This window comes from Streptomyces oceani (assembly GCF_001751245.1).
GTDB lineage: Bacteria > Actinomycetota > Actinomycetes > Streptomycetales > Streptomycetaceae > Streptomyces > Streptomyces oceani.
Genome location: NZ_LJGU01000145.1, coordinates 1 through 56,731, shown reverse-complemented (window position 1 = coordinate 56,731; position 56,731 = coordinate 1). Strand labels below are relative to the sequence as shown.

The 56,731-nt window shown below is 70.3% G+C and carries 54 protein-coding genes and 1 riboswitch (1 of these 55 cut by a window edge); of the genes, 23 read left to right on the top strand and 31 right to left on the bottom strand.

What is annotated here, in order from left to right; translation table 11 throughout:
• A protein-coding gene (locus tag AN216_RS21405; RefSeq protein WP_070198344.1) for a helix-turn-helix domain-containing protein crosses the window boundary here: on the bottom strand, positions 1-446 show its 5' portion. Its footprint begins 67 nt before the window's first position; only the first 446 of its 513 coding nucleotides appear in the window; its start codon is at positions 444-446; its stop codon lies off the left edge, out of view.
• A 361-nt stretch (positions 447-807) separates the two neighbouring features.
• On the opposite strand from AN216_RS21405, the gene AN216_RS21400 reads away from it, so the two are divergent.
• The 4 genes from AN216_RS21400 (at position 808) to AN216_RS21385 (ending at position 5,756) form a co-directional block, all read left to right on the top strand.
• Positions 808-2,268, top strand: a complete 1,461-nt coding sequence (locus AN216_RS21400; protein WP_244502571.1) for a DnaB-like helicase N-terminal domain-containing protein — start codon at positions 808-810, stop codon at positions 2,266-2,268.
• Positions 2,269-2,528: 260 nt separating this feature from the next.
• Entirely contained in the window at positions 2,529-3,338 is an 810-nt protein-coding gene (locus tag AN216_RS21395; RefSeq protein ID WP_070198342.1) for a DUF2637 domain-containing protein, read from the top strand.
• Positions 3,339-3,667: 329 nt separating this feature from the next.
• A complete protein-coding gene (locus AN216_RS21390; RefSeq protein WP_244502570.1) occupies positions 3,668-4,054 on the top strand; it encodes a plasmid mobilization protein in 387 nt (128 codons plus the stop codon).
• Between the two features lie 4 nt (positions 4,055-4,058).
• Positions 4,059-5,756 (top strand): relaxase/mobilization nuclease domain-containing protein, encoded by a 1,698-nt coding sequence (locus tag AN216_RS21385; RefSeq protein WP_070198341.1) that lies wholly within the window; start codon positions 4,059-4,061, stop codon positions 5,754-5,756.
• Between the two features lie 85 nt (positions 5,757-5,841).
• Here the strand turns inward: AN216_RS21385 and AN216_RS21380 are convergent, their stop codons facing one another.
• Genes AN216_RS21380 through AN216_RS21360 form a run of 5 tightly spaced genes read right to left on the bottom strand, consistent with a single transcriptional unit; the run spans position 5,842 to position 10,356 of the window.
• Positions 5,842-6,360 carry a P-loop nucleotide/nucleoside kinase family protein gene (locus AN216_RS21380; RefSeq protein ID WP_070198340.1) on the bottom strand — a complete coding sequence of 173 codons (519 nt, stop codon included), beginning with the start codon at positions 6,358-6,360 and terminating at the stop codon, positions 5,842-5,844.
• Positions 6,361-6,394: 34 nt separating this feature from the next.
• Positions 6,395-7,249: a glycosyltransferase family 2 protein gene (locus tag AN216_RS21375; RefSeq protein ID WP_070198339.1), complete on the bottom strand. Its 855-nt coding sequence runs from the start codon at positions 7,247-7,249 to the stop codon at positions 6,395-6,397.
• Between the two features lie 22 nt (positions 7,250-7,271).
• On the bottom strand, positions 7,272-8,501 hold the full coding sequence (locus AN216_RS21370) for a glycosyltransferase (protein WP_070198338.1): 1,230 nt from the start codon (positions 8,499-8,501) through the stop codon (positions 7,272-7,274).
• On the bottom strand, positions 8,498-9,202 hold the full coding sequence (locus AN216_RS21365; RefSeq protein ID WP_079166815.1) for a hypothetical protein: 705 nt from the start codon (positions 9,200-9,202) through the stop codon (positions 8,498-8,500). The genes AN216_RS21370 and AN216_RS21365 overlap by 4 nt, the downstream gene beginning before the upstream one ends.
• Complete coding sequence (locus AN216_RS21360) at positions 9,199-10,356, bottom strand: glycosyltransferase (protein WP_070198337.1); 1,158 nt, start codon at positions 10,354-10,356, stop codon at positions 9,199-9,201. Before AN216_RS21360 ends, AN216_RS21365 begins: the two co-directional genes overlap by 4 nt.
• A gap of 112 nt (positions 10,357-10,468) precedes the next feature.
• Here AN216_RS21360 and AN216_RS29810 point away from each other — a divergent pair, with 112 nt between their 5' ends.
• Positions 10,469-11,479 carry a helix-turn-helix domain-containing protein gene (locus AN216_RS29810; RefSeq protein WP_244502569.1) on the top strand — a complete coding sequence of 337 codons (1,011 nt, stop codon included), beginning with the start codon at positions 10,469-10,471 and terminating at the stop codon, positions 11,477-11,479.
• A complete protein-coding gene (locus AN216_RS29805; RefSeq protein WP_070198335.1) occupies positions 11,476-12,045 on the top strand; it encodes a peptide deformylase in 570 nt (189 codons plus the stop codon). Before AN216_RS29810 ends, AN216_RS29805 begins: the two co-directional genes overlap by 4 nt.
• 49 nt (positions 12,046-12,094) lie before the next feature.
• Here AN216_RS29805 and AN216_RS28755 read toward each other — a convergent pair whose 3' ends face one another.
• From AN216_RS28755 to AN216_RS21340, 3 genes are all read right to left on the bottom strand, one after another.
• The gene (locus AN216_RS28755; protein ID WP_139140973.1) at positions 12,095-12,628 is read right to left on the bottom strand and encodes a hypothetical protein; all 534 of its coding nucleotides are present in this window, start codon (positions 12,626-12,628) and stop codon (positions 12,095-12,097) included.
• Between the two features lie 428 nt (positions 12,629-13,056).
• Positions 13,057-14,289 carry an MFS transporter gene (locus tag AN216_RS21345; RefSeq protein WP_070198334.1) on the bottom strand — a complete coding sequence of 411 codons (1,233 nt, stop codon included), beginning with the start codon at positions 14,287-14,289 and terminating at the stop codon, positions 13,057-13,059.
• Entirely contained in the window at positions 14,286-15,695 is a 1,410-nt protein-coding gene (locus AN216_RS21340; RefSeq protein ID WP_070198333.1) for an NAD(P)-binding domain-containing protein, read from the bottom strand. Before AN216_RS21340 ends, AN216_RS21345 begins: the two co-directional genes overlap by 4 nt.
• A 102-nt stretch (positions 15,696-15,797) precedes the next feature.
• Here AN216_RS21340 and AN216_RS21335 point away from each other — a divergent pair, with 102 nt between their 5' ends.
• Together AN216_RS21335 and AN216_RS21330 are read left to right on the top strand one after the other, a co-directional pair.
• The gene (locus tag AN216_RS21335; protein WP_070198332.1) at positions 15,798-16,859 is read left to right on the top strand and encodes a flavin-containing monooxygenase; all 1,062 of its coding nucleotides are present in this window, start codon (positions 15,798-15,800) and stop codon (positions 16,857-16,859) included.
• 44 nt (positions 16,860-16,903) lie between these two features.
• Positions 16,904-17,275, top strand: a complete 372-nt coding sequence (locus AN216_RS21330; protein WP_070198331.1) for an ArsR/SmtB family transcription factor — start codon at positions 16,904-16,906, stop codon at positions 17,273-17,275.
• Positions 17,276-17,297: 22 nt separating this feature from the next.
• Here AN216_RS21330 and AN216_RS21325 read toward each other — a convergent pair whose 3' ends face one another.
• The 4 genes from AN216_RS21325 to AN216_RS21315 are packed head-to-tail and all read right to left on the bottom strand — an operon-like array spanning position 17,298 to position 20,019.
• A complete protein-coding gene (locus tag AN216_RS21325; RefSeq protein WP_070198363.1) occupies positions 17,298-18,359 on the bottom strand; it encodes an ArsO family NAD(P)H-dependent flavin-containing monooxygenase in 1,062 nt (353 codons plus the stop codon).
• A complete protein-coding gene (locus AN216_RS31125; protein WP_079166813.1) occupies positions 18,356-18,577 on the bottom strand; it encodes a DUF2180 family protein in 222 nt (73 codons plus the stop codon). Before AN216_RS31125 ends, AN216_RS21325 begins: the two co-directional genes overlap by 4 nt.
• A 15-nt stretch (positions 18,578-18,592) precedes the next feature.
• A complete protein-coding gene (gene arsB / locus AN216_RS21320) occupies positions 18,593-19,690 on the bottom strand; it encodes an ACR3 family arsenite efflux transporter (protein ID WP_070198330.1) in 1,098 nt (365 codons plus the stop codon).
• Positions 19,687-20,019 carry an ArsR/SmtB family transcription factor gene (locus AN216_RS21315; protein ID WP_107402060.1) on the bottom strand — a complete coding sequence of 111 codons (333 nt, stop codon included), beginning with the start codon at positions 20,017-20,019 and terminating at the stop codon, positions 19,687-19,689. Before AN216_RS21315 ends, arsB begins: the two co-directional genes overlap by 4 nt.
• 98 nt (positions 20,020-20,117) lie before the next feature.
• Here AN216_RS21315 and AN216_RS21310 point away from each other — a divergent pair, with 98 nt between their 5' ends.
• From AN216_RS21310 to arsA, 4 genes are all read left to right on the top strand, one after another.
• The gene (locus AN216_RS21310; protein WP_070198328.1) at positions 20,118-20,531 is read left to right on the top strand and encodes an arsenate reductase ArsC; all 414 of its coding nucleotides are present in this window, start codon (positions 20,118-20,120) and stop codon (positions 20,529-20,531) included.
• Positions 20,528-21,508: a thioredoxin-disulfide reductase gene (trxB, locus tag AN216_RS21305; protein WP_070198327.1), complete on the top strand. Its 981-nt coding sequence runs from the start codon at positions 20,528-20,530 to the stop codon at positions 21,506-21,508. The genes AN216_RS21310 and trxB overlap by 4 nt, the downstream gene beginning before the upstream one ends.
• A 65-nt stretch (positions 21,509-21,573) precedes the next feature.
• Positions 21,574-21,954, top strand: coding sequence for an arsenite efflux transporter metallochaperone ArsD (arsD, locus tag AN216_RS29800; RefSeq protein ID WP_070198326.1), 381 nt, complete (start codon positions 21,574-21,576; stop codon positions 21,952-21,954).
• Between the two features lie 11 nt (positions 21,955-21,965).
• Positions 21,966-23,765 (top strand): arsenical pump-driving ATPase, encoded by a 1,800-nt coding sequence (arsA, locus tag AN216_RS21295; RefSeq protein WP_275522428.1) that lies wholly within the window; start codon positions 21,966-21,968, stop codon positions 23,763-23,765.
• 436 nt (positions 23,766-24,201) lie between these two features.
• Here arsA and AN216_RS21290 read toward each other — a convergent pair whose 3' ends face one another.
• Positions 24,202-25,014, bottom strand: coding sequence for a hypothetical protein (locus tag AN216_RS21290; RefSeq protein WP_139140972.1), 813 nt, complete (start codon positions 25,012-25,014; stop codon positions 24,202-24,204).
• A gap of 320 nt (positions 25,015-25,334) precedes the next feature.
• Between AN216_RS21290 and AN216_RS21285 the strand changes: the two genes are divergently transcribed.
• Both AN216_RS21285 and AN216_RS21280 read left to right on the top strand, forming a co-directional pair.
• Positions 25,335-25,574, top strand: a complete 240-nt coding sequence (locus AN216_RS21285; RefSeq protein WP_070198324.1) for a ribbon-helix-helix protein, CopG family — start codon at positions 25,335-25,337, stop codon at positions 25,572-25,574.
• A complete protein-coding gene (locus tag AN216_RS21280; protein ID WP_070198323.1) occupies positions 25,571-26,005 on the top strand; it encodes a type II toxin-antitoxin system VapC family toxin in 435 nt (144 codons plus the stop codon). Before AN216_RS21285 ends, AN216_RS21280 begins: the two co-directional genes overlap by 4 nt.
• Before the next feature lie 263 nt (positions 26,006-26,268).
• On the opposite strand, the gene AN216_RS21275 is transcribed toward AN216_RS21280, so the two are convergent.
• Positions 26,269-28,677, bottom strand: a complete 2,409-nt coding sequence (locus AN216_RS21275) for a WD40 repeat domain-containing serine/threonine protein kinase (protein WP_070198322.1) — start codon at positions 28,675-28,677, stop codon at positions 26,269-26,271.
• A 39-nt stretch (positions 28,678-28,716) separates the two neighbouring features.
• Here AN216_RS21275 and AN216_RS30365 point away from each other — a divergent pair, with 39 nt between their 5' ends.
• Positions 28,717-28,905, top strand: a complete 189-nt coding sequence (locus AN216_RS30365; RefSeq protein WP_070198321.1) for a hypothetical protein — start codon at positions 28,717-28,719, stop codon at positions 28,903-28,905.
• 344 nt (positions 28,906-29,249) lie between these two features.
• A complete protein-coding gene (locus AN216_RS21265; RefSeq protein WP_070198320.1) occupies positions 29,250-29,897 on the top strand; it encodes a dihydrofolate reductase family protein in 648 nt (215 codons plus the stop codon).
• Positions 29,898-30,329: 432 nt separating this feature from the next.
• Here the strand turns inward: AN216_RS21265 and AN216_RS21260 are convergent, their stop codons facing one another.
• The 3 genes from AN216_RS21260 to AN216_RS21250 all read right to left on the bottom strand — a co-directional run bounded on the left by AN216_RS21260 (position 30,330) and on the right by AN216_RS21250 (position 32,621).
• Positions 30,330-31,025, bottom strand: a complete 696-nt coding sequence (locus tag AN216_RS21260) for a type 1 glutamine amidotransferase domain-containing protein (protein ID WP_070198319.1) — start codon at positions 31,023-31,025, stop codon at positions 30,330-30,332.
• 94 nt (positions 31,026-31,119) lie between these two features.
• Positions 31,120-31,713 carry a TetR/AcrR family transcriptional regulator gene (locus AN216_RS21255; RefSeq protein ID WP_070198318.1) on the bottom strand — a complete coding sequence of 198 codons (594 nt, stop codon included), beginning with the start codon at positions 31,711-31,713 and terminating at the stop codon, positions 31,120-31,122.
• A 71-nt stretch (positions 31,714-31,784) separates the two neighbouring features.
• Positions 31,785-32,621 (bottom strand): alpha/beta fold hydrolase, encoded by an 837-nt coding sequence (locus AN216_RS21250; protein WP_070198317.1) that lies wholly within the window; start codon positions 32,619-32,621, stop codon positions 31,785-31,787.
• Positions 32,622-32,948: 327 nt separating this feature from the next.
• Between AN216_RS21250 and AN216_RS21245 the strand changes: the two genes are divergently transcribed.
• Together AN216_RS21245 and AN216_RS21240 are read left to right on the top strand one after the other, a co-directional pair.
• Positions 32,949-33,377, top strand: a complete 429-nt coding sequence (locus AN216_RS21245; protein WP_070198316.1) for a DUF1801 domain-containing protein — start codon at positions 32,949-32,951, stop codon at positions 33,375-33,377.
• Positions 33,378-33,452: 75 nt separating this feature from the next.
• Positions 33,453-33,884, top strand: coding sequence for a nitroreductase family deazaflavin-dependent oxidoreductase (locus AN216_RS21240; RefSeq protein ID WP_070198361.1), 432 nt, complete (start codon positions 33,453-33,455; stop codon positions 33,882-33,884).
• 170 nt (positions 33,885-34,054) lie between these two features.
• On the opposite strand, the gene AN216_RS21235 is transcribed toward AN216_RS21240, so the two are convergent.
• The gene (locus AN216_RS21235) at positions 34,055-34,615 is read right to left on the bottom strand and encodes a DUF2165 domain-containing protein (protein ID WP_070198315.1); all 561 of its coding nucleotides are present in this window, start codon (positions 34,613-34,615) and stop codon (positions 34,055-34,057) included.
• Positions 34,616-36,026: 1,411 nt separating this feature from the next.
• Here AN216_RS21235 and AN216_RS21230 point away from each other — a divergent pair.
• A complete protein-coding gene (locus AN216_RS21230; RefSeq protein WP_079166811.1) occupies positions 36,027-36,710 on the top strand; it encodes a SigE family RNA polymerase sigma factor in 684 nt (227 codons plus the stop codon).
• A 450-nt stretch (positions 36,711-37,160) separates the two neighbouring features.
• Here the strand turns inward: AN216_RS21230 and nhaC are convergent, their stop codons facing one another.
• Positions 37,161-38,636, bottom strand: coding sequence for a Na+/H+ antiporter NhaC (gene nhaC, locus AN216_RS21220; protein ID WP_070198313.1), 1,476 nt, complete (start codon positions 38,634-38,636; stop codon positions 37,161-37,163).
• A gap of 42 nt (positions 38,637-38,678) precedes the next feature.
• Positions 38,679-39,848, bottom strand: coding sequence for a trans-sulfuration enzyme family protein (locus tag AN216_RS21215; protein WP_170843183.1), 1,170 nt, complete (start codon positions 39,846-39,848; stop codon positions 38,679-38,681).
• Between the two features lie 195 nt (positions 39,849-40,043).
• Here AN216_RS21215 and AN216_RS21210 point away from each other — a divergent pair, with 195 nt between their 5' ends.
• Entirely contained in the window at positions 40,044-40,892 is an 849-nt protein-coding gene (locus AN216_RS21210) for a FadR/GntR family transcriptional regulator (protein WP_244502568.1), read from the top strand.
• A 6-nt stretch (positions 40,893-40,898) separates the two neighbouring features.
• On the opposite strand, the gene AN216_RS21205 is transcribed toward AN216_RS21210, so the two are convergent.
• The 10 genes from AN216_RS21205 to AN216_RS21160 form a co-directional block, all read right to left on the bottom strand.
• The gene (locus tag AN216_RS21205) at positions 40,899-41,396 is read right to left on the bottom strand and encodes a hypothetical protein (protein ID WP_070198312.1); all 498 of its coding nucleotides are present in this window, start codon (positions 41,394-41,396) and stop codon (positions 40,899-40,901) included.
• A 120-nt stretch (positions 41,397-41,516) separates the two neighbouring features.
• Entirely contained in the window at positions 41,517-43,205 is a 1,689-nt protein-coding gene (locus AN216_RS21200) for an ABC transporter ATP-binding protein (RefSeq protein ID WP_070198311.1), read from the bottom strand.
• Positions 43,202-44,038 carry an ABC transporter permease gene (locus AN216_RS21195; protein ID WP_070198310.1) on the bottom strand — a complete coding sequence of 279 codons (837 nt, stop codon included), beginning with the start codon at positions 44,036-44,038 and terminating at the stop codon, positions 43,202-43,204. Before AN216_RS21195 ends, AN216_RS21200 begins: the two co-directional genes overlap by 4 nt.
• Positions 44,035-44,982: an ABC transporter permease gene (locus AN216_RS21190; protein ID WP_070198309.1), complete on the bottom strand. Its 948-nt coding sequence runs from the start codon at positions 44,980-44,982 to the stop codon at positions 44,035-44,037. The genes AN216_RS21195 and AN216_RS21190 overlap by 4 nt, the downstream gene beginning before the upstream one ends.
• A gap of 1 nt (position 44,983) precedes the next feature.
• Positions 44,984-46,579, bottom strand: coding sequence for an ABC transporter substrate-binding protein (locus AN216_RS21185; protein ID WP_170843182.1), 1,596 nt, complete (start codon positions 46,577-46,579; stop codon positions 44,984-44,986).
• A gap of 105 nt (positions 46,580-46,684) precedes the next feature.
• Complete coding sequence (gene cobF / locus AN216_RS21180; RefSeq protein WP_070198307.1) at positions 46,685-47,458, bottom strand: precorrin-6A synthase (deacetylating); 774 nt, start codon at positions 47,456-47,458, stop codon at positions 46,685-46,687.
• Entirely contained in the window at positions 47,455-51,069 is a 3,615-nt protein-coding gene (gene cobN / locus AN216_RS21175; RefSeq protein WP_070198306.1) for a cobaltochelatase subunit CobN, read from the bottom strand. The genes cobF and cobN overlap by 4 nt, the downstream gene beginning before the upstream one ends.
• A gap of 163 nt (positions 51,070-51,232) precedes the next feature.
• Complete coding sequence (locus AN216_RS21170; protein WP_070198305.1) at positions 51,233-51,994, bottom strand: ABC transporter ATP-binding protein; 762 nt, start codon at positions 51,992-51,994, stop codon at positions 51,233-51,235.
• Complete coding sequence (locus AN216_RS21165) at positions 51,991-53,025, bottom strand: FecCD family ABC transporter permease (RefSeq protein ID WP_244502567.1); 1,035 nt, start codon at positions 53,023-53,025, stop codon at positions 51,991-51,993. The genes AN216_RS21170 and AN216_RS21165 overlap by 4 nt, the downstream gene beginning before the upstream one ends.
• A 62-nt stretch (positions 53,026-53,087) precedes the next feature.
• Positions 53,088-54,092: an ABC transporter substrate-binding protein gene (locus AN216_RS21160; RefSeq protein ID WP_070198303.1), complete on the bottom strand. Its 1,005-nt coding sequence runs from the start codon at positions 54,090-54,092 to the stop codon at positions 53,088-53,090.
• 54 nt (positions 54,093-54,146) lie between these two features.
• Positions 54,147-54,327, bottom strand: a riboswitch (cobalamin riboswitch).
• Between the two features lie 53 nt (positions 54,328-54,380).
• Here AN216_RS21160 and AN216_RS21155 point away from each other — a divergent pair.
• The 3 genes from AN216_RS21155 to AN216_RS21145 form a co-directional block, all read left to right on the top strand.
• A complete protein-coding gene (locus AN216_RS21155; RefSeq protein ID WP_070198302.1) occupies positions 54,381-55,277 on the top strand; it encodes a sulfite reductase subunit beta in 897 nt (298 codons plus the stop codon).
• Entirely contained in the window at positions 55,274-55,939 is a 666-nt protein-coding gene (locus tag AN216_RS21150) for a precorrin-8X methylmutase (protein ID WP_070198301.1), read from the top strand. Before AN216_RS21155 ends, AN216_RS21150 begins: the two co-directional genes overlap by 4 nt.
• The coding region (locus AN216_RS21145; RefSeq protein ID WP_070198300.1) for a precorrin-2 C(20)-methyltransferase at positions 55,936-56,731 on the top strand (796 nt) is incomplete at its 3' end. The genes AN216_RS21150 and AN216_RS21145, both read left to right, overlap by 4 nt.

The following is a 56,731-nucleotide window of genomic DNA, read 5'->3' as shown; positions in this document are numbered from 1 at the left end:
CTACTGACCACTTCGGCCATGGTGTTGGAGACCATCGTTTCGGCTTCCTCGCGGATCTCGGGGTGCTCGGCCAAGTACCTGTCCAGGGCGTCACGTGCCGTGGTGAAGCCGGCGTTCGCACGCTGTGTCTCGCTGAAAGCGGCCACCACGTTGTCGATGAGTTCCATGGCGCGGGCTCTGGCGGCGAGCTGGGGCGGGCCGACGAGGTTGCGCAGTTCGAGGCCGAAGATCTCGGCGAATCCGATGGCTTCGTCGAGGTTGATGCGACGCTTGCGGTTCTCGATGCGCCAGACCGCGGACGGGTTCATGTCGAAGCCTGCTTCGTTCAGGCGGTCCGAGACGGTGGAGGTGCTCCAGCCGCGCGCTTCGCGTTCGACCTTGATCCTTACGGCGACGTTCTCCTCGCCGGCCAGCAGCACGCCTTCCTGGGGGCCGTCGTCTGCCATACATACCTCCTTCCTCTGGTAGAGAACCCCTGCCGTTTGCAGCGACCCATCTACGTTAACACGCTGCTGCGATAGGAAGTGAACCGCTGCCTATCGCAGAACGTGTGGCACACTGGTGCCCCCGGTGCGCTCCGAGGGAGTCCGCACCGCTCCGTCATCACAAAGAAGCCCCCGGTGCCGCTGGCACCGAGGGCTCAAGCGCAAACCTCATAACCGCCATCCCTAGCGATCGACCCGCGTGGCCGGGATTGCCGTCCCGTATGGCCCGCGAGCAGAGGAGCTGATGCTCAGTATGACCCATCCGCGGCCGAACGCGCCATCCCAACCGGCAGCGGGAGAGCCCATATCCCCGACGGACCCCATGGCCCAGCCACCTCACAACGCCGAGGCTGAGCAGGCAGTCCTGGGTGCCTGCATGTATGCAGGCGAGGCGGTCGACGATGTGCGGAATGTGTTGGAGGCCACGGACTTCTACCGTCCCGCCCACGAGACCATCTGGCGAGCCCTGCAGGACCTGCGGGCAAACGAAGCGCCGACCGACCCCATCGCGCTCACCCACCACCTGCACGGTACGGACGATCTGAACCGTGTGGGTGGGGCCGGTTACCTCCATCAGGTGGCCAACGTCCCGACCACGGTTGCCAGCGCGAGGTACTACGCGGAGATCGTGCGCCGCGCGGCCGACCTGCGGCGCCTGCGGGAGACGGGCGTCCGCGCCGTGCAGCGGGCGCTGGAGCCCGGAGCCGATCCTGACGCAGTCCGCAGTGAGATCGAGACAGCCGTGCGCGATGAGCGGGAGCGGGCGCTGGCCTCCGGAGCCGGCCGCCTCTCGCGCTACCTGGTGGACGGTTGGCAGTTCGTCAGCGAGACCGGCGCGGACCGGGAGCCGCTATGGGGCACCCGCGAGAAGACCGCCTGGGCGTCAGGGGAGAGTCTCATGATCGTCGGCGCACCCGGTGTCGGCAAGACGACCCTCGCGCACCAGATCGTCCTCGCCCGCATCGGCCTCCAGGACACCGTCCTGGACATGCCGGTCTCCCCAGGCAAGCGGGTGCTGTACCTGGCGATGGACCGGCCCAAGCAGATCGCGGGGGCCATGGCCCGCCGCGTGAGCGTGGCCGACGCGCCCCTCCTGCGCGAGCGGCTCGCCGTGTGGCAGGGGCCGCTGCCCGCGACGCTCGACAAAGAACCCGACCTCCTCGCCGACCTCGCCGCCGCCCATCAGGCCGACACCATCGTGATCGACAGCCTCAAGGACGCGGTCAGCACCCTGGTCGACGACGCTCTGGCCGTCGCCTACAACAACGCCCGCCAGCGGGCCATCCGCAACGGCGTCGACATCATGGAGCTGCACCACCAGCGCAAGTCCGTCGACGGCAGCCCGAGGGACCAGCGGCCCGCACTCGACCGCGTCTACGGCTCCACCTGGGTCACCTCGGGGGCGGGCAGTGTCCTGTTCGTCGCCGGTGAGGCAGGCGATCCAGCCGTCACGCTGCACCACCTGAAGACGCCCACCGGCGAGATCGGCCCGCTGCAGCTCATCCACGACCACACGCGCGGCACCACCACCCTCGACCCGGCCCTGGACCCGGTGGCCATCCTGCGCGCCGCACCAGGCGGCCTCAGCGTCCGCGAACTCGCCGCCGCCCTCACTGGCGAGACGAACCCGGGACGGGCCGCCGCCGAGAAGGCGCGCCGCGCCCTGGACAGCCTCGTCAAGACCGGGCTCGCTACCAAGGCCGACGGCATCGCAGGAGGTAACGGAGGCGGCCAGCAAGCCCGCTACCACGCCTCCGCACGCCACATCGCCGCCGTCTCCTGAACGGCGTCATCGACCGGCCAGAGCGTTCACGGGGGCGATCACGCACCCCTCCGCGACCATGGAGGCGAAAAGCGTTCACACCGGTCACGCTCACCCGCAAAACCGCAGGTCAGACGATCACGCCACCGTACACGCCGTTCACGCGCCGAGCGTTCACGCGCGAGCCCCCCTTTAGAAGGGGGCTCGCGTGAACGCCCCTCCGTGTACGCCCCTCATCAGCACCCCCACGACCCGCCCGAACCGGACCCGGAGCCACCCTCGTGACACCCCACGAACCCCGCGACCAGACGGCCCCTCTCCACCGCGTCACCGGCTGGGACCGTGCCGCGATCACCGTCCTCGGCACCGCAGGCTGCGCTCTCTCCTTTGACGCGCTGCAGCAGATGGCCGCCGCCATCCACATCCGTGGCCTGCTCACCTACCTCTTCCCCCTCGTGATCGACGGGTTCATCGCCTACGGCGTCCGCGCCCTCCTCGTCCTACGCACCGCGCCCTTCCCCGCCCGCCTGTACGTGTGGATGCTCTTCTCCGCCGCGACCAGCGCAAGCATCTGGGCCAACGCCCTGCACGCCATACGCCTCAACCAGCACGCACCGCCCACGGGGCTGCACCTGGACCACGCCACCGTCGGTGTGCTCTCCACCCTCGCTCCGCTCGCCCTCGCCGGAGCCGTCCACCTCCACATCCTCATCGCCCGCCAGACCACCCACGCCAGTCGAGGGATACCAACCGAAGTACCGGACACGCCTTCGACATCCACGCCGCCGACTTACGTGCAGCCGCAGCTCCTCCTGCACGAAAACGATCGCCCTCTCCGAGCGGATAGCCCACCCCCTGCAGAGGAGACCGCCCCCCAGACCACCCGCTACGGACGGCCGCCCGGCGCTGACATGGAGGATCTGCTCCCCATCGCACGCAAGGCCGTGGCCCAGACCGGCAAGGCCACCCGCGCCACCGTCCGCACCGCGATCCGCGACGCCGGACTGACCGTCTCCGAGAACCGGCTCACCGAGCTCATGCAACACCTTCGGACTGACCGCCTCGCGACCACCGGCCCCTCCCCAGACTGACCGGATATCCGGTCACCCCCGCCCTTGGGACCAAAGAGCCCGCGGACCGGTCAGCGGCACGACCCGCGGGCCCCAGCCACGCTCCCTCCCCGAACGCCCAGCACGGACCACCGGCCCCGCCACCGCCGCGCGCCGGAACCTCACACGGACACGGAGACCACGAATTGCACCGCCAGCTCCACGAAATCCCCGCCCACCAGCAGCAGATGCCCACCACTCCGGCCACCGACAGCGCAGCAAGTTGTCGGGTAAGGACTCCTTACCCGAGCCCCGCCCCAGGAGTGGCGGGGCAGACCGGTCCGGGGGCGCCGGTCGAGGAGGAGGGCGCCGTGCCGCCGCGCCGTCGCTTGCGTCAGCCTGCGCAGCGCGATAAGCGCGCCTGCCCGCGCTTCAGTGCCAGTGAATACGCGGATCTCCAACAGGCAGCTGGAGTCTGCCGGATGACGGTGGGCGGCTATCTGGCCGAAGCCGGTCTTGCCGCCGCGCGCGCGGAGAGTCCCGAGGCCGCCGTGGCCGACTACCGTCGTGCAGTGCAGGAGCTGATGGCCTCCAACCGGCAAGCCGCCGCGGTCGGCAACAACCTCAACCAGCTCGCCCGCCACCTCAACTCCGAGCAGGCGCTACCCGAACGCGAGGTTGTCCGCGGGTTGTTGGCGCGGGTGCAGGACGTGCTCGACGAGGTGGACCAGGCGGTCGAGTACCTGGTGCGGCGGTGACCTCGTGATCCCGAAGATCCTCACCGGCAAGACCAGCAGCACCGGGCTCATCCGCTACCTGTTCGGGCCCGGACGTGCCAACGAGCACACCGACCCGCACCTGGTGGCCTCCTGGAACGGCTTCGCCCCCGACCCCGGACTCAACGCGCAGCACACCACCACCCAGCTTGCCCGCCAACTCGACCAGCCCGTGAAGGTCCTCGGTGACCGGGCCCCGGCGGACAAGGTGTGGCACTGCCCCGTACGCGCCGATGCCGGCGATCGATACCTGACCGACGCCGAGTGGGCCGAGGTCGCCCGGCGGATTGTGCACGCCACCGGCATCGCCCCCGCCGGCGATCCGGAAGCCTGCCGCTGGGTCGCCGTGCGGCACGCGGACGACCACATCCACATCGCCGCCACGCTCGTACGCCAGGACGGCAAACGTCCCACCCGCGACTTCGACCGCAAGAAGGCCCAAGCCGAGGCCCGCCGTATCGAAATCGACTACGGCCTGCGCCGCCTCAACCCTGGGGACGGGAGTGCGGCCAAGCGGCCGACCAGCAAGGAGCACTTCAAGGCTCGCCGCATCGGCCAGGCGCATACCTCCCGCGAACTCCTCCGTACCCGGGTCCGGCAGGCCGCCGCCGCAGCCCGCAGTGAGACCGAGTTCTTCGCGGCCCTGGAGGGCATGGGTATCGAGGCGCAGATCCGGTACGCGCCTTCCGGGGACGCGCTCGGCTACAAGGTTGCGTTGCCCGGTGACACCAACAAGACGGGCGAGCCGGTGTTTTTCTCCGGCTCCACTCTCGCCGCGGACCTCTCGCTGCCCCGCATCCGCGAGCGCCAGACCGCCACCGACACCACTGCCGTTCAGGGGCACGCACGCCGTACTGATCCTTGGCACCAGGCCACCGCGAGCATCGACCGCATCCCTGCCACGCTCGCTTCCGACGAAGCTCCCGCCGCACAGGCCCACCTCGCCGCCCTCGGCGAGACCCTCGATCTCCTCCCCGCCATCACCAACCGCGGAACACTGCGCTCCGAGCTTCAGCAGGCCGCCCACGGCTTCGAACGCGCCACCCGCTCCCGCATCCGGGCCGACCACCAGCGCGCCCGCGCCCTCCGCAATGCGGCCAAAGAACTCCTGCACACCCCGAGCGGGGACGCCTCCGGCCTTGCCATGCTGCTCAACGCCACCGTCCTCGCCCTGATCGCGGCATCCCGCTGGCACGCCGCACACCGGCACACCCAGCAGGAAGCCGCAGCCCGCCAGACGCTCCAACATGTCCAGGCCGCCTACCAACAGGCGGCCGCCCATCCGCTGGCCGAACTCCGCAGGCGCACACCACCGCAGGACACTGCTCGTCGCTACGCCCACCACATACGTCAGACCACCCCCGACCATGCCGAGCACGTGCTCACCGACCCCGCCTGGAACGCCCTTACCGCTGTCCTGGCCGACGCCGAGCAAGCAGGTCACAACCCCGCTGAGCTTCTCCAACACGCAGCCCGGCAGCGGACGCTGGACGACGCCCACTCCCCCGCAGAGGTCCTCACCTGGCGTCTCCAGCGCCTTAGCCAACGTCCCGCACCCAGCCCCCGAGCCCAAGCCGCCCGCGTCCGCAGCACCCGTGCGACCACCGCTGCTCCGCAGCCCGTCCGCCCGACGGCTGCCCCGCAGCATCCCGTGCCCACGGTCACGCACCGGCGCCGACGCTGAGGTACCCGCTGCGGGTCCACCGTGCGGTGGCTCAGGGCTTACACGCCCACGGTTACGCGGAACCTGGTGATCAGCGAACAACCACTCAGCGGGCTTGGGAGACTGCTGTCACGAGCGCGTCCAGGTCGCCGGTGTAGACGATGACGTCCTCGTCGTCGGCCGGGGGGTCGAAGCGGGCGAAGAAGTCGTCGAGGGCTTCGGGGGTGACGGTCAGTGCGTTGGCGTCTTCGCGCTGGTTGCGTTCGGCAAGGCGACGCAGCAGTTCTGTGCGGTCGGCGGGGAGGTAGACCACGAGGGGGTGGCCGCCTGCTTCGCGGGCGGCTCGCTCCCAGGCTGCGCGCTCGGTGCGGCGCCACAGTCCGTGGTCCAGGACTACGTCGTTCCCGGCTGCGATCTCCTTGATGAACCGTTCCCGGGTCGCTTCGACGACGGGCCGTTCGCGCTCGAAGTAGGTGTGCTCGGGGTAGTCCACTCCGTAGCGGCCGTGGAGGCGGTGGACTTCCTCGTCGACGGACAGCCGGACGTATCCGTGGCCGGCCAGGACCTGGGCGACGGTGGTCTTTCCGGAGCCGGTGAGGCCGGCCAGGAGTACGGCGAGGGGCACGTGCCTATCCCTTCCGCGGTGTGCGCGAACGCGGTCATTGTCTCTGATCCTGGCCGGTGGGTGTGTGCGGTCGCCAGGCGGTGACGATGCTGCGGGCCTCGGCGGGCCAGCTGTCGGGCATCCGGTCCAGGCTTACCCGGCGGGCAGCGAACCGTGGGTCGCTTGTGTTGATCACGCCGCTGTGTTGCCTGACGTGGGCCAGTAGGCGGCTGGCTTCGTCACGGACGGCAGGGGTGTGTTCCTGCCAGGTGCCGGTGGTGAAGTGCCGGACGCGGCGGCGGAGATCGTCCAGGATGCCTGATCGCCATTTGAAGTGGTGCACCGCGCAGATGTGGTCCGTATCGGGCTGGTGGCCGGGGGCTCGGTGGTTGCCGGAGGCCAGGGCCACGTCGTGGCGGGCGAGGACGATCTTGCGTGGGTCGCCGTGCAGGAGGCGGTGGGTGAGGTGTCCGCCGAGGGGATAGGCGAGATCCAGGCCGTCTTCGGGCTGCCAGCCGGTGAGGCGGCCGCTGGCGGCGACGCGGTCGAGCATCAGGCCGCCGACCACGCGGTGCCCGGTCTTCTCGGCCTGGGCGATCACGTCGCTGAGCGGGGCGGGGTACTGCTGGAACTCGTCGGCGTCGGCCAGTAGGTGCCAGCCGGCCCCGGCCCGGTTCCGCAGGGCATCTCGGAGTTGGGTGTTGATGTGCTCGTGCCACGGACCGGCGCTGGTGCCGGTCGGGATGATGCCCAGCTCGCGGGAGGCGGCCTGGAGTTGGTGCCGCCGTACGTCGGGGACGTGGTCGGGGAAGTGGAAGGCGATCAAGAACCGTTCGATGCCGAGCCACCGGTAGTGGCGGACCCAGGCGGCCAGCAGGTCCGGCTCGACGGGGCCGATGACGGCGATCACGGCGGGAGGGTGTGCTCAGCATTCAGGGCTCCTCCGTGCGGAGTGCGGCGAAGGTGAGGGTGAGGAAGTCGGCCTGCGCTGCGGCCGAGTGCATCCCCAGCAGGCCGGGAGCGTCGGGGCCGGGGCGTCCTGGCACCTGGCGCGTGACGGTGTGCAGGGCGTCGGCGAGAGCGTCCGGGTCTCCGACGGGGAAGGTCATGGCCCAGGGCTGACCGTGCAGGCGTGCGGTGAGGGCCGGGTCGTGGTCGGAGACGATCAGAGGGATACCGAGACGGGCAGCGTCCATGACCAGCCCGGATTCCTTGCCGACCCCGGGATGCCGGGCGACCAGGGTGGCGTCGGCGGCGGCGTAGACGAGCCGCAGCACGCCTTCCGCGATGGGACCTGGCACGGTGTGCAGGCGGAGGTGGGGAAGGGACCGCCACCGTTTCAGTACCGCTTCGTCGAGCGGGGTCCCGGCGACCACCAGGTGCAGCGGTTCCTCCAGGCGGGCCAGGGCGGCGTCGATGACGTCGATGTCCTTGTACGGCCACCAGCCGCCCACCAGGCACACCACGGCTTCGTCATCCGGGATGTCGAAGGCCATCCGGCCGCCCTCGCATTCGGCGTCGCTCAGGCGGCGTCCATCGTCGACCGCGAAAGCCCGCACCACCGCGGGCAGTTCCGGGAAGACCCCGGCGAACTGCTGGCCGACGGCCTGCGTCGGATACACCGTGATCACCTGCTTCTCGCCCCGGCGGGGGAGCCGGTCGAGCAGGCGCACGGCGGCGTCCTCGGTGGTGACGGCCTCGTGGACGAACCGCAGGTGCGGCAGTCCACCGAGAAGTGCAGCGGCCCCGTGCAGGGCCTCGCTCGCGGTGAGGATCGCCACCGCCTCGGCGTCGGCCCCTTGCCTGCGAGCCGTTCGTAGGGCGGAGGCTTCGGTCAGGCAGCGGGCGATGAGGGTGACTTGGTGGGGCAGCCGCCGCAGGGCGCGGGGCCAGCGGCGCGAGCGGAAGGCTCGCTGCCCCGCGCTGGAGAGCCCGGCCGCCAGCCGGGAGGCGGCCAGCAGGACGTCGGCGGGAAGTCCGGCCGGTGCGGTCACCAGCCGGGCCCCGGCCTCCCGCAGCGCCGCCACCGTTTCGGGGGCTGCCCCGTGCGGGGCGATGACCAGGCTGTTCGGCCTCACCTGGGCCAGGGCCGCCAGCGTGCGCTGGTGGTGCCCGCCAAGGCGGTCGGCATACGGCTCGATGAGCACAAAGGGGCAGGTCATCCGGAGACCACCCGATCCCCATGGGCGGAAGCGAACCGGTGCCGCAGCCAGGTCGGATCGTTGAGATCGTCGAACCGCTGCACGTCGCGGGCGGCCTCGCGAGCGAAGGCGACGCCCTCGCGGGCCCCGGCGGCGGCGTACGGGGCGAACTCGCCCTGCTGGCTCGCGGTCCATGCCTGAACCCGCTGCCGGGCGTCGTCGTCGGCCATGCCGTACTCGCTGCCGCGGGCGAGCATCGCGCACTCGCGGAACCCGGCCTTCCACGCGTGGAAGGGACTCTGGTTGAACCGCGTGACACCTGCCGTGTGGCCGGCGAACTCGATGCCGCCGGGAAGAGCCGCGAGGACGTCCACGGCCTCGCCCATCTCCCGCAGAGCACTGCGGCGGATCAGCTTCAGCCCGCCGTACCCGTAGATCAGGCCGTTGACCGGGTTCACCGCCCGCCACACCCGCATCGACACACCCTCGTCAAGTGGGGCGACGGCGGCCGGGTCGAAGTCGGAGTTGATGGCGAAGTCGCCATCGGCGAGGAAGAACTGGTCGCGGTCGACGACCTCGGCACACAGCCGGTAGGCCCGCCGCATCCCGTGCACGCCGTGCAGACGCTTGACCGTGCCGCCGAGCGTCCGCTGCACACGGGCGTGCAGAGATGAGGCCATCGGCTCGTCGTACGAGAGGAAGACGGCATCGAAGTCGGTCACGAGAGGGCCTCCAGGTAGCGGGAAGCAACCAGAGCAGGGGCGAACTCGACGGTGGAGGCGTGGGCGCGCTTGGCATGCAGGGCGTAGAACTCGTCGTCCACGGCGAGGCGTTCGACCAGGTCGACGGCCTCGGCCGGGGTGGTGAAGCACAGGTCGGGATCGATGTGCTCGGCAAGCCAGCCCAGCCGGGGTGAGATGACCGGCAGACCCATGCCCTGGCAGTCGATCACGCTCATCGACCAGGGGCATCCGGGGCGGAAGGGGGCGATGCCGAAGCGGGCACCGGCCAGCAGGTTCTTGTAGCGGACGCGGTCACCGCGGTCGGAGACGACCTGAACGTGCGGCAGGGCCGCGAGCTGGTCGCGCATCTCCCCGGGACTGTTGTCCAGGCCCGTGCGCTCGGCCCGGCGCTTACCGAACAGGTCCATGACCCGGAGCCGGACGGTGCCGGAGGCCGCCAGGTGGCGGGCCAGGTCGACGAACTGTTGGGTGCCGTAGTGCGCGTACAGCCGGTGGTTGTAGACGCCGACCACCCCAGCGCTGTGCTGGCAGGGGGCAGTTGCTGGATCGCGGACCAGTCGCTCATCACGCGGGGCGGGCACCACCCGCAACTTCTCGCCGAGGTCCACCGTCATGCGGGCAGCGGCGGCCGATACCCAGGAGGCAGCCGTGGCCGAGTGGACCATCACACGGTCACAGGCAGCCAGCCCGGCGGCGAAGGCGAGCAGCACCGGCCGCCCGAGTCCCGCGTCGTTCATGGACGGGTCGAGCAGGAGCTGCCCGCCGTCGGCGAAGGAGAACGGCAGGTAGTGGCAGTACCCGGCCAGAACTGCGTCCGACCCGGCCTCCAGCAGAGCGGTGCGGATCGCCGGGGCCTCCTCGATCTGGTTGGCCACCACCGCGTCCGGCCTCTCCGCCCGGATCAGCGCCACCAACTCCTCGACGTCCGTGGAGAACCGGGCCCGGTACTTCGTCCCCGGCACCTTCGTCCGGTGGAAGCCGCAGCGGGCATCCCCGGCCGCCGCCGGGGCTGCGACGGTCACTTCGGCCCCGGCATCGGCCAGGGCCGGGGCGAGCAAGTCCGCGAAGATCCACCCTGAGTCGGCCGAAAGCCGGTCGGGATTGGAGATGTTGAGCAGGTACAGCACGCGCATGATGCCTCGCCTCCCTCATCTGCCCGGAGGGTCGATCCGGGCCGGTAAGGGAAGGAAAACGGCGACGCAGGCCGTGACGGGATGATGAACTTGGATCACTCACGGTTCATTCATGCTCACCAAATCGATGACGCGGGGCGGGGCTTCGATGGACGCGCACGACGAGGAGATCACCGTCGAGCAGGCAGCCGAGGACTACGCGGCCGAGGTGGCGCGCTGGCGGGAAGTACGCGGCATGTCCAAACGGGCGTTGGCCCTGGCCATGGGGTTCGACCCGTCCTACGTCAGCCACGTCGAATCAGGCCGCCACAAGCCCAGCGAGGAGTTCTCCCGCCTCGCCGACGAGGCCCTGAACGCCGGGAAAGCGATCTGGCGACGCTGGCTCGACTACGAACAAGCCCGGACAAGGTCCCGCCGCCCGCCCACTGCCCCACCGGCCCCGCGCAGGCCCGAGCAGCCATACGCCACCGGTTCCGCCCTCGTTGTCGAACACGACGCCGCCCGGCTCCAGTACGACGGCAGCTCCTACCGGCTGACCATGCGGCGCCGACTGCGGAACACCGGCACCGAGCCGGTGACCCGCTACCTGATCCGCATCTCCGTCGACCGCTACCCCGGGGCACCGGAGCACTCCAACGCGCACTACCGCGCCCACCCGTTGACCTGGGACGAACTCGACCTCACAGCCACCTGCCGAGGCGAGACGATGCGCTGGCAGGCCAAGCACGACCGCGACGCCTTCAAGGAAGTCTGGCTGCTGTTCGACAACGAACACGGCCGCTTCCCGCTCTACCCAGGCGAGTCCGTGTGGATCGAGTACGCCTACACCGTCGGCGACGACAAGTGGGGCCACTGGTTCCAGCGCGCCGTGCGTCTGCCCACCGAACAACTCGAAGTCCAGCTCGCCTTCCCCGCCGCTCTCGACCCGGTCGTGTGGGGCACCGAAACCTCCATGACCGCCGAAGCCTCCCCGCTGCGAACCCCGCCCGTCCGCAGCGACGACGGCGAACTACGGCAATTCACATGGACCACGGCCACACCCGCTTTGCACGCTCGGTACCGTCTGGAGTGGCGGTTCCGGGCACGGACCGAACCCACCACAGAGCAAGGGGAGTTCAGGTGATTGACGTGCGACCCAGCCAGCGCATGCGAGACCTCGGTGTCGTCCAGCACGACGTCGGCATCCTCGCCGAGCCGGCCCGCGCCTTCGACCTGCCCGTCGAGCGCGAAGAGGCCGAGCGCATCACCGACGAACTGTTCGCCGCAATGGAACGGATCGGCCAGGTCCACCCCTTCGCCAAGGGCATGGGAATCGCCGCCCCACAGATCGGCATCGGCCGCGCCGCAGCCGTCGTCCAACCGCCCGGAGACGCCCCGGCCGTCATCCTGCTCAACCCCCAGATCACCGACCACTCCGAAGAGACGGACGAACAGTACGAGGGCTGCCTGAGCTTCTTCGACGTCCGCGGCCTCGTCCCCCGGCCCCTGAAGATCACCGTGGAGACGACGGCCCTGGCCGGCGCGACCGTGACCACCACATACGAACGCGGCCTCGCCCGCCTCATCCACCACGAGATCGACCACCTCGACGGCCTGCTCTACACGGCCCGCATGCGGAACGGCGTGGCCCCGATCCCCGTCGAGGAGTACCGGCAGACGGGCCGGAGCTGGGCATACGACGGTTCCTGACCCAGGAACCCAACGGCAGCGGAACCGGGCACACGATGGGCAGATCGACTCAATTGCCCTGCAGTCGGGCCGCCTGCACGCCACGCTCCTGTGCGCTGCGTCGTAGCCTCTCCACTTCGGTTCGGAGCTTGGTGTTTTCAGCCTCCAGGTCAGCATTCGTGCGCCGCGTGCGGGGACGTACAGGAGTCGGCGACCGCTTCTCTTCGCCGGGTGGCTCTCCGACTGGAGCGATCGGCTCGAACGCAACGATGATCGCTGGCTCCTTGCCGCATTCCGTGCATTGTTCGTGGTCACTCGTCTGCCCATCGGGTCGTTCCCAGGCCCGAGGCCGCTCCACCTCCACGACGTGGCCGCAGTACAGACGTACCCGCCACCTCATGTACCTCCAGGGCTGTCGTGGCTCATCCAGCCGGAACATTTCCCTGAGCCTCTCCGCCTGTTCCTCGGAGAACGGAGGGGCCTTCGCCAACTGCTCCTCGACCCATCTGTGCATGTTCTCGACATCTCGTTGGCGTCGGTGATCGCTTCGGGAAAGCTCGTAGCTGTTCAAGGGGGAGCCGGAGGACTGGTACTGAGTGGGCATGCCAGGACGCTAGGAGCCCTGGCGGCCCGGCGGTCCAAGATTTCCGAAGTGGCGCACAGCTGGCCATGCTCTGGTAGGGGAGCGTGGCCCCGTATGGAGGGGCTGCGAGTCCAGCGACGATTGGTGGGGCGAAAACCCGCCGGTCGGGGCGGCTCTGATGCTTGAGCGATGCGTGAGCGGACGCGCTGCACCGGGTCCGGACGACGTGGCAGGGATCATCTTCCGTACCAGGTCTGACCTGGCGCGGAAGGACTTCGGGGGACGTGTCCGGTACCGCTCGCGGTTCGTCCGTTGAGCTCGCCGAGGAAGCGGCGGGCGCCACTGAGCCGTAGTGCCCAACTTGACCTGGGTTCACAGCATCCGGGACGTGGTTGCCCACTGGCGGGGGTCAGGCAAACCGCCAGTATGCGCTCGGACCGTTGTCCTTCCTATTGGTCCTGGGCCGGGCGGGGCGACGTGACCGCGACGGCGACGAGGGCTGCCAGGCCGGAGACGAGTGCGAGCAGTGCGAACAAGGTGGGGTACCCGCCGAGGGGCGTCGCGAGGGCTGCACCTGCGAAGGGGGCGAGGGCTGCGGCGGCGGTCGCGGGGGCGGTGAGGAGGCCGGAAAGGCGGCCGTAGTGGGTGGTTCCCCATCGGTCGGCGACGGCGGTTGCCTGGAGCAGAGTGAGGTTGCCGCGGGCCACACCGGCCGCGATGGAGAGGACGACAAGCAAGACGTAAGGGCCAGGAGTGATCGCTAGCGCGGCCGTGGTGACGCCGCCAAGCGTGATGAGGGCGACTGTGCGCGTGGTCGCTCCGGTGCGCTGGGCGACGGGTGCGTACAAGGTGCGGCCGAGGGTCTGTCCTGCCCCGCCGAGGCCGAGCGCCCAGGCGGCTTGGGCGGGGGTGAAGCCGCGTTCGAGGAGGAGTGGGACAAGGGCGATGACGACTGCGGATGCGGCGCATGCGGAGAGGGTCAGGGCGCAGGCCAGCATCCAGAACGGTCGGCTGCGTGCCACGGCCTGCGCTCCACCGCTGATGTGAACCGCTGGCGGGGGCGCCGCCGGCCAGGGGCCTCTCAGTGCTACGGCATGGGCGGGAATGGTGACGACGGCGAGGATCCCGGCAAGCACCGCATACGTCGCCCGCCAGGACACGTGATCGGCGAGGGCTGCGGTGACGGGGGCGAAGACGGTGGAGGCGAGGCCACCGGCGAGAGTGACGAGGGTGAGGGCCCGGACGTGGTCGGGAGCGTACCAGCGGGTGAGCGCGGCGAAGGCGGGCGGGTAGAAGGTAGCGGCCATTGCCGCTCCGGCGAGGAGCCAACCTGCGGCAAAAAGGGGCAGGTTGGGTGCGGCGGCGACGAGGAGGAGGCTGAGTACGCCGAGGAGGGAGCCCGCTGTCATCACGGTGCGGGGTCCGCGGTGGTCGATGATGCGGCCGATGCGGATCCCGGCGAGGGCGGAGACGAGCAGGGCGGCGGAGAACGCGGCCGTGGTCGCCCCGGGAGGCCAGCCTGTGTCCGCGGTGATCCGGGGGTTCAGTACGGGGAAGGCGTAGTAGACGATGCCCCAGCTGGTGATCTGCGTCGCGCAGAGCGCGAGGAGCGCGGCGCGGGGCCGCGACCGGTCCCCTGTTCCGGTCGCGGCCCCGCGTGCGGAGGTACGCAGGCTGGTCACGAGCCGCAGCAGCCGCCCGCCGGATCCCGGGGTGCGGCAGCAGCCGGGACTTCTGCCGGTGCACCGATCGGGACGACCTGCGGCTCCGGCGTTGCGCAGCAGCCGCCCTCTGAGGTCTGTTCGGTTTCGGGGGCGTCGAAGAGGCCGGCGCCGCCGCACACGCCGGTTTCGGGGAGGGTGAGTTCGACGCGGTCGGCGGCTTCGGGGTCGCCGGCGAGGGCGGCGGCGATGGAGCGGACCTGTTCGTAGCCGGTCATGGCCAGGAATGTCGGGGCACGGCCGTAGGACTTCATTCCGGCCAGGTAGATGCCCTGTTCGGGGTGGGACAGTTCGCGGTGGCCGTGCGGGTAGACGGTGCCGCAGGAGTGGACGTTGGGGTCGATCAGCGGGGCCAACTCGACAGGGGCCTGGAGGCGTTCGTCGAGGCCGAGGCGGATCTCGGAGAGGAAGGAGAGGTCAGGGCGGAAGCCGGTCAGCACGATGACCTCGTCCACGGCATCGAGGCGTCGGCCGTCCTCGCTCACGAGTACCAGGCGGCCCTCTGCGTCCTGCTCGATGCGGTCGGTGCGGAAGCCGGTGACCGCGTCCGCGTAGCCCTCGTCGACGGCGGCCTTCGCCGCGAGCCCCAACGCGCCGCGGGCGGGCAGTTGATCGGCTTCGCCGCCGCCGAAGGTGGAGCCGGAGATGCCCCTGCGCAGGATCCACAGCGCCTTGGTGCCGGTGCCGTCGTCGGCCTTGGCGAGGTCGGCCAGGTAGGCGAGCGCGGTGAAGGCGGAGGCACCGGAGCCGATCACGGCCATGCGCTTCCCGGAATACCGGGCCCAGATGTCGGGGTCCTTCACATCCGGCACGCGGTAGGTGATCCGGTCGGCGGCCGCCTTCTCGCCGAGGGCGGCCAGACCGCTACCGCCTGCCGGGCTGGGGGAGGTCCAGGTGCCGGAGGCGTCGATCACCGCGCGGGCAAAGATCCGCTCCTCCTGCCCGTCGGTGTCAGTGAGGTGGACGACGAACGGCCGGTCCTCTCGGTCGGCGTCCACGATCCGGTCCCGTCCGGCCCGTGCGATGCCGGTGACGGTCGCGCCGAAGCGGACCCGTTCACCGAGAACCTCGGCCAGGGGCTGCAGGTACTGCTCGGTCCAGTCCCTGCCGGACGGGTATCCGGCACCGTCCGGCTGTACCCACCCGGTCGGCGCCAGCAGCTTCTCAGCGGCCGGGTCGACGACCTCGTCCCAGGGGGAGAACAGCCGCACGTGCGACCACTCGCGCACCGCGGAACCTGCGGTCGGCCCGGACTCCAGGACCAGCGGGGTAAGCCCCCGGTCGATCAGGTGGGCGGCGGCGGCCAGGCCGACGGGACCGGCCCCGATCACGACGACGGGCAGTTCGGTGGTGGCAGGCGCGTTCACGAGAACTCCTGGGTTCGATATCTGTCGATGTCTTGTGCCGCCAGGGTGACACCTGATTCGATGAACGTCAACATAGACATTGGCCGAATCAAGGAGACCCTTGTGGAGCGCATCGACGTGGCGGTGATCGGCGGCGGCCAGTCCGGGCTGGCCGCAGCGCACGCCTTGCGGCAGCACGGGCTACTGCCCGTGGTGCTGGAGCAGTCCGACCGTGCGGCCGGGTCGTGGCCGCGCTATTACGACAGCCTCACCCTGTTCTCGCCCGCCCGGTACAGCTCCCTGCCCGGCATGCCATTCCCCGGTGGCGATCCGGACCGTTATCCGCGCCGGGACGAGGTGGTCGCCTACCTGTCCGCGTACGCCGCGCGACTGGACGCCGAGGTCCGTACCGGTCAGCGAGTCACCGCAGTCCGGCAGGTCGGCAAGGAGTTCGAGCTGGCACTTGAGGGCGGCGACCGACTGGCGGCCCGCGCCGTTGTCGCCGCCTCGGGTTCGTTCGGGCACCCGTACCGTCCGGCACTGCCGGGCCTGGAGGGCTTCGGTGGCGAGGTGCTGCACGCTGCCGACTACCGGAACCCGCGCCCGTTCGCGGGTCGGCGGGTTGTCGTGGCGGGGGCGCGGAACTCGGCCGTACAGATAGCCGCCGAACTCGCCACCGTTGCCCGGGTCACGCTGGCGAGCCGCAGTCCCGTGAAGTTCACCCGACAGCGCATCGCGGGTCGCGACCTGCACTTCTGGCTGAAGCGAACCGGCCTTGATGCTGCACCACTCGGCCGCCTCGTGCGCACGCCGCCGACCCAGCTGGTCATCGACGACGGGCGCTACAGGGGCGCACTCACCCAGGGTGCCCCGGACCGGCGAGAGCTGTTCACCGGCTTCGAGGGCACGAAGGCGACCTGGCCGGACGGAGCTCACGAGCAGGTGGACACAGTGTTGCTGGCCACCGGCTACCGGCCTGACCTGCCGTATCTCGCCGTGCTGGACGGCGCTCTCGACGCAGCGGGCCGCCCGAGTCACCGCGACGGCATCTCACCTACCCACGAGGGCCTGGCCTTCGTCGGGCTGGAGTGGCAGCGCAGCCTCTCCTCCAATTCTCTACGCGGCGTAGGGCGGGATGCGGCCCGCGTCGCGCGACGGCTCGCGGCCCACTTGGAGCGCAGCTGACCCGGCCCTCGCACTCTTGGTTCGACATGTGTCAACATAGATGTATGTCGAATGTCGAGGTGCAGCCGCTGACCGAGTCCGGCACGGGCGAGATCGTGGCCCCTTGCTGCCCGCCCCTGACCGAGCGGCCGATGAGCGCCGAGGAGGCGTCCGTGGCCGCGCCGATGTTCAAGGCGCTGGGCGACCCGGTTCGGCTGCGGCTGTTCTCCGCCGTGGCCTCGCACGAGGGAAGCGAGGCGTGCGTCTGCGACATCTCCGATGTCGGCGTCTCCCAGCCCACGGTCAGCCACCACCTCAAGAAGCTCAAGGAAGCCGGCCTGCTGACCTCCGAGCGGCGGGGTACGTGGGTGTACTACCGGGTCGCGCCCAGCGTGATGGCCTCGATGGCACAGAGCTTCGCTGCTTTCGGTAGCTGATCGAGCCGGCCGGAGCTTTGCGTCAGCTGAGCAGCCGGGAGATCTCATGCGCTGCATCGCGGGCGGGGCGGCCGAGCCCGATGAGAGTCGCGGAGGCCGGGCCGGTCCAGTCGCCGTAACCGAGCAGGTGCAGGCGTGGCTCGTCGCAGGCGCGGGTGCCCTCGGTCGGGATGTGGCCGCGTGCATCACGGAGTCCGAGAGGGGTCAGGTGGGCCAGGGAGGGGCGGAAACCGGTGGCCCAGATGACCGCGTCGACGTCCTTGCGCGCCCCGTCCGGCCACACCGCACCGTCGGCGTCCAGTCGCTCGAACATGCCTGCGTGGACGAGGAGTCCGCGGTCGCGGGCCTCGCGTACGGGCGGGACCGCGACGATGTCACCGAGCGAGGCCACACCGCCGGTGTCCGGACGTCCTGCCTCCAGGGCCCGGCGCCGGGCAGTGGCGGCGTCGAACAGGGCGCGACCGTCGATGTCGTCCGGCAGATAGCGCGGCGGGCGGCGGGTGACCCAGGTGTGCTCGACCCCGTCGTACGCAGCGAGGTCGGCGGCGATCTGCGCCCCGGAGTTGCCGCCACCGACCACAAGGACGTGTTGGCCGGTGAAGTCCTTGGGTGAGCGGTAGTCCACGGTGTGCAGCTGGCGCCCGGTAAAGGCGCGTTGTCCGGGTACAGCGGGAACGAAGGGTCGCCACCAGGTGCCCGTGGCGCTGACGACGGCGCGCGCGTACCAGGTGCCGGAGTCGGTCTCCACGCGCAGCAGTTCGCCGTCGCGGTGCACTCCGCGTACCTGTACGGGCCGGTGTACGGGCAGGCCGTAGCGCTGCTCGTAGTCGGCCAGGTAGTCCACGACATGCGCGGCTTCCGGGTACGGCTCTCCGTGCTGCGGCGGCATGAACCGCCCCGGCAGGGAGGAGAATTCGGCCGGTGAGAACAGGTGCAGGGAGTCCCACATGTGCCGCCAGGCGCCGCCCGGGGATTCCTGAGCGTCGAGGATGACGAAGTCCAGGTTGCGGCGGCGCAGGTGGTAACCGGCGGCGAGCCCTGCCTGGCCGCCGCCGATCACCACCACGTCCTGCGCCGCACTCACACCGGCGCCGTTCCGGGAACGGGTGCCTGCACTGCCGTGCAGCCGCTGCACAGGACCTTGCGGACCTCCGTCTCCAGCGGGGCTCCCATCAGGGGGCCGCGACGAACCCGGCGAACACCGAGGTGTGCGTGCTGCTCACAGACCGCGGCGCCGCAGCTTTGGCATACACCCACGGCGTCTCCAGTCTTGCCCTGCCCATGGCAGTCGAGGCAGTGCATGGGACCTCCTGTCGCTTATGACTTCGTGGTCAGCGCCTGGGAGCCGAACTTGCGGCGCCAGGCCAGGGAGACGTACACGAGCCCGATCAGCACCGGGACCTCGATGAGAGGGCCGACGACACCGGAGAGGGCCTGGCCGCTGGTGACCCCGAAGGTGGCGATCGCCACAGCGATGGCGAGTTCGAAGTTGTTCCCGGCCGCGGTGAACGCGAGCGTCGCGGTGCGGTCGTAGGCCAGACCGATGGTCTTGCCCAGGGCGAAGCTGCCTGCCCACATCAGGGCGAAGTAGACGAGCAGCGGCAGTGCGATACGGGCGACGTCGAGCGGCTGCGAGGTGATCGTCTTCCCCTGGAGGGCGAAGAGCAGCACGATCGTGAACAGCAGCCCGTACAGCGCCCACGGGCCGATCTTCGGCAGGAACTTCTGCTCGTAGCGCTCACGGCCCATCTTCTGCTCGCCCAGGCGGCGGGTGAGGTAGCCGGCGACGAGGGGGATGCCGAGGAAGATGACGACGTTCAGCGCGATCTTCCACATGGAGATGTCGAGGGTCTGACCGTCGCCGAGGCCGAGCCAGCCGGGCAGCAGGTAGAGGTAGAACCAGCCGAGCAGGCCGAACGCGAGGACCTGGAAGACGGAGTTGAGCGCGACGAGGACGGCGGCGGCCTCGCGGTCGCCGCAGGCCAGGTCGTTCCAGATGATCACCATGGCGATGCAGCGGGCGAGCCCGACGATGATCAAGCCGGTGCGGTACTCGGGCAGATCCGGGAGGAAGATCCAGGCGAGCGCGAACATCACGGCCGGGCCGAGGATCCAGTTGATGACGAGCGAGGAGACCAGCAGCTTCTTGTCGCCGGTGACGGTGTCGAGCTTGTCGTAGCGGACCTTCGCCAGGACCGGATACATCATGATCAGCAGGCCGAGGGCGATGGGCAGCGAGATGCCGCCGATCTCCAGCTTGCTGAGTGCGTCGTTCAGCCCGGGGATGAGTCGTCCGAGGCCGAGGCCGACCGCCATGGCGATAAGGATCCACACCGCGAGGAAGCGGTCGAGGGTGGAGAGTCTTGCGACGATCCCACCCTCGTCGGTGCTGGTCGGGGTCTGGGTGTCGGTCACGGACAGGGCCTCTTCCGGTCGGTCTCGATGGTGGTACGCGCGATCTCGGCCAGATCGGTGAGCGAACCGGCGAGCGCGGTGAGGACGTCGGGCCGCAGCCTGTAGTACGTGTACCGGCCACAGGGCTCGGTCTCCACCACACCCGCCTCTCGCAGCACCCGCAGGTGATTGGAGAGATTCGTCTGCCGGGCGCCGGTCTCCTCCACCAGGTGCGTGGTGCACAGCGTCTCGCGGGCGAGGAGGGTCACGATCTGGAACCTGAGCGGGTCCGCGATGACCCGGATCAGGTCAACCCCCTCCGGTGTCACTTCAGGTTTGGCTGACGTCATCATGCACTGATACTCTCACATCACTCCCCACTGACGCCAGTGGCAGCTGATGCCACCGTTCCGGCGTCGGAACCACCTGTGAGGAAAGAGACCCGGTCATGTCCGAGAAGCCTTCCGTCCTGTTCGTCTGCGTCCACAACGCGGGGCGCTCCCAGATGGCGGCTGCCTGGCTGAACCATCTCGCGGGCGACCGCATCGAGGTCCGCTCCGCCGGTTCCGCCCCTGCCGACTCCGTCAATCCGGCCGTGGTCGAGGCCATGCACGAGGTCGGCATCGACATCACCGCCGAGACCCCGAAGGTGCTCACCGTCGACGCCGTCCAGGCGTCCGACGTGTGCGTAACGATGGGCTGCGGCGATGCCTGCCCCGTCTTCCCCGGCAAGCGCTACCTCGACTGGCAGCTGACGGACCCGGCGGGCCAGGGTGTCGAAGCTGTCCGCCCCATCCGCGACGAGATCAAGACCCGCATCGAGGGCCTGATCGCCGAGATCGCCCCGGAGGACACCAAGTGACCACCGACATCCGCAACGTCATCGTCATCGGCTCCGGGCCCGCGGGCTACACAGCGGCGCTCTACACCGCTCGTGCGTCCCTGAAGCCGCTCGTCTTCGAGGGCTCCGTCACCGCAGGCGGCGCGCTGATGAACACCACCGAGGTGGAGAACTACCCCGGCTTCTCCGACGGCATCATGGGCCCGGAGCTGATGGACCAGATGCGTGCCCAGGCCGAGCGCTTCGGGGCTGAGCTGATCTCGGACGATGTCGCCTCCGTCGACCTGTCCGGTGAGATCAAGACCGTCACCGACGCGACCGGCACCGTCCACCGGGCCAGGACGGTGATCGTCTCCACGGGCTCGCAGCACCGCAAGCTGAACCTCCCCACGGAGGACGAGCTGTCCGGTCGCGGGGTGTCCTACTGCGCCACCTGCGACGGCTTCTTCTTCCGTGAGCAGGACATCGCCGTGGTGGGCGGTGGCGACACCGCTATCGAGGAGGCGACCTTCCTCTCGCGCTTCGCCAGGTCCGTCACCGTCGTGCACCGACGCGACACCCTGCGCGCCTCCAAGGCCATGCAGGAGCGGGCGTTCGCCGACCTGAAGATTTCCTTCGCCTGGGACAGCGAGGTCGCCGAGATCCACGAGAAGGAGACCAAGCTCTCCGGCCTCACCCTCAAGAACACCAAGACCGGTGAAACCTCCGAACTGGCCGTCACGGGCCTCTTCGTCGCGATCGGCCACGACCCGCGCGTCGAACTCTTCGAGGGCGTACTGGACTTCGACGAGGACGGCTTCCTCAAGGTCGATGCTCCCTCCACCCGCACCAACATCCCCGGAGTCTTCGCCGCCGGCGACGTCGTCGACCACACCTACCGCCAGGCCATCACGGCAGCCGGCACCGGCTGCTCCGCCGCCCTCGACGCCGAGCGCTACCTCGCCGCTCTCATCGACGGGGAGCACACCCCGGAGCCGGAGAAGGCCACCGCCCTCTGACCGACGGCGGAGTCCCCGGTGACGCCACCCGTCGCCGAACCGATCAACACGAAGAGGAACGCCGAATGTCCACTGTCCACGTGTACGACCCCGCCCTGTGCTGCCCCACCGGCGTCTGCGGCCCGTCCGTCGACCCCGCACTGACGCAGTTCTCCGCCGACGTGGAATGGCTCGGCCAGACCGGCGTGGAGGTGGCCCGCTTCGGACTGGCCACCGAGCCGGGCGAGTTCGCCAAGCACAGCGAGATCACCACGCTGATGCAGGAAAAGGGCGACGACGCACTGCCCGCCGTCGTGGTGGACGGCACCCTGCGCTGCTCCGGCCGCTACCCGACCCGTCTGGAACTTGCCGACTGGACCGGCGCCCAGACCGAGCGGCCCTCCCTTCCCCTGGCCGCGGAGCCGGAGGACAACGACGACTGCGGCTGCGGCCCCGAGGGGTGCTGACCCACGTGCTCGTGACGGAGACCGGCCAAGCCCTGGGTGGACTGCTGGCGGCAGCCACCCGGTACCTGTTCTTCACCGGCAAGGGCGGAGTCGGCAAGACCACCACCGCCTCGGCCACTGCCGTGGCCCTGGCCGACGAAAGACGCAGCGTCCTGCTGGTCAGCACCGACCCCGCGTCGAACCTGGACGAGGTGCTGGGCGTGGAAGCCGGGCGCATTCCGGTGAACGTGCCGGGAGTCGCCGGACTGCAGGTGATGAACATCGACCCGGCTGACGCCGCAGTGCAGTACCGGGAGAAGGTGGTCGGCCCCTACCGGGACACGCTGCCCGCCTCGGCGATCAGCCAGATCGAAGAGCAGCTCTCCAGCGCGTGCACCGTGGAGATCGCCGCCTTCAACGAGTTCGTCGCCCTGCTGACGGACGAGGAACTCGCAGACCACTACGAGCACATCGTCTTCGACACCGCACCGACTGGGCACACCCTGCGGCTGCTGAGTCTGCCCAGCGCCTGGTCGGACTACCTCGTCATCAACCCCGGCGGCGCCTCCTGCCTCGGGCCACTCTCGGAGATGGGCGCCCAACAGGAGCGGTACGCCCAGGCAATGGACGTACTCGCCGATGGCGAGCGCACCACGGTGGCGTTGGTGACCCGTCCGGACGCCGGGCCCGTCGAGGAGGCCGAGCGCGCCGCCGCAGAGCTCCACGAACTGGGCATCGCCCACCAACGACTGATCGTCAACGGGGTGTTCAGGGCGACGCGGGACGACGACCCGCTCGCTGTCGCCTGGCAGCGACGGGCGGAGGCCGTCCTGGAGAGCCTTCCCTCCGGGCTCTCCTCGCTCGCCGACCCCGATCTCGTACCTCTGCTGCCCACACTGCCTGTCGGAGTACCCGGGCTGCGGGCCATGCTCGCTCCTCAGCCCCCGGCCATCGCTCAGGCGGTAGTGCCGCACCCATCGACCCAGGGTGAGGGGGCAGGTCTGTCCGCCCTTGCCGACGAGGTCGAGGAGAGCGGACAGGGCCTGGTCATGACCATGGGCAAGGGCGGCGTCGGCAAGACCACCGTCGCCGCGGCTCTCGCCGTTGAACTCGCCCGCCGCGGCCGGCCGGTGACCCTGACCACCACCGACCCGGCAGCGCACGTCAACACCGTCGTCGGAACGGGGGTGGAGAACCTGGAGGTCACCCGCATCGACCCGACCGCCGAAACCGCCGCCTACACCGCCTCGGTACTCGCCGAAGCCGGAAGCCAACTGGACGAGGACGGACGACGGCTGCTCGCGGAGGACCTGCGCTCCCCCTGCACAGAAGAGATCGCCGTCTTCCACGCCTTCGCCCGAACGGTCGCCGCCGCCACCGACCGCATCGTGGTCCTCGACACCGCCCCGACCGGGCACACGCTGCTGCTCCTCGACGCCTCGCGCAGCTTCCAGCGCCAAATCGACCAGCAGCGCAGCGGGCAAGCGTCCTCCCCGGAGACGCTGGAGCTACTGGACCGACTCACCGACCCCGGCTACACCCGAGTCCTGCTGGTGACCCTGCCCGAAGCCACCCCAGTACACGAGGCCGCTGCCCTGCAGGAAGACCTGCTGCGCGCGGGCATCAAGCCGTACGGCTGGGTGGTCAACCAGAGCCTGGACGCCGCGGCACCACTCGACCCGCTGCTGGCGGCCAAGGCTGCAACCGAGCACCGCTTCCTCACCGAAGTCGTCGAGGAACACGCCACGCACGTAGCCGTCCTGCCCTGGGCCGCCGAGCCCCCCGTCGGTTCCGAGCAGCTGGCCACACTGGCCACGGGAAGCCGCCGGTAGCCGCAGCTCCACGGAGCCGGGATGCACGCGTCCTTCACGCACGCAATCCCGGCCCCGTCGGTGCCTGCTATGACACGTGGCGAACCGTGCTTCACCCTGCGCCAGAGCGCCCGACCCAGAACTCTGTCGGCCGCGTGCCAGTGCCGTGCCAGACGGGGCGGTGATCAAGGGTCAACCGGAGCCATTAACCTGCCTCCGGATAGCTCCCCTGAGATTGCATATTGGCTGCTCAGAAGCCCATCGGGCACGCGAAAGCGACCTGATTCCCAAGCTTATAGCGCGGGTTCGATTCCCGTCGCCCGCTCCACCACGAACCCCCAGGTCAGCAGCCTGGGGGTTCGCTTGTTGCCTCCCTCGCCGCCGGGATCGACAACATCCCGAGATGTCCGCCGCGGAGTGCGGTCAACCACCTTGGGGCGGCTTGATGGTGACTCGGCTACCAGATCCGCAAGGGCAGTCGTGCCTGACTGCTGTCGGGGAGCGGCGTGGGCGTGCTGCGCACTTCTGGAATCCGGTCACGGAGGGCGGCGACTCCCAGTGGGATGAAGACCAAGCACACTGACAAACCCCCAGCCAGCACACCCAGGATGAGGCTGCTCTCCTTGAGCACGCCCATGAATACCCAGCCGAAGAGCAACAACAGAACGCCGCGCCCCAGGCCGATCTTGCCCGCCAAATAGGCGCCGACCACCAGCAGGACCATCCCGACGATCGAACCCATCGAGGCGGTTACGGGAATTCGCCACAGCCCATAGGACAGGTCCGTGTATGAATCCATCACGAAATTCGTTGCTTTCTCCCGCCCCAATCTGTCGACCATTTGGAACGCGGTCTGTTCAATTCCCGCGTAGTACCATCGGGCAAACAAGGAAGACACGAACAGCGTGCCACCCCACATAGCCAGCCGAGGAGACCGGGCCGCCACGATCCGCGCGAACGCAATTACGGCCGGGAACAGCAGGACTGAGCCCAGGGCGAACAGCGTATATCCGGCCATGACAAGTTGCGGATGCTGTGCGTAGGCAGTCAACTGCTCTGGCGCGGTGAGCATCTGCTTGTCGAACAATGCCTGCTGGTCCGGCGTGAAATCTGCGACTTGAACGCCTATATGGCGAACGAGCAATCCCGCGAACCAAACGAGCGGACCCACGATCAGTGCCACGCCACCGATAACCCTCCCAGGCACCCACGCGTAAGCACTCTCGCCTTTTGGTAGAACATTCCGCGATATTCGCTGAATCGCGTCCATAAAAAGGACTCCGTATTCATGGTGATTTCGGTAGCTTTCGAAAGTCGAGACTATGCCCCGAGAAGGGGCGAACGAGTCAGCCCAGCGGATGACGTGCCCCTCGACTTTCGGCATAACAACCATGAGCGAACCCTGATGCACCCTTCAGGGCGACTCTGAAACCCAGGCGCCACCCCGGCCGCCGAGTCGACCGCAAGCCGCACACGTGGTGAACGACTGGCTGCTCGCCCAAGAACGCACCGGGCGCCTATCCGCCACCGTGCCCGCCCTCCTGGACAACAGAAGCCCTGCCAATCTTATGGTTGCGGTACCATAACCATATGGCACTCAAGAAGACGACCGTCATGGTCGATGAGGACGACCTCGCGTTGATCAAGGACGCAGCCGCGCGCGAAGGGCGGTCGGAGTCGGAGTACTTCCGGGAAGCGTTCCATCTCGCTGCCCTGCGCACCCAACGTTGGGACGAGGACTGGGACATCCCGAGTATGGACTTCGGCGGCCCGGTGAGCGCCGAGGAGATCGACCGAGCGGTATCAGATGGTGTGGCGGACTCCGCGTGATCGTCGTCGGGGATACCTCCGGCCTCGTGGCCGCCCTCAACACATCTGATCCCGAGCACGGAGCCGCACGTACCGCCATGCGCCAGGCGGCACTCACCGTCGTCTCACCATTGGTGATCCTTGAGATCGAGCACATCACCACGCGCAACGTCGACCGCAAGGCCGCACACGTGGTGAACGACTGGCTGCTCGCCCAAGAACGCACCGGGCGCTTGACCATCCCGGAAACGTCCGCCGCCACCTTGCGCAAAGCCCGCATGGTTCAGGAGCGCTACGCGGCTCTGCAACTCGACCTGACCGACGCGGTGAACGTCGTTCTCGCCGAGACCTACGACACCGAGATCATCCTGACCCTCGACCGCCGAGACTTCAGAGCCGTCGCCCCGCTCACCGGCAACCACGCATTCCGGCTCCTGCCCGACGACCTGTAAGGCACCGGAGCCCATGCCGGATGCGTGCCAGAACAGGGGGATATCCACGGTCAGTTGGGGTCAGGCCCCACCGGGGACTCGGGCGCTTCTCACAGCCGTTATCGCCGGTCAGGACCACCAACCGGACTGAACCACCCGGGATTCCCAAGCTTATAGCGCGGGTTCGATTCCCGTCGCCCGCGACGGGATCTCGGAAGGAACGTGTCCTACGTGGCGAGTTCCCCTAAATTCCTTGTCGACTTGCGCTACTGAAAGACAACGTCTCAACTCACCTTCCAGAGTCGCACTCTTCCGTCATAGGTGCCGGTGGCCAAGGTTTTGCCGTTCGGACCGAACGCCACAGAAGTGACCGAGTCATCGTAGTCGGTGAGGGCGGCTGTGAGCTCGCCCGCTGCCACATCCCACAAGCGCGCTGCATCATAACCGCCGGTGGCCAGTGTCTTACCATCCGGAGCAAACGCCACAGAAGCGACCCAGTTGTCGTGACCGGTGAGGGCGGCTATGGACTTGCCCGATGCCACATCCCACAAGCGCACCGTGGCATCGCCAACTTCACCGCTGGTGGCCAAAGTCCTACCGTCCGGACTAAACGCCACAGCAGCGACAGCGCCGTTGTGGCCGGTGAGCGTGGCCGTGGACTTGCCCGAAGCCACATCCCACAAGCGCACCGTCTCATCGACACTACCGCTGGCCAGCGTCTTACCACCCGAACTGAACGCCACAGAAACGACCCAGTTGTCGTGGCCGGTGAGAGTGGCCGTGGACTTGCCCGAAGCCACATCCCACAGACGCACCATGTCGTCACTGCCGGTGGCCAAAGTCTTACCATCCGGGCCAAACGCCACGGAAACCTCAGCGCCCTCGTGGCCGGTGAGCGTGGCCGTGGACTTGCCCGAAGCCACATCCCACAGACGCACCGTGCCACCGCCTCCGGTGGCCAAAGTCTTACCATCCGGGCTAAAGGCCACAGAATCGACAGCGTCCTCGTGGCCGGTGAGCGTGGCCGTGGACTTGCCCGAAGCCACATCCCACAAGCGCACCGTCTCATCGCCACTGCCGGTGGCCAGCGTCTTACCATCCGGACTGAACGCCACGGACCAGGCCGTATTATCGTGGCCGGTGAGGGTGGTTGTGGCCTTTGCGGTAGCTTCCTTTGGGCCGGCGTCTTGCGGATTCCTGGCTTCGGATTCATCCCTCAAGCCAATGTGCGCAGCTGTACCCAGCGCGGCTGCGAGGGCTGTGGCGCCAATTCCGAGAATGGCCCGTCGACGGGTCGACTTCCGGACAGGCTGTGGTGTGTCAGCACGGGCATGTTGGCTGTCGTTACCGGCGACAGGGTCCCGACGTTTTCGTGAGATGCCGGTTTCACCATCGGTAGCCGGTTGCCCAGAAGTCTCTGTGCTGACGGATCCGTGGCGCTCGGAAGATCCAGATGCAGCGCGGTCCGTGGACGAGGAGAATGGCGAGGACTCCGGGACGCCGCTCTCCAAGAGGCCCGTCGAGGCGCTGTGCAGCGAATCCGACCGTGACGCCTTGCCCGCCGGGTCGCCCGTGCTGTCGGCGTCAGAGTGGTCGGCCGACGGTGCGGGCGGTGAGGCCGAGATAATGGCGCTCGCCCCGTTATCCGTGTCCCGCCCCTCGTCCGCCCCGGGCCCGGTCGGGCCGTCACCCGCCGATCCCGGGGACCGCGACTGCGTGGGTTCCGCCTCGCCTGTCGGTTGGTGATCCGTGAGCGGTTGTGGAGGTACGTCCTGGTGCCGTGTGATGTCCACAGTGACGGTGTCCGGCAGCCAGTTCCCGGAACGCCGCAGCATGCCATCTTCGGAGGCCGCCCGACACAGGTCAATGACCTCGGTGGGCGAGGGCCGTTCGGCGGGGTCCTTGGTCAGGCAGCGGTTCAGCAGCGGCAGCAGGGCCTCGGGCACCTCAGCCAGATCCGGTTCCTCGTGCACGATGCGGTACAGCACCCCGTAGCCCTGTCCCCGGCCGAAGGCGGGTGTGCCCTTCGCGGCGTAGGTGACCAGCTGGCCCAGTGAGAAGATGTCAGTCGCCGGGCCAACCTCCCTGTTCACGGCCATCTCGGGCGACATGAAGGTCGGCGTGCCTACAGCGGCTCCGGTGTTCGTGAGGGTTGTGGCGTCGGCGGCCCGTGCGATACCGAAGTCGATGACGCGCGGGCCGTCCGCCGCCAACAGCACGTTGGACGCCTTGAGGTCACGGTGCACGATGCCCTCCGCGTGTACCGCCTGTAGGGCCTCGGCCACACCCGCCGCCAACAGCAGGACGGCCGAGACGGGCAGTGTGCCGTGCTGGGACACCGCCGCGGCGAGGGTGGGGCCTGGCACGAAGGCTGTGGCGAGCCAGAGTGGGGCGCTGTCGATCTCGCTGTCGATGACGGGTGCGGTGTACAGGCCGTGTACCCGCTGCGCGGCGGTCACCTCTCGGCGGAAGCGGTGTCGGAACTCCGGATCGTCTGCTAGTTCCGGGCGGATCACCTTGATAGCCACCGGCCGTCCGGCCGGGCTGTGGGATAGATAGACCATGCCCATACCGCCCGCACCCAGCCGGGCCACCAGGGTGTAGTCACCCACCTGGGCCGGGTCGTTCGTCTCCAGCTGCCGGAAGACCGACACCGGCTCACCGGCACCTGAACCGGCTTCCTCCTCGGCCATCCGACTGACTCCCCGTATCGCCAACTCCACTGCCCCGCCGTGCGCGTGATCCTAACGGCCGACCGTGAGCGCTCGCGGGCATACACGATCACGGAGCCGTTTACCACGTGGGACATCCCGATCCTGGACTTCGGCGGCTCGGGTTACCGCAATGCGCCAGACGACACACACCATCGTGTCATCGTGGTGAACGACCGGCCGCTGGCCCAGAACGCACCGGGCGCTTGACCATCCCGGAAACGTCCGCCGCTACTTTGCGCAAAGCGCGCATTCTTCAGGAGCGCTACGCGGCTCTACAACTCGATCTCACCCACGCGGCAAACGTCGCCTTGGCCGAGGACATGAGTGTGGCGGGGTGACTGCCCCGGCGGCGCGGCGAAACACGCAGCAGCTCCACCGCGAGATCCGTTCCCCCACGATGGCGTAGGCGGAAGCATCGATGACACGCCGTTCAGCGGGAGTCGTCGCCCGGTGCGCGATACGCGAACGGCGCGATGCCGCGATGAGTTCTCCCGGCCCAGCCGGTCTACTGTTCGCCGAGAGATCAGAGAGCGCGAAGCAGGAGGAGTGGCATGAGCCAGTTGCTGCGGGTCCAGAACTTCACCGTCTCGAGCGACGGGTTCGGAGCCGGCGAAGGCCAGAGCCTGGAGAAACCGTTCGGCCATGCCGATCCGGGGAACCTGCTCGCCTGGGCCTTTGCCACCGACCACCCGCCCATCACCCGCTCCGAACCCGGTGGCAGCCGAGGTCTGGACGACTACTTCACGCGGGACTACGCGCGCAACATCGGCGCCGAGATCATGGGCCGTAACAAGTTCGGCCCGCAGCGCGGGCCCTGGCAGGATCACGAGTGGCAGGGGTGGTGGGGTGAGGAACCCCCGTTCCACACGCCGGTGTTCGTCATGACTCACCACAGGCGCCCGTCATTCACACTCTCCGACACCACGTTCCACTTCGTCGACGACGAGCCGACCGCGGTACTCGCCCAGGCGAAGGAGGCGGCTCAGGGACAGGACGTCCGGCTTGGCGGTGGGCCCACGATCATCCGCGAGTTTCTCGATGCCGACCTCGTCGACACCTTGCATGTCGCGGTAGCGCCGACGGAGCTCGGCTCCGGGGCCCGGCTGTGGGAGTCCCCCGATGAACTGCTCGACCGGTTCCACCGGGATGTCGTACCCAGTCCGAGCGGCGTGACGCACCACCTGCTCTGGCGGAATTGAAGCCCGGGCTGCTCTCTGCGGAGGGAGCATGTGCCCGCTGTCGTCACCGAGCTGGTGCGTGGGGACCAGAACGAGTGGCGAACCATGGCCAGTCGGGGTCAGGTGGCGCCCGGACTTGAGGGCTTCTCTCGACATCTCCCGCGGGTCAGAGCCACCAACTGGGCTCAATCGTCCGGGATTCCCAGCGCGGGTTGGATGCCATCGCCCGCTCCAACGACGAAGGCCCAGGCCAGGAAGATAACCCCCGGCCTGAGCCTTGGTGTTGCCCATGCCCACGCGGCGCAGCGCGCCACTTCCGCACCACGTCGCCTGTCGTCTGAGCCCGCCGCCGGATGGCTCGCGCTGGCGGCCCGCCGAGCCAGGGCCGTACAGGCACCCCGCCCGGCGGCGGTTCATAGATTCGCCGGCGTGTTCGCTCAGGCCCCCAGTCGCTCAGGAGCCGGCGTTGGCGTCAGCGACCCGGGAGAGGAGGGCGTCGGCGGCGGCGCCGGATGATGCCGGGTTCTGGCCGGTGAGGAGCAGGCCGTCGGTGAGGACGTAGGGCTCCCAGTCGCCGATCTTGGAGTAGTCGGCGCCGAGCTGCTTGAGTTCGTCCTCGACGAGGAAGGGGACGACCTCGGTCAGGCCGACGGCGGCTTCTTCCCCGTTGGTGAAGCCGGTGACCCTCCTGCCCCGTACCAGAGGCGTGCCGTCGGGGTTGGTGGCGTGGCGCAGGACCCCGGGAGCGTGGCAGACCAGGGCGAGGGGCTTGCCGGCGCGCAGGACGGTCTCGATGAGCCGGACGGAGTGCTCGTCCTCGGCGAGGTCCCACAGGGGGCCGTGGCCGCCGGCGTAGAAGACGGTGTCGAAGTCCTCCGCGGAGACGGTGTCGAGGCGGACGGTGTGGTCGAGAGCGGCCGTGGCGTCCGGGTCGGACGTGAAGCGGCGGGTTTCCTCGGTCTGGTGGTCGGGTTCGTCGCTCTTGGGGTCCAGGGGCGGGCGCCCGCCGTTGGGGGAGGCGAGGACGACGTCGGCGCCGGCGTCCTTGAAGCGGTAGTAGGGGGCGGCGAGTTCCTCCAGCCAGAAGCCGGTCTTCCGGCCGGTGGTGCCGAGTTCGTCGTGTGAGGTGAGGATGATGAGGATCTTCATGTTCACTCCTTAGTGGACCGGTCGTCTCAGACGAGGCGAGCGTGGCGCCCGCGCCAGCGGAGTCGGACGCGGGTCACGGTGCGTGCATGGGCGGTTACAGGTGAAGTAGGCGGCGGGTGGTCGCCATCGTGGCGTCGAGGGGACTGACGTCCCGGTGGATCTTGGCCATGACGCTGGCTCCGAGCCACATGCCGTACAGCACTCGCGCCGTGGTGCGGGGATCGTCCTCGACCGTCAGCGAGCCGTCCTTGAGGCCGGCGCCGATCGCGCCCTCCAGGCGGTCCACGATGCCGTTGGTGCCCTCCTCCAAGGCGAGCCGCATGGACTCCGAGAGGTCGGAGACCTCCGCGCCGAGCTTGACGGCCAGACACTTGCCCTGACAGTCGTCGACGCTCTGCGTCGCGCGCCAGTTACGCCAGTAGTTCATCAGTCGCTGCGCCGAGTCCAGGCCCGAGCCCGGCTCGGCGAGGACGCTGTCCATGTCGGCGAGGTAGTCGGCGAAGTAGGCTCGCATCATCGCCTCACCGAAGGCGTCCTTGGAGCCGAAGTAGTGGTAGAAGGACCCCTTGGGTACGCCAGCCTCGACGAGCACTTCGTTGATGCCCACCGCGGCGAACCCCTTGCGGGACATGATTCGTTGAGCGGCGTCGAGGATGCTGCGGCGGGTGTCGCCGTGTATGGCTGGCATGGTGGAAATCCTACTTCCGAATAGACCAGTCGTCTAGAGCCGCTGACGCCAGCCGCCGTGCGGCACGGGAGTCACTGGTTGAGGAAGTCCAACAGCACCTCGTTGACCTCGGCGGTGTGGGTGGTGAGCAGCCCGTGCGGGGCGCCCTCGATCTCGACGTACCGGGCGGAGGGCAGTGCCTGGGCGAAACGGCGTCCGGTGGCGTCGATCGGCAGGGTGCGGTCGGCGGTTCCGTGCACGATCAGGGCAGGGACGTCGATGTGCGGGATGTCGGCGCGGAAGTCGGTGGGCCAGGTCAGGGGTGCGGCGGCGGAGGCGATCGGGCCGGCACCGGCCGCCGTGTTCCAGGCGTTACGAACGGCCTCCTCGCTCACCCTGGTGCCGAGGTAGTCGTCGAGATTGAAGAAGTCACCGTAGAAACCGGTGAAGAAGGCGTACCGGTCCTTCCTCACCTGGGCGGAGATGTCCTCGAAGAAGGAGTACGGGGCGGCGCCGTCGGGGTTGTCGTCGGTGACGGCCAGGTACGGCTCCAGGGAGGCCAGGAAGACGGCCTTGGCGACTCGGGTGGAACCGTGGGCGGAGAGGTAGCGTGCGACCTCCCCGGTCCCCATCGAGAAGCCGACCAGGAGCGCGTCCCGCAGGTCCAGGGTCTCCATGATGGTGTGCAGGTCCGACGCGAAGGTGTCGTAGTCATAGCCGGTGGTCGGCTGGCTGGACTTGCCGAATCCGCGCCGGTCGTAGGTGACGACCCGGTATCCGGCGTCCAGCAGGGCCGGCACCTGCCCCTCCCAGGAGTTGCCGTCCAGGGGATAGCCGTGGATCAGCACGACGGGCTGCCCGGTCCCCTTGTCCTCGTAGTGCAGCTCGATGTCCGTGCTGTTCTCGGTGCCGACCTTGATGCGCCCCATGACGCGGCCCCTTTCGGGAGTTCGGTGTGCTTCCGACGCAAGGAACTATACGACCGGTCTACTCTATCGTCAACAACCCTCGCCGCCCCCGCCGTTCGCACCCGCTTGCGCCGCGAAGGCGAGGACGAGACGTCCGCCCTCGATCCCGCCGGGGTTGAAACCCTCCAACCGTCACGACCAGCGACCACCGCCCCGTACGCAACGCCCGCCACACGGGATCGTGTGCCTTGCCGCAGGTCGACGGCTGGCTCGCTACACTTCCCCGGGTCAGCACATACAGGCAGTGACATGACAGAACATCACAGGCCACATTCAGGGCGACATACCATGACTGATCGGGCGAAGAACGGCACAGGACCGAAACTACTCTCCGGCGGCAACCCCCAGATCCCGAAGGGCGAGGGGGACGGCCCGGTACGGGACTACATCGCCGCCATGCCCGGCTGGAAACGCGAGGTCGGGCAGCGCCTTGACGACCTCATCGTGCGCACGGTCCCCGAGGTGCACAAGGCGGTGAAGTGGAACCAGCCCTTCTACGGTCACCAGGGCGAGGGCTGGTTCCTGTCGTTCCGTTGTTTCACGAAGTACGTGCAGGTGCAGTTCCTCCGAGGGGCGAGGCTCGATCCCGTGCCGCCGAAGCCGTCCAAGCACGAGGAGGTGCGCTACCTCGACATCCGGGAGGACGACGTACTGGACGAGATCCCGCTCCGATCCTGGATCGAGCAGGCCAGCGAGCTGCCGGGCGAGCGGATGTGACGCACGGCGTGCCTCGGCGCCTCAGACGACGGTCGGGCCGGAATAGGAACGAACTGAGGAGTGTTGATCGCGAACATGTCGGATGAGGCTGTGGAGTTCCTTCCCACCGATTGGGTGCGGGAACAGACGCAAAAGATCCTGGAGACCGGTACCACCGAGGGCGTCAAGGTCCTCGGCTCGCCGATCGTGCTGCTCACCCTGCGCGGCGCGAAGAGCGGCAAGCTGCGCTACACCCCCCTGATGCGGGTGGAGCACGAGGGCACGTACGCGGTCGTCGCCTCCAAGGGCGGCGCCCCCGAACACCCGGCCTGGTACCACAACATCAAGGCGCACCCCGAGTTCCCGCTGCAGGACGGGACCGTGACGAAGGACTACGTCGCACGCGAGGTGACCGGCACCGAGCGCGCCACCTGGTGGGAACGGGCCGTCGCGGCCTACCCGTCCTACGCCGAGTACCAGGAGAAGACCGACCGGCAGATCCCCGTCTTCGTACTCGAACCCAAATGACGGTCCTCTCGGAATGCCGGTCAGGCCGGCGCCCCAGCGGGAGCTGAGCCCGGAGAGCGACGAAAGGCCACCCGGTCGCGGATTCATCGGGTGGCCTTTCGTACGGCGCGGGGAGTGGATCCCGGTGGATCAGCGAGCGCCAACCCTTGGTCGTACGCGAGCCCGCGGACTCACGGCTGATCCGGCTTCCGCAGTGCCGGCAGGTGGATCACCACCAGCACCAGTCCCGCGACCACGACGTTGCGGAGGGCCGCGTCCAGACCGTTCCAGTCGGACGACTGCCACATCGCGAACCACTCGCCCCCGATGCCGATGAAGCCCAGTCCGAACAGCAACAGCAGCATCACCAGACCCAGCGTGCTCGCCCGCCGCGGCCGTTCGTACGCGTTCCGGCCCTCGCGCACCGCCTGCGCCCAGAGCCAGGTCGCCGCCAGCAGGAGGAGCGCTGACACCGTCTCCCAGACGATGATCGCCACATACACGGCGTCCTGCAGGGTCCGCGACTCGATCGCGCGCCACATGAGGTCCTCGTCCCTGAACGTGGTGTCCATCGCGAGCACATGCTGCACGAATTGCCGATTGGTGCCGAAGTCGGTGATGTTGCCGAACGCCACCAGCGCGACGTAGACGGCCACGGTCCCGGTCAGCGCGGTCGCCGCGACGGGCAGCGTGCCCAGCGCGAGGACCCGGTGTGACCAGCCGCCCCTCGCAGGTGACTTGCCGCCTGACATACACCCTCCCTGTGCTCCGCGCCTGCGTCTCCTCCCACGCCTGCACCGTGCACGCATCCTGTCGTGTTCCCCGGCCACGGCGCCAGGCATGTATCGGCATCCTGCCGGCGAGGTCCGAGCGGACGCGCGTGGGGCCACTGTTGACCACCGTGAAATGTGTGCGCTGACGCTGAGCCGGTGACCGCGGATTTTTCCCGAGTCCTTCTGCAACCCCGGAGCGGGACATGCGTCGTGTCAGGTGAAGGCGCCTTCCTGTCGAGGGTCTTCGGCACGGAAGCCGCCCGTGCCGCAGGACCGCCGTGTCGTACGCCAACCGGCGTGACCAACTACCTTCGGAGTCACCTCGTGTCCCATCAGCACGCTCGCCCGCCCGAGTCACACCGTCGTAAGCGGACCTGGATTCTGAGCTCCACCGCGGGCGCCGTTCTGCTCCTCGGCGGTGGCGTGGCCGCTGCTCAGGCCGGTGCGGACGAGCGCCCGGACAAGCCCACACCGACCGCTTCCGCACCGGCACCCGAGAAAACGGATCACCCAACGCCCGAGGAACCGGAACGCGCAACACCCAGCCCAGCACCCGAGAAAACGGATCACGCAACACCCGAGAAAACAGAACGCGCAACACCCAGCCCAGCACCCGAGAAAACGGATCACGCAACACCCGAGAAAACAGAACGCGCAACACCCAGCCCAGCACCCGAGAAAACGGATCACGCAACACCCGAGAAAACAGAACGCGCAACACCCAGCCCAGCACCCGAGAAAACGGATCACGCAACACCCGAGAAAACAGAACGCGCAACACCCAGCCCAGCACCCGAGAAAACGGATCACGCAACACCCGAGAAAACAGAACGCGCAACACCCAGCCCAGCACCCGAGAAAACGGATCACGCAACACCCGAGAAAACAGAACGCGCAACACCCAGCCCAGCACCCGAGAAAACGGATCACGCAACACCCGAGAAAACAGAACGCGCAACACCCAGCCCAGCACCCGAGAAAACGGATCACGCAACACCCGAGAAAACAGAACGCGCAACACCCAGCCCAGCACCCGAGAAAACGGATCACGCAACACCCGAGAAAACAGAACGCGCAACACCCAGCCCAGCACCCGAGAAAACGGATCACGCAACACCCGAGAAAACAGAACGCGCAACACCCAGCCCAGCACCCGAGAAAACGGATCACGCAACACCCGAGAAAACAGAACGCGCAACACCCAGCCCAGCACCCGAGAAAACGGATCACCCAACACCGACCAGTCCGCGGCTCCGGCCGAGCAGCTGAGCGACCCGACCGGTGAGGGCCGGAGCCACGGGGGTTCCGACCCTCACCACCATGCCCAGGACCCGGGGTCACGCGGGATGGGCGGGGAAGCGTGAACTGTCAGATGAGGAAGACGAGATACATGAGGCTCGCTTTCGTCTCGCCAGAGGCTCCGTCGCGCTACGCGACCCCGCTCGGGTGGTTCGGCCAGCGCCGCCGGTCACGTACGACCGCCACCAGGGCGGCGGGGTCGGTACCGTACCGATCGCCGTCCGGGGGAGGCCAGGCGAAGCCACGGCCGTGGCTCATGGCTTCGCGGGATGAGGCGGGCGGAGAGCCGCCTCCCACTCTCGACGATCTCTATCGGGCCCGACGACTCGACATGGTCCGGCTGGCGGTCTTCCTCGTCGATGATCGGCACACGGCCGAGGACGTCGTCCAGGACGCCTTCGCCGCCGTGTGCCGTCGACACGGCACCGCACTGGACGATCTGAACGACGCCGCGGCCTACCTGCGCACCGCCGTGGTCAACGCCGCGCGCTCGGTACTGCGTCGACGACGTACGCGCCGTGAGCACACCCCGCCGCACGAACCGGACCAGGCGTCCGTCGACGAGGCGATCCTGCTCGCCGAGGAGCACCGGGAGGTGCTTGCGGCGCTGGCGCGCCTGACGAGGCGTCAGCGCGAGGTGCTGGTGTTGCGGTACTGGTCGGAGCTGACGGAGGCCGAGATCGCGCACACCCTCGGGCTGTCCCGCGGTGCGGTCAAGTCCACCGCGAGCAGGGCGCTGGACGCGCTGGAGAAGTTGCTGGAGGAGGACCGTTGACCCCGCCCCGCCCGCGCGAGCCGTCCGAATTCAACGGGCAGCAGGGTCACCGCGCCGTGGAGGCGCGGCTTCAGGCGGCGCTCCGGGCGCGCGCCGAACTCGTCACTCCGCGGTCGCTGAGCCCCGGCGCACCGCCGACCGGCGACGTACGTACGCCGCGCCGAGCCCGGCGTACGGTGTTCGCGGTCGCCGCGGCCGTCGCCGCGGTGTTGGTGCTCGGATACCTCCTGCTCCCGGACGGTCCCCTACGGACGGATCGGACGCCGCCGGCACGTGTGCCCGAGGTCTCGGAGAGTCCGCCCTCCTCGAGTCCGCCCTTCTCGCCATCCCCGTCGCCGTCGTCGCCTCCCGGGAGCGGGGATCCCAGCTTCGCCTCGCCCTCCGGGCCGTCTTCGCCCTGGGCGCCGCGGCCCCCGGCCGGTTCGCCGGAGCGGGGCGTGGCCCCGTAGGTCAGTTCCGGGCCGGTTCGCCGTCGGGCTCCGGCGCCATGCGGCGGATGCCGAAGTCGCGGGTGAGGGGCGAGAGCCAGGCCAGCAGCGCGCTGAAGGCGATGCCGGTCCAGCAGAAGACGGCCCAGGGCAGGAAGTCGAAGTTCGCCACGCCCAGCGTTCCGGCGAAGAAGGCACCGGAGACGGTCCAGGGCATGAGGACTTCGGTGATGGTGATCGAGTCCTCCATGCTCCGCGAGAGGTTGACCGGGTGCAGCTTCCGCTTACGGAAGGCCTCGCCGTAGAGGTCGTTCACGAGGAAGAAGGTGACCAGGGCGTTCGAGGTGCCGTTGATGACGGCGAAGCCGGAGAGCAGTGTGGCGGTCACGAGGCTGCCGGTGGAGCGCAGCTTCTCGATCAGCTTGCTGAGCAGCAGTCGGGGCACGCCGGAGTTCTCCAGTGCCGCGGCGAAGAAGAACGCGCAGAAGACGAAGAACGCCGATTCGTACATCGAGTGCAGGCCACCGCGGTTGAGCAGCTCGGTGAGGGGGTCCGAGACGTCCTCGGGCAGCATGCCGGTGGTGAAACCGGAGACGGCGGCGTCGAAGGCGTCGGCGACGCTGGAGCCCTGGACGAGCACGGCGAGGACGACGGCGGTCATCGAGGACACGAAGAGCACGATCAGCGGCGGCTTGCGCAGGATCGAGCCGACGAGGACCACGGCCGGCGGCAGGAGCAGCACGGGGTGCAGCGTGAAGAGGCCCTCCACCTCGTCAACGGTGCGGTCGATGACGCCGAGGTCGACCGACCCGGCGTCGATGGAGAGTCCGGCGATCAGGAACACCACGAGGGCGACGACCGACGAGGGCACCGCCGTGTACAGCATGTGGCGGATGTGCTCGTAGATGTTGGCGCCGGCCGCGAGGGAGCTGATGTTGGTGGTGTCGGAGAGGGGTGAGAGCTTGTCCCCGAAGTAGGCGCCGGAGACCACGGCGCCGGCGGTGATCGCCAACGACACGTCCATCGTGGAGGCGACGCCGATCAGCGCGACCCCGACCGTGCCGGCCGCGCCCCAGGACGTGCCGGTGAACGTCGCCACGATGGCGGTGACGACGAAGGCGAGGGCGTACAGGTAGGACGGGTCGATGAGTCGGAGACCGTAGTCGACCATCAGCGGGACGGTGCCGGCGATCATCCAGGTGCCGATCAGTATCCCGATGCTCAGCAGGATGAGGATGCCCGGCAGGGCCCGCTTGATCTTCTCGCCCATGTCGGCGAGGACCTCGTCCAGGCTGCTGCCCTGCCAGACGGCGAAGAGCGTGAACACGATCGCCGCGCACACGAGCATCAGCTCCGCTGGGAACTCCAGGATCCCGATCCCGCCGACGAGGATCGCCACGGTGGCGAGCACCGGGAGCAGCGCCACCGCGACCCGGGGCTCCGGGCGGGCACGCCCCTCCGCCTCCTCGGTCGATGCCGTGTCCTGTCGAGACGTCACTGTTTACTCCCCGGCATGGGTGGTGGTGTCCTGTGGCAGCGGTCAGCCGTCAGCGGGTTCTCCCGTACGGTCCGCGAGGCGGGCGAATCCCCGGTCGAGATCCGCGATTTGGCTACGTACGTCCTCCAGCCCCACGGAGATCCGGACGAGGGCGGAGGCCGGGTCGTCGGTGGGGCGCAGCGGCGAGGTCACGAGGCTCTCGTAACCGCCCCAGCTCGGGCCGATCCGAAAGAGCTCCAGGGCGTCCACGAAACGGGCGACCCGGGCGAACGTGCCGTCCCGCAGTTCGAAGCTGAGCAGTCCGGAGAAGCCGCTGAACTGGGCCGTGATCAGTTCCTCGGCGGGGTCGTGGTCGGCGTACGGGTGGTGGACGGCGACGACCTCGGGCTGTGCGCGCAGGTGGTCGATGACACGCAGGGCGTTGCGCTGGTGCTCCTCCATCCGCACCGGCAGGGTCCGCAGTCCGCGCAGGACGAGGGACGCCTCCATGGCGGACATGACCGCGCCGAAGAGCTGGTGGCCCTGGTAGAAGACCTCGCGGAGGGTGTCCCGGGAGCCGATCACCGCGCCGCCGAGGACGTCGCTGTGCCCGCCGACGTACTTGGTCAGCGAGTGCACGACGAGGTCCACGCCGGCCGCGAGCGGCTTCTGGAAGAGCGGCGTGGACCAGGTGTTGTCCATGACCGTACGGATGCCGTGGCGTCGCGCGACGGTGGTCAGCGCGGGGACGTCCAGGACCTTCATCAGCATGGTGCCCGGGCTCTCGAGGTAGATGAGCGCCGTGTCGTCCCGGATGTGCGCCTCGATGTCGGCGGTCGGTTCGGTGAGGACGGTGTGCCGGATGCCGAACCGCTCGAGGTGTGCCGCGAGTTCGGTGGTGGGGCCGTAGATGGTGTTGACGAAGAGCACGTGGTCGCCGCCGCGCAGCAGGCCGGCGAGTACGGCGCCGATCGCCCCCATGCCGGAGGCGAAGCACTTCGCGGCCTCACCGCCCTCGAGCAGGGCGAGACGTTCCTCGAGGAAGGCCACCGTCGGGTTGGTGCCGCGGCTGTAGACGAAGTTCTCGTGCTCGGCGGCCTGCTGCCGTACGAACTCCTCGAAGGACGGCTTGGCGAAGAGGCTCGTCTGGTAGATGGGCGGCGCCACGGCACCCGGACCAGCGCCCGGGCCGTCCCACGCGCCCATGCAGATCTGCCGGTCGGTGTCGTTCACCTGAGCCCTCCGTCGCGGACGTGCCTGCGAACCGGTGGGATTCCACGCACCACCGGCGAGGGGAAGCTTGTAATATAAGCTGCTAAGCGGTCAAGGGTTTCGGTCAAGGACTACGTTCAGCGACTGTCCGTATCCGCGCCGCCCGGGCCCCTTAGGATCACGTGCGAAGGCCGATTCGACGGAGAGGCGAACGCATTGGGAGGCACGCGGGAGGGAGCGTCCGCACGACAGCCGGCGGAGCGGGAGGCGATGCGCGCCCGGCCGCGCTCACTGACCAGCCAGGTCGTGGAGTTCATCGAGGAGCTGTGCGTCGGCCCGGACGTCACCCCAGGTGATCAACTGCCCCCGGAGGGCGAGCTGGCGACCCGGTTCGGGGTGAGCCGGGTGGTGCTCCGAGAGGCGATGAAGACCCTCGAGGCACGCGGTCTGGTGCAGCGCCGCCAGGGCAAGCCCGCCGTCGTCGCCTCACCGAACGCCCTGCCGGTGGAGAAGTTCGTCGCGTTCGCCGTCCTGCGCGACAAGCGCGCCCTGATGGAGTTCACCGAGATCCGCAAGGCCCTCGAGGTGCACGGCGCCCGGCTCGCCGCGCAGCGGATCGCCGGCCCGGAGGAGCCGCAGACCCGGCCGTACGTCGCCCGGGCCCGCGAGGCGATCGCCGAACAGCGCGCCGACCCGCTCGACATGCGCAACCGGCTGCGCACGGACTTCGCCTTCCACCAGGCGCTGGTGGCGGCGGCGGGCAACGCCAGCCTGACCCAGATACTTGACGCCCTGGAGCGCTCACTGGCCGAGAGCCGAGAGGAGAGCCACCGGCGGTACCTCGCCAGCGGCGCTGATCCCGCCGGTTCGGCCACCGAGCACGAGGTGCTGCTCGACGCCGTGCTGACCGGTGATCCCGCGCACGCGGTCGCGGCGATGGAACACCACCTCCAGGTCACGCTGCGGGAGATCGAGAGCCGGCCCGAGGGGGACGAGGCCGACCAGGACAAGACCCACCGGGACGGGACCGACCAGGACGGGACCCACCGGGACACGGCCAGCTAGACACACCTACCCGAAGTGGAAGAGGACGCTCTCGCCCCGCTCAGCGACCGCGAGCACGAACGCGCGGAACTCCTCGAACTCCTCCTCGAGCGCCCAGCCCGGTTCGTCCGGCCCCTCGCAGACGTCCTCGAACCGTACGGCGCGCAACCAGTCGGCCAACTCGGCGAGGTGCTCGGGTTCCAGGACCATGGCCTGGCTGCCGGCCTCGCCGTCCGGACCGTCGGCGTCCGGACCGTCGGCGTCCGCACCGTAGCTCCAGTCCAGGTCGACGGAGCGGTCGATCATGAACACCTCCACCGGAGCGTCGAAGAGCAGGTCCTCCCACTCCAGGAAGGAGAACCCCTCGACGAAGAACGCGCGCCGCCGCAGGCTGAGACCCGAGGTCGGGGGGATCTCGTCGCCCTCGGGGACCTCCAGCAGCAGCCGCGTGGCGTATGACGCGTCCCGCCGGGACCGGGCCAGCTCTGCTTCCGTGACACCTCGGAAGTTCGCGACAGCGCCCATGGGTCGACCTCCGCGGATGTGGGGAGGTGGGGGGAAAGCGCGCGCCGGCACGGCCGGTGCTCAGCGGCAACACAGCATGCCACGGTGACCCGTCAATCGTGAGCCGCCTCCCGTGGACGTTCATCCGCCGCGTGCGGGGCGATCGGCACCACCGGGCCCGGGCTCCGGCTCCCCGGACCACACGATGGGCGGCAGCTCGTCCACGGGCCCTCGGCGTACGCACCGGCCCCCGTCGAACCATGCGGCCTCTGCCGCCAACGCCCGTACGACCGGCGCGTCGTGACTGATGATCAGGAGTGCCGTCCGGTCGGGGACCAGCATCCGGGGCAGCGCCTCGATGAGTCGTTCCCGGGACACGGTGTCCAGCGCCGAGGTCACCTCGTCGCACACCAGCAGTGCCGGGCGCGCCGTCAGTGCCCGGACCAGCGCGCAGCGTTGGAGCTGCCCGCCGGAGAGCCGGTCGGGGGTGCGAAGCAGCAGCGCCTCGTCGAGGCCCAGCACACCGGCTAGGTCCTTCGCCTCGGCTGCCGCCTCCTCCGCCCGTAGTCCCCGCAGCAGCCGTGCGGTGTCCGCGAGTTGCTCACGCAGCGGGCGGCGTTCCGCGAAGGAGTCGGCGCTGGTCTGGTGCACGTACTGGACCGCACGGCGTTGTGCGGCCGTACGTCGGTCGACACGGCGCGGCAGCGGGCCGCCGTCCATCCGTACGTCGCCCTGGGACGGGGTGGTCAGCCCGGCCAGCACCCGGGCGAACGTGGTCTTGCCCGAGCCTGACGGGCCGAGCAGCGCGGTCCTGCTGCCGGGCGGGAACGCCATCGACACCGGACCCGCGAGTGGGTCACCGGCCCGTCGGCGTACGACGATTCCCCGGGCGACGACCCCGCGGGGGCCCTCCGGAGCGGAGGTCGTGCCGTCGTTGCCCGCCGTGCCCGGGGTTACCGCCTGGCCCGCCCTGGTACGCCGCTCGGCGGCGAGTAGCTCCCGGGTGGCCGGATGCCGGTCGGCCGAGGGCTCGACGGTGGACCGTCGAGCGTGCGGCGCGCGGGCCCCTGGGTCGGGGTCGGCGCCGCCCCCGCCGAGGACGGTCGCCGTCGGACCGGCGTCCACCGCCCGGCCGTGCTCCAGGACGGTGACCCGATCGGCCGTGTCCCGTACGAGCGGCAGGTCATGGCTGAGCAGCAGTACGCCCGCGCCACCGTCCGCGAGCGTTCGCACCGTACGACCGAGGGCGTGCGCGAGCGCCGGGTCCAGGCCGCTCGTGGGCTCGTCCAGCACCAGCAGCCGGGCGCCGGTGACGAGGGCGCAGGCCAAGGCCAGACGCTGCTGCTGCCCGCCGGAGAGCTGGTGCGGGAAGCGGCGCCGTATCGCGTCCGGGTCCAGGCCGGCGGCGGCGAGAGCGCGGCGAACGGCCTCCTTCCGCCCGGCCCGGTCGGCGTGCCCGAGAGCGGCCAGTTCGGTCAGCACGCCGCCGACCCGGCGGACCGGGTCCAGCACCGTCGCCGGATGCTGGGGCAGTTGTGCCGCGCGCCCCGCCCGGGCCGCGGGACGCCGTGCCGGTTCCAGAAGCAGCAGGTCCGTGCCGGCGAGCACGGCCTGTCCGGTCAGCCGTACGCCGTGCCGGGAGGCGCCGAGCGCCGCCAGGCCGAGCGTGGTCTTGCCGCTGCCCGAGGGCCCGATGACGGCGGTGACGGAGCCGGCGGGCACGGCCAGTTCGATCCCCTCGAGTAGCGGCCGCTCCGTCCCCTCGGCGTGTGCGGACAGGTCTTGGATCGCCAGCGGCGGCGTGTCCAACGGCGTTCGGGCGGCGGTCATCGGGTGCTCCGTTGTCGTGCGAGCACGTGGTCCACCAGCAGGTTGCCGCCGACGCACAGCGCCGTCAGCAGCCCGGCGGGCACCAGCACCGCGGCCGGCTGGGTGAACAACGCGTCGCTGTTGCGCTCGATCAGCACGGCCCAGTCCGGAGAAGCGGCCGGCAGGCCCAACCCCAGGAAGTTGGCTGATGCCAGCAGGTACAGCACCACGGCGAATCGGCTGCCCGTGTCGGTGGCCAGTGGCGCGGCCAACTCGCGTGGCAGATAGCGCAGATGGATGTACGCCCAGCCGTGCCCCTGCATCCGGAGCGCCTCGACGACCGTCCTGGTGCCCGGGGCCAGCACGGCACCGCGTACGACGCGCGCGATCGCCGGTACCTGAAGCGACCCGGCGGCCGTCACCAGCCAGTACCAGTCGCGGTGTCCCGACACGGCCAGGACCATCAGCACCAGCAGTCCGGGAAGGGCGAGCAGCAGGTCCAACGCGCGCATCACCGCCTCGTCGAGGCCGCGCCGCGGACCCGCGGCCAGCAGCCCCAGCGGCACTCCGCCGGCCATACCGATCAGCAGCGCGCCCAACACGCCGCCCAGCACGGAGGCGCCGCCGTGCAGCACGAGCCACAGCATGTCGCGCCCCAGGACGTCCGTACCGAGCGGGTGCTCCGCGCCGGGCGGCTGGGACGGCAACGCGCCCTCCGTCCACGGCCCGCTCGGCCCCCACCACGGCCCCAGCACGGCGGCCAGCACCGGCACGCCGAACAGCGCCAGGGCGGTCCACGAAGGCCGCCGTCCCCGCTCGCCGCCGGCGGCCCCGGTCCGCCACCGTACGGTCACGCCGTCACCTCCCGGCGCGGTGCCAGCCGGTACGCGGCCAGGTCGGCGGCCAGATTCACCGCGACGGTGACGCCGGCGAACAGGAGCGCGTACGCCTGCACCTGGGGAAGATCCCGGTTCTGCACCGCCTCTACGAAGCCGCTGCCCAGCCCGCGGAGGCCGAACACCGCCTCCACCAGTACGGCGCCGCCCAGCATGCCCTCCACGCACCGGGCGTACTGCTGCACCGCGGGTCCCAGGGCGCCCGGCAGTACATGGCGCAGTACGACCGTCCGCTCCCGCATCCCCAGCAGCCGCAGATGCGTGGCGACGGTTCCGTGCCGCCCGGCCGCCACGCCGACTCGGACCTGGCGCGTCAGGTCGCACAGATGCCGGGCGGTCAACACGCTGACCGGCAGCACCAGCACGGCCGGCTGTGCCAGTAGCGCGGCCGTGTCCATGCCCACGGCGGTGGCCGGCAGCAGCCCGGCCGCCAGCGACACGGCGGCGACCAGCAGCAGCCCGAGCACGAACTCCGGTACGGCGTGCAGGAGTACGGCCGCGGAGTTCAGCGCCCGGTCGAGGCGGCTGCCCTCCCGCAGCCCCGAGACCGTGCCCAGCAGCGGCGCCAGCGCCGTGACCAGCACCAGCGCGGGCACGCCCAGCAGCGCCGTCACGCCGATGCGGCGGCCGAGGTCCTCGGCCACCGGCGTCCCGGTCATCAGGGAGTTCCCCAGGTCCCCGGCGCACAGGCCGCCGAGCCAGTGCCAGAAGCGGGCCCAGGCCGGCTCGTCCAGCCCCAGTTGGGTACGCAGCGCCGCTACCTGCGCAGGCGTACCGTGCTCGCCGCGCAGCACGTCGGCGGTGTCGCCGGGCAGCAGGGAGCCGAGCGCGAACACCGCGACCAGCACCATCAGGCACTGGAGTACCGCCAGCAGCGACCGCCGCAGGACGTAGCCGCGCATCTCAGCCGAGACGGACCCGGTCGAACCGCGCCCAGTCGTGCGAGTTCGGCGGCGCGGCGCGCAGCCCCCGCACCTCGGCGGCGATGCCGTCGTTGGCGTCCGAGAACGCCCACACCAGCAGGCCGGACTCGTCGCGTGCGATCCGCTGGGCGCGGGCGAGCAGGGCCAGCCGGTCCTCCTCGGCACGCGTGCGGCGGGCGCGGTCCAGCAGTTCGTCGAACTTCTTCGAGGAGTACTGCGTCTGGTTCCGGGCCGCGCCACCCCGCACCCGCTGCTGGAGGAAGTCCGAAACGGGCAGTGTGGAGGTGGTGTTGAAGGCGGCGACGCCCTCCGTCCTGATCTCGCTGAAGTACGTGCTCGAGGCACGGACGTGGGACTTCAGCCGTAGTCCGACCTCCTTGAGCTGCCGTGCCATCAGCTCGGCGGCCGGCTCCCACGCGGCGTCCACGGAGCTGGTCTCCACGGTGATCTCCAGGCCGTCCGCACCCGCCTCCCGGACGAGTCTCCGCGCCTCGTCGACGTCCCGTTCGCGTGGCTTCAGGTCGTCCGGGTAGCCGCGCAGGCCCATGCCGAACAGGTCGTCGCCCACCTCGCCGTGTCCGGCCAGCGCGACCCGGACCAACGCCTCCCGGTCGATGCCCAGCTGCACCGCCCGCACCAGCCGAGGGTCGTCGAACGGCTTTCGGCCGGTGCGCAGCAGTAGCTGCTGAGCGGTGGCCCGCTTCACCGTCAGCAGCTCCTTCGAGCCCTCCTGTCTCAACCGGTCCGCGGAGGCTCCGGCCAGGTCGGCGGCGTAGTGGACCTGGCCGGACAGCAGCGCGTTGAGCCGCGCCGACTCCTCGTTCGCGGGGACGATCTCCAGCTCCTGGATGCGCGGAGCACCGTCCCAGTGGTCCGCCCAGCGCCGGAAGCGGGCGGGGCCGCCGGGCTCGAACGACACATACGTGAACGGGCCGGAGCCGACGGGCTCCCGGAAGTCCCTCGTCCCCTCCGGGAGGATCTCGGTACCGGGTCCGGCGAAGGCGGTCGGGAACTCGAAGTTCGGGGCCTTGAGCACGAAGGTGAGCGAACGCCTCCCCTCCGCCGCGCTGGCGGTGAAGTCGATCGCCGACAGCAGTTCCTGCGAGGGCGACCCGATGTCCGGGTCAGCGGCACGGCGGTAGCTGTAGAGGACGTCCTTCGCGGTGACCGGCTTCCCGTCGTGGAACTCGGCCGCACGTAGCCGTACGCGCCACCGGGTACCCGAGGCGTCGCTCTCCCAGGACTCCGCGAGGCGCTTCCGCACGGACATGTCGTCGGCGTAGCCGCCGAGCGTGTCGTACAACGCCTTGGCCCGCACCTGGTCGACGAAGTTCGGCGCCACGTGCGGGTCCAGGGTCTCCTGCGAGCCGCCGACCGTGAAAGCCGCGCGGAAGCGGTCGCCACCTCCACCACCCGTCCCGTCGCCGCAGCCGGCGAGCAGGCCGGACGCGGCCAGCGCGAGGCCGCCGCCCGCGGCCAGTACGCCTCGCCTGCCCGGCTCCGGGCGGTGCTCCGCTGCCGGACGGTGCTCCACTGCCGGGCGGTGCGGCGGTTGCGTACGCGCGCGTGTTGCCACGATTGCTCCTCTCCGGGGCGTCGCGGGCCGTCCTGGGGAGTCGGTCGGACTCTCCCCGGGAGCCCCGCGCCCCTGTCGTCGGACTCGTCGGGACCGCGACGGTGCTCACGACCGCCGCAGCAGATACGTGTCCATCACCCAGCCACGCGCCCGGCGTGCCTCTTCGCGCTCCCGCTGGACCCGGTCGATCACCTCGCTCAGCCGGCCGGCGACCAGCTTCTCGTCCGCGCTGCCGAGGTTGGCGCCCCACCACAGCTGCCAGGCGTCCGGGTCGGGCAGCTCACGGCAGGCGAGCGCCCCGTCCAGGAGTACGACGAGGTTGTCGCCCTGGGCCACGTTGGTCGCCCCGGCGTCGGTCAGCAGCCGACGGCCGGTCGTGAGGGTGACCGGGCCGCCGACGGTGTTGAGCACCAGCCCATGCCGGGCGGCCAGCAGTTGGACGCTGCTCAGCCCCGGCACCACCTCCACCCGCAGGTCGACGGCTCCGCGCTCCACCAGCCGGTCGGCCAGCCGGATCGCCGAGTCGTAGAGCGTCGGATCGCCCCATACGAGGATCGCCGCGTCACCCTCGTTCGCCAGCAGCGCCCGCTCGAAGGCCACCGCCCGGGCCTCGTGCCAGTCGCGTACCGCCGCGCCGTAGTCGGCGGGGGCGTCGCGGTCCCGCTCCGGGTCGGCGACCCGTACGACCCGCCAGCCGTCCGGGACGTGGCGAGCGCAGATCTCCGCGCGCATCGCGAGGAGGTCGGCGGTGCCCGGATGCCGCTCGGTCTTGTCGGCCACCAGGAAGTAGTCGACCTCGCGCAGCACCCGGGCCGCCTGCGCGGTCACCAACTCCGGGTCGCCGGGGCCCAGTCCGACGAGTGCGAGGCGCCGGGTCACCGGTCGTCCTCCAGGTCCCCCTCGAGTTCGAGGTAGACGGCCGCCATCTCGGCCAGCAGCTCGGGGTCCGGCTCGGCCCACAGGCCGCGCTCGGCCGCCTCGTTCAGCCGCTCGACGATGCCGCGCAGTGCCCAGGGGTTGGCCCGGCGCAGGAACTCCTGGTTGGTCGCGTCCTGGACGTACTCCCGGGCCAGCGACTCGTACATCCAGTCGTGCACGACACCGGCGGTCGCGTCGAAACCGAAGAGGTAGTCGACCGTGGCGGCCAGCTCGAACGCGCCCTTGTAGCCGTGTCGCCGCATGGCGGCGAGCCAGCGCGGGTTGACGACGCGGGAGCGGAAGACCCTGCTGGTCTCCTCCTGGAGGGTACGGGTGCGTACGGCGTCCGGCGTGGTCGAGTCGCCGACGTACGCCGTGGGTTCGGTCCCGGTCAGCGCGCGCACCGTGGCGATCATGCCGCCGTGGTACTGGAAGTAGTCGTCGGAGTCGGCGATGTCGTGTTCGCGCGAGTCGATGTTCTTCGCCGCCACCGCGATCCGCCGGTAGTTCGCGCGCATGTCCTCGCTGGCCGCGGCTCCGTCGAGCCCACGGCCGTACGCGAAGCCGCCCCAGGCGGTGTACACCTCGGCGAGGTCGGCGTCGTCGCGCCAGGTGCCGGAGTCGATGGCCTGCAGGAGGCCCGCGCCGTACGAGCCGGGCTTGGAGCCGAAGATCCGGGTGGTGGCCCGTCGCGCGTCGCCGTGCTCGGCGAGGTCGGCGCGGGCGTGAGCGCGGACGTGGTTGTGCTCGTCCGGCTCGTCCAGCTCGGCGACCATCCGTACGGCGTCGTCCAGCAGGTCGATGACGTGCGGGAACGCGTCCCGGAAGAAGCCCGAGATGCGTACGGTGACATCGACCCGGGGGCGGCCCAGCTCGGCCGGCTCGATCACCTCCAGGCCGTTGACCCGGCGGGACGCGGCGTCCCAAGTGGGGCGCACGCCGAGCAGCGCGAGCGCCTCGGCGATGTCGTCGCCGGAGGTCCGCATCGCGGAGGTGCCCCACACGGACAGGCCGACCGAGCGCGGATAGTCGCCGGTCTCCTCGCGGTGCCGGGCGAGCAGCGAGTCCGCCATCGCGACGCCGGTCTCCCAGGCGAGCGCGGACGGGACGGCGCGCGGGTCGACGGTGTAGAAGTTACGGCCGGTCGGCAGCACATTGACCAGCCCGCGCAGCGGCGAGCCGGACGGACCGGCCGGGATGAAGCGGCCGTCCAGCGCGCGCAGCACGTTGGTCAGCTCGTCGCTCGTCGCCGCGAGCCGGGGCACCACCTGCTCGGCGGCGAACCGCAACACCGCACGCACCGTCGGATCGTCGTGCAGCCGGTCGGCCGCCGCCACCTCCCAGTCGGCCCGCTCCATGCCCTCCACCAGCGCCCGTGCCTCCGCCTCGACGGTGTCGTGCAGCGCGGTCGAGGCGTCCTCGGTGAGGCCGAGCGCCGTACGCAGCCCGGGCAGCGCCCGCTGCTGGCCACCCCACATCTGGCCGGCGCGCAGCACCGCGAGCACCAGGTTGACCCGGGCCTCGCCGGTCGGCGACTGGCCCAGCACGTGCAGACCGTCCCGGATCTGGACGTCCTTGATCTCGCACAGCCAGCCGTCGACGTGCAGCAGGAAGTCGTCGAACTCCTCGTCGTCAGGCCGTTCCTCCAGGCCGAGGTCCTGGTGCAGGTGGGCGGCCTGTAGGAGGGTCCAGATCTGGGCGCGGACCGCCGGCAGCTTCGCCGGGTCCATGGCGGCGATGTTGGCGTGCTCGTCGAGGAGTTGCTCCAGCTTGGCGATGTCGCCGTAGCCCTCGGCACGCGCCATCGGCGGCACCAGGTGGTCGATGATCGTGGCGTGCGCGCGACGCTTCGCCTGGGCGCCCTCGCCGGGGTCGTTGACCAGGAACGGGTAGACCAGCGGCAGGTTCCCGAGCGCCGCGTCGGTGGCGCAACCGGCCGACAGCGCGGCGTTCTTGCCGGGCAGCCACTCCAGCGAGCCGTGCTTGCCGAGGTGTACCACCGCGTCGGCGCCGAAGCCGTGCTCCAACCACCGGTAGGCGGCGAGGTAGTGGTGCGAGGGCGGCATGTCCGGGTCGTGGTAGATCGCCACCGGGTTCTCGCCGAAGCCGCGCGGCGGCTGGATGAGCACGACGACGTTCCCCGCTCGCAGGCTGGCCAGCACGATCTCGCCCGCGTCGTCGACGAACAGCGAGCCGGGCGCCTCGCCCCAGGTCTCGGTCATGGCCTCGCGCAGCTCGGCGGGCAGGTCGGCCGTCCAGCGCAGGTAGTCCTCGCGGGTGATCCGTACATGTGACTCGTCGAGTTGGGCCTGGGTCAGCCACTCCTCGTCCTGGCCGCCGGCCTCGATGAGCGCGTGGATGAGGGCGTTGCCCGCCGTGGTGTCCGGGTCCTCGCCGTCCACCGGGGACACCGGGCCGAGGCCCGGTAGCTCGCCGGGCTCGCCGAGGTCGTAGCCGGCGTCCCGCATCGCGCGCAGGAGGCGGATCGCCGAGACGGGGGTGTCGAGGCCGACGGCGTTGCCGACCCGACTGTGCTTGGTCGGGTACGCCGACAGTACGAGCGCGATCCGGCGCTCGGCGGGCGGCACCCGGCGCAGCCGGGCGTGGTTGGCGGCGATGCCCGCGACCCTGGCGCAGCGCTCGGGGTCCGTCTCGTAACGCGGCAGGCCGTCGGCGTCGATCTCCTTGAAGGAGAACGGCGCGGTGATGAGCCGGCCGTCGAACTCGGGGATGGCGATCTGGGTGGCGGAGTCGAGCGGGGTGACGCCGTCCTCGGAGCGTTCCCACTCCGCGCGGCTGGAGGTGAGAGTGAGGGCCTGTAGCACGGGGATGTCCAGGGCACGGAGCCGTTCGACGTCCCACGCCTCGTCGTCGCCGCCGGCGCTGGCGGTGGCGGGTTGGGCTCCACCGGCGGCGAGCACCGTGACGACGAGGGCGTCCAGGGTGGCGAGTTCCTCGTACAGCGCGTCGGGCGCGGAGCGCAGCGAGGAGACGTAGAGGGGGACGCCCACGGCCCTGCCGGTCGCGTCCACGGCGTCGGCGAGGGCGTGCGCGAAGGCGTTGTTGCCACTGACCTCGTGCGCACGGTAGTAGAGGACACCCACCCGGGGCAGCTCCGGGGAGCCGGGGTCGGGTGCCGGGTGCTGTCGGGTGACGCCCCACTCGGGCAGCGTGGCGGGGGAGTCGAAGCCCTCGCCGGTGAGCAGCACGGTGTCGGAGAGGAAGGCGTGCAGTTGGCGGAGGTTCTCCGGCCCGCCCTCGGCGAGGTAGACATGGGCCTGCGCGCAGACCCCGATGGGGACGGTGGAACACTCCATCAGCGCCGCGTTCGGGGTGCGTTCGCCACCGAGCACCACCAGCGGGCGGCCCGCCGCGCGCACCCGGTCGACCAGGTCCCGGACGTCCTCGGGCGAGCCGAGGACCCGCAGCACCACGAGGTCGGCCTCGGCGCTCAGCGCGTCGCGCGCCTCGTCGGCGAGCCGGACGGGGTTGGCGTAGGCGTAGTCCGCGCCGCTGGCGCGGGCGGACAGCAGGTCGGTGTCCGAGGTGGACATCAGGGCGATACGGGGCATGCTCGCTCTCCTTCGGTGACACGGGGACTGGTTCGCGCGCGGGAGACCGCCTCGCGCGGGTTGGGTCACACGGGGCTGCCTCGCGGGAGCCCGGGCGCGGGGCTGCCTCGCGGGAGCCCGGGCACGGCACGACGGCGGCGGGTTCGCGCGTACGCGGATACGTTCACCGGTGCCACACCACCGTGACCCGGCCGGCGCTCCGGTGCCGCTCCACCTCGGCGGTCACGCCGTAGACCCGGGCCACGAGCCCGCTGTCGAGCACCTCCTCGACGGGTCCGCTGGCGGCGACCCGGCCCTCGTCGAGGACGACGAGCCGGTCACAGTACGCCGCCGCCAGATCCAGGTCGTGCAGCGCGGCGACGGTGGTCACGCCGAGCCGCCGTACCGTACGCAGCAGGTCCAGCTGGTGGCCCAGGTCGAGATGGTTCGTGGGCTCGTCCAGCAGGAGCACGGACGGCTGCTGGGCGAGCGAGCGCGCGAGCTGGACTCGTTGGCGCTCGCCACCGGAGAGGGTGTTCCAGCCGCGCTCGGCCAGTTCCTGGACATGCGCCGCGGCCATCGCCTCGTCCACCACGGACGCCGCCGGATCGGCCGCTCCGGGCCAGCGGCCCCGGTACGGAATCCGGCCCAGCTCGACCACCTGACGCGCGGTGAGCGGCAGCGAGGTGGCGGCCTGCTGCTCCAACAGGGCCACCAGTCGGGCGCGTTCCCGGGCGGGGAGGGTGGCGACCTCGCGTTCGCCGAGCAGCACCCGGCCGTGGGCGGGCCGGTGCAGCCCGGCCAGCAACAGCAACAGACTCGTCTTCCCCGACCCGTTGGGCCCGATGAGGCCGGTGACCGCACCCTCGGGCATCTCGGCGGTGACGCTGTCGAGGACGGTCTGTCCACCGCGTATCCAGGTCACGTCCTGTGCGCCGACCCTCATGTCGACCTCCCCTCGCGGCGCAGCAGCCAGGCGAAGACCGGCGCGCCGACGACCGCCGTGAGGACGCCGATCGGGATCTCCTGCCCGTCCACCAGGGAACGGGCGAGGGTGTCGGCGACCACCAGCAAGAACGCGCCGGCGAGCGCGCTGAGGGGGAGCAGCCGCCGATGCGTCGGGCCGCACACCAGACGCACCAGGTGGGGCACGACGAGGCCGACGAACCCGATGGCGCCGGTGAACGACACCAGCCCGGCGGTGACCAGCGCGGTGACCAGTAGCAGGGTCCAGCGCGTCGCCCGTACGTTCACGCCGAGGGAACCGGCGGCGGACTCACCGAAGGCGAAGGCGTCCAGGGCCGAGGTGTACGCCATGATCAGCACGAAGGCCACGGCGACGATCGCCAGGAGCGTGACCGCGCCCGTCCAGCGCACCCCGGCGAGCGAGCCGAGGGTCCAGTTCAGGACGCGGCGGGCGGCGTCGTGGTCGCCGCTCATGATGACGATGAACGAGGTGTAGGCCGCGCAGATCTGTCCCACCGCGGCCCCGGCAAGCACGACCCGGGCGGGCGGCAGCGCGCCGGTGCGTCCGGCCGCCAGCCCCAACACGAGGACGAGCGCCCCCAACGCGCCGGCGAACGCGCCGGCACCGACCCCGACGGCGCCCACGCCCGCCACCGAGACGCCCAGCACCAGGACGCTCACCGCGCCGACGGCCGCGCCCCCGGATATGCCCAACAGGTACGGCTCGGCCAGGTCGTTGCGGGTCAGGGACTGCAACACCGCACCGCAGAGGGCCAGCCCCGCCCCGGTGGCGGCGGCGCCCAGCACCCGCGGCATGCGCAACTGCCACACGATCCGGTCGTCGAAGACCGAGACGTCCAGGCCCGCTCCGAACCGGCGCGCCACCACCTCCGCGACGACGGTCGGGTCGATCCGTACCGACCCCACGCCCAGCGCGAGCAGCATCGCCGCGGCCAGTGCGAGCGCCAGCAGCGGGTACGGCGCCCAGCCCGCCCGCATACGTCCCCGCATCCGTCCCGGCGTGCGCGCCAGGGGCGCTGACCCGCGAGCCGGCCGGGTCTCCAACTCGGCCGTCACCGCGGCAGGTCGAGCGCGCCGAGCTGCTCGGCCACGGACCTCGCGCCGTCGACGAGACGCACTCCGGGAGTGGATTCCGAGTACGCGACGGTGACGAACCGTTCCTCGCGCACCGCCCGCAGCTTCGACAGCGCCTCGTCGCTCTTCAGCCGCTCGATCTTGTCCTCGGCCGTGGACCACTCGGCGTCCGCCAACACGATGACGTCCGGGTCCGCGGCCACCACGTCCTCCCAACTCACGTCGGCCCAGCCGCCCTCGACATCCGCGAAGACGTTCGTGGCGCCGACCGCGTCCAGCACGAGCTGCGGACCGCCCTCGCCGGCGCCCGCGAACGCGGTCTTGGTCCCGGAGTCGAACCAGAAAGCCTCCAGGCCCTCGCCGGCCCGCTCCTTACGCAGCTGGGCCAGTCGCTCCCGCTGCCGCTCGCGAATCTTCCGGGCCCGCTCCGGCACCCCGAAGACCTCGGCGACCTCCCGGATCTCCCGCCAGACGACGTCGAAGGTGACCTCCTTCGGAGCCGCGCCGTCGCCGCAGCCGTACGGCGAGACGTACGTGCCGGCGCCGTACTCGTGCAGGGTCCCGCGGTCGCCGGCCGCCTCGTCGTCGAAGGCCGAGACGTACGAGGCGTAGACGAGGTCCGGTCTCGCCTCCAGGACGGTCTCGTGGTCCGGATACTCCTCGGCGAGCACCGGCACCGACTCGTAGGCGTCCCGCCAGCGTTTCGGCACCGAATCGTCGAGGTAGGCCGTGCCGGCGAGCTGGTTCTCGACGCCCAGCGCCAACGCCACCTCGGTGGCGCCCTGGTTCATCGTCACCGCGCGCTTCGGCGGGCCGTCGAGCGTGGACGTGACGCCACAGCTGGCCACCCTCACCGGGTAGTCCGCCGACGAGGCGGCCTCGTCGGCGGCACCGGAATCCGCGTCGGGGGCACCCGCGCAGGAGGACAGCAGCAAGACCACCGCCACCGGGACGGTGACGGACAGCAACCGAGCAGACGCCATGACGCTCTTTCGTCCGGAGGCTCGTACGCGAAGCCTGTGGCGGGCAGTTGACGCAGACGGGGTCTGCGGCCAGCAGGTCTTCGGACTCGGAATCAACCGGACGGGGCGCCTTCCCGGGCCTCTGGACCCAGTGGCTTCGTGCTCCGCCCGTCACCCTCACCGCTGCGCGTCAGTCCCGGAATCGCACCGGGTTCCCTGGCTCATGCTGAGTTTGACTGGCACCGGCACCGTAGCACCGTTGTCGGAAGCGGCGGCAGGGCGCCGGGACGGCACTGGCATGATGGCGCGATGCCTGAGCGAACCCGCCGTGACCTGTGCCCCGGTCTGCTGCGCCCCTGGTCAGCGGCCGACGGGGCGCTGGTACGGCTGCGTCTTCCCGGCGGCACGGTGGCGCCGGAGGCACTGGCGGCGCTGCTGCGGATCGCGGAGCGGCACGGCGACGGCGTGGTCCATCTCACCAGCCGGGCCAACGTGCAGCTGCGCGGACTCCCCCAGGTGGAGGACGGGTTGCCCGGGAACGTCGTACGCGCCGTCCTGGCCACCGGGCTGCTGCCCTCCACCAGCCACGAGCGGGTGCGCAACATCATGGCCTCGCCGCTGACCGGGCGGGCCGGCGGACGTGCGGACCTGCGGCCGGTCGTCCGGCGCCTCGACGGGCTGCTCTGTGCGGAGCCCCGACTCGCCGCGCTGGCCGGCCGGTTCCTCTTCGTGCTGGACGACGGCCGGGGCGACCTCCTGGAGCGGGACCTGGACCTGGGACTCGTCGCGCTGGACGGGGCGTACGCCCAGCCGCGTGCCGGCCGGGACGCCTGGGGGCCGGTGGTGCCGCTCGAGGAGGCGGCGGTGAGGCTGGTCACACTCGCGACGGCGTTCGTCGAACGGGCCGGCGCCACCGCCCGCTCGCCCTGGCATGTCGACGAACTGGCCGGCGAGGGCGCGGCGTTGCTGGACCCGCCGGCGCCACGACATGCCGGCACCCGGGTCGGTGCCGGGACCCGGGTCGGTGCCGGGCAACCGCCCCTTGGCAGGATCACGCAGCGGGACGGTCGTACGGCGCTGCACCTCGCGGTGCCCGACGGCCGTCTCGACGCCCGTCTGCTGGACGAGCTGAGTGCCCGGTCGCCACGCGAGTTGGTCGTGACACCGTGGCGCACCGTCGTTGTCCCCGACCTGGAGAACACATGAGCCTCGCGCCGCCCGCCCGCCGGTACGCGTACGCCACCGACGGCGCCGCGATCTACGCCGACTCGTTCGCCACCATCCGCGCCGAGGCACCGCTGTCCACGGTGCCGGCGAGCGCGGAGAAGGTGGCGGTGCGGATGGTCCACGCCTGCGGACAGCCCGACCTCGCCGCCGACCTGGCAGTCCACCCGGAGCTGGTCGGCGCCGCCCGCGCGGCCCTGGAGGCGGGGGCCCCGATCCTCACCGACGCGCACATGGTGGCCTCCGGCGTCACCCGCTCCCGCCTCCCGCGCGACAACGAGGTCCGCTGCCACCTGCGCGACGAGCGGGTCCCCGAGCTGGCGAGGGCCTGGGGCACCACCCGGTCGGCCGCCGCGGTCTCGCTGTGGACCGATCACCTGGCGGGGTCGGTCGTCGCGATCGGCAACGCCCCCACCGCCCTGTTCCACCTGCTGGAGCTGCTGCGGGACGGCGCGCCCCGCCCGGCCGCCGTCATCGGGGTGCCGGTCGGCTTCATCGGGGCCGCCGAGTCCAAGCAGGCGCTGATCGACCTCGCGACGGACCAGCCCGGCCTGGACATCCCGTACCTCGCCGTACGGGGCCGCCGTGGTGGCTCGGCGATGGCCGCGTCCGCGCTGAACGCCCTGGCCAGGGAGGCGGAGTGACCGGCGAGCTGTACGGCGTGGGCGTCGGGCCCGGAGACCCCGAGCTGGTCACCCTGAAGGCAGCCCGGCTCATCGGCGCCGCCGACGTCGTCGCCTACCACGCGGGGGTCGGCAAGCGGTCCAACGCCCGGCGCATCGCGGCCGGTCTGCTGCCGCCGGGCGTCGTCGAGGAGGAGCTGGTCTACCCGGTCACGACGCAGTCGACCGACCACCCGGGCGGCTACGCCGGCGCGATGGCCGACTTCTACGCCGAGTGCGCGACGCGGCTGCGCGCCCATCTGGCGGCCGGCCGGGACGTCGTCGTCCTCGCGGAGGGCGACCCGATGTTCTACGGCTCGTTCATGTACCTGCACGACCGGCTCGCCGAGGAGTTCACCACCCATGTGGTGCCCGGCGTGCCCGCGTTCGCGGCGGCCACCGCCACGACGGCGCTGCCGCTCGTACGCCAGACGGACACGCTGACCGTGCTGCCCGGCACGCTGCCCGAGCCCGAACTCGCCCGCCGGCTCGCGGACACCGACGGCGCTGTGATCATGAAGCTGGGCCGTACGTTCGGCAAGGTCCGCTCCGCGCTGGAGCAGGCCGGCCGGCTCGACGGGTCCTGGTACGTCGAGCGGGCGTCCACCGAGGTGGAGTGCGTACGGCCGGTGGCCGAGGTGGCGCCTCAGGACACGCCGTACTTCTCGGTGGTGCTGGTGCCCGGCGACGCGAGATCGGGCGTGGCCCGGTACGACCGCCCCGACGCGACCACCCACGACGGGGGGTCGGCCGCCGCCTCCACGGGCGACGAGG

Bases quoted from the DNA above. Each gene is read 5' to 3' on its own strand.
- AN216_RS21400 (WP_244502571.1), top strand. From the start codon at position 808: ATGGCCCAGCCACCTCACAACGCCGAGGCTGAGCAGGCAGTCCTGGGT.
- AN216_RS21370 (WP_070198338.1), bottom strand. From the start codon at position 8,501: ATGACCTGCCCCTTTGTGCTCATCGAGCCGTATGCCGACCGCCTTGGC.
- AN216_RS21360 (WP_070198337.1), bottom strand. From the start codon at position 10,356: ATGCGCGTGCTGTACCTGCTCAACATCTCCAATCCCGACCGGCTTTCG.
- AN216_RS29810 (WP_244502569.1), top strand. From the start codon at position 10,469: ATGCTCACCAAATCGATGACGCGGGGCGGGGCTTCGATGGACGCGCAC.
- AN216_RS28755 (WP_139140973.1), bottom strand. From the start codon at position 12,628: ATGCCCACTCAGTACCAGTCCTCCGGCTCCCCCTTGAACAGCTACGAG.
- AN216_RS21330 (WP_070198331.1), top strand. From the start codon at position 16,904: ATGTCGAATGTCGAGGTGCAGCCGCTGACCGAGTCCGGCACGGGCGAG.
- AN216_RS31125 (WP_079166813.1), bottom strand. From the start codon at position 18,577: ATGCACTGCCTCGACTGCCATGGGCAGGGCAAGACTGGAGACGCCGTG.
- AN216_RS21315 (WP_107402060.1), bottom strand. From the start codon at position 20,019: ATGACGTCAGCCAAACCTGAAGTGACACCGGAGGGGGTTGACCTGATC.
- AN216_RS21310 (WP_070198328.1), top strand. From the start codon at position 20,118: ATGTCCGAGAAGCCTTCCGTCCTGTTCGTCTGCGTCCACAACGCGGGG.
- arsD (WP_070198326.1), top strand. From the start codon at position 21,574: ATGTCCACTGTCCACGTGTACGACCCCGCCCTGTGCTGCCCCACCGGC.
- AN216_RS21290 (WP_139140972.1), bottom strand. From the start codon at position 25,014: ATGGACGCGATTCAGCGAATATCGCGGAATGTTCTACCAAAAGGCGAG.
- AN216_RS21285 (WP_070198324.1), top strand. From the start codon at position 25,335: ATGGCACTCAAGAAGACGACCGTCATGGTCGATGAGGACGACCTCGCG.
- AN216_RS21275 (WP_070198322.1), bottom strand. From the start codon at position 28,677: ATGGCCGAGGAGGAAGCCGGTTCAGGTGCCGGTGAGCCGGTGTCGGTC.
- AN216_RS21265 (WP_070198320.1), top strand. From the start codon at position 29,250: ATGAGCCAGTTGCTGCGGGTCCAGAACTTCACCGTCTCGAGCGACGGG.
- AN216_RS21260 (WP_070198319.1), bottom strand. From the start codon at position 31,025: ATGAAGATCCTCATCATCCTCACCTCACACGACGAACTCGGCACCACC.
- AN216_RS21255 (WP_070198318.1), bottom strand. From the start codon at position 31,713: ATGCCAGCCATACACGGCGACACCCGCCGCAGCATCCTCGACGCCGCT.
- AN216_RS21250 (WP_070198317.1), bottom strand. From the start codon at position 32,621: ATGGGGCGCATCAAGGTCGGCACCGAGAACAGCACGGACATCGAGCTG.
- AN216_RS21245 (WP_070198316.1), top strand. From the start codon at position 32,949: ATGACTGATCGGGCGAAGAACGGCACAGGACCGAAACTACTCTCCGGC.
- AN216_RS21240 (WP_070198361.1), top strand. From the start codon at position 33,453: ATGTCGGATGAGGCTGTGGAGTTCCTTCCCACCGATTGGGTGCGGGAA.
- AN216_RS21235 (WP_070198315.1), bottom strand. From the start codon at position 34,615: ATGTCAGGCGGCAAGTCACCTGCGAGGGGCGGCTGGTCACACCGGGTC.
- AN216_RS21230 (WP_079166811.1), top strand. From the start codon at position 36,027: ATGAGGCTCGCTTTCGTCTCGCCAGAGGCTCCGTCGCGCTACGCGACC.
- AN216_RS21205 (WP_070198312.1), bottom strand. From the start codon at position 41,396: ATGGGCGCTGTCGCGAACTTCCGAGGTGTCACGGAAGCAGAGCTGGCC.
- AN216_RS21200 (WP_070198311.1), bottom strand. From the start codon at position 43,205: ATGACCGCCGCCCGAACGCCGTTGGACACGCCGCCGCTGGCGATCCAA.
- AN216_RS21190 (WP_070198309.1), bottom strand. From the start codon at position 44,982: ATGCGCGGCTACGTCCTGCGGCGGTCGCTGCTGGCGGTACTCCAGTGC.
- cobN (WP_070198306.1), bottom strand. From the start codon at position 51,069: ATGCCCCGTATCGCCCTGATGTCCACCTCGGACACCGACCTGCTGTCC.
- AN216_RS21170 (WP_070198305.1), bottom strand. From the start codon at position 51,994: ATGAGGGTCGGCGCACAGGACGTGACCTGGATACGCGGTGGACAGACC.
- AN216_RS21165 (WP_244502567.1), bottom strand. From the start codon at position 53,025: ATGCGGGGACGTATGCGGGCGGGCTGGGCGCCGTACCCGCTGCTGGCG.
- AN216_RS21160 (WP_070198303.1), bottom strand. From the start codon at position 54,092: ATGGCGTCTGCTCGGTTGCTGTCCGTCACCGTCCCGGTGGCGGTGGTC.
- AN216_RS21155 (WP_070198302.1), top strand. From the start codon at position 54,381: ATGCCTGAGCGAACCCGCCGTGACCTGTGCCCCGGTCTGCTGCGCCCC.
- AN216_RS21150 (WP_070198301.1), top strand. From the start codon at position 55,274: ATGAGCCTCGCGCCGCCCGCCCGCCGGTACGCGTACGCCACCGACGGC.